The following is a 54641-nucleotide window of genomic DNA, read 5'->3' as shown; positions in this document are numbered from 1 at the left end:
ACACAACGACGGCATCTTGAAAAAAACGTCCACACCGAAAGATCGCACGATCCTTGCGCTACCGCCATGGGCTTCGATCCTCGCCCGGCGAGTCGGTAGCGATACAAAATGAGCTCCAGCATAGCTAAATCGACCGGGCAGGCGATAATGCGTGACTCTTTTGATGCCGTACAAGGAAATTGCGCCGCGATGTTCGAGATCAAACCGTGGGATGGCGACACCTACCGCAAACAGACCCGCCGCAGCACCCTGATCATCGCGGTGGTGTTCCTGGCCTTGGCGATGCTGCTGTCCAGCCTGGCCGTGATGCTGTTGGGCACGCCCGGCGGCGATAACTTTCGCTTCAACCTTGGCGGGGTGATTGTCGCCGTATTGGCGATGGCCGTGCTGATGCGCCAGTACTTCTGGTCGCAGCCGTGGATGGCCGCCGCGGTGTACGGCTGGCAGCTCAAGCGCAGCCTGATGAAAATCACCAACGTGATGCACCAGGTGACGGCGGGTGTAAAGGCCCAGGACCCCATCGCCATGAAGCTGCTGCGCTTCTATCACCTGGGATTGGCCCAGATGCATCAGCTGGACGCCAACTCCAGCGCCCAGGGTTCCCTGGCGCGAGAGGCCGACGCGCACCTGGCGCAGATGCAGGCGCTGGGCCTGGACACCGCACAGTCGCGCCTGGACCCGAGTTGGATCGAGACGGTGAAGCAAGTCTATGGCGCAACATAGGGTTGCTTTGCAGTTTTAGGATCTCATTGATCTATGCCTTTATTTAATCTTCACCACCACTGACTTTCCAGTGCTTGGCGTCTACGGGGAACACCACCTGTTCGACCCGATGAGCGATGCCAAAGGCCAGGGAGTTCTCAGCCGGAATCACCCGTTCCTCGGCGCACAGGCATTTGAAGATGTCCAGTTGGGTCGCGGCGCCGGCGGTTTCCTTGACGTAGATTTCCACGTATCGCGCCACGTCGTTGTCCAGGCTGGACAGGTACTCGCGCAGGCGCGAATGGTCCACGGATTTCTGGCCGAAATACCAGTTCATCGGATGGATCAGGAAGCGTGAATGCGGGGTGGTGGTGCGGTCGCTGGCAGCCAGGAACATGATGATGCCCATCGACTCGATATTGCCGGCATTGACCGCACGCACCGGCACCGGGAGAGACTTGATGAAGGTATACAGCGTAAAACCGAAGTTGGTACTGCCGCCGACGGTGGAAAGGTTGAGCATCAGCGAGTCGGCGCCTTTCTCTATGGCCTCCAGGCAGTGGTCGCGAAAGCGTTCCGTGGTTCCCTGATCGATCTGGCAATGAAAATGGACTATGTGTTCGGACATCGGCAGCTCCTGTCGATTTCACCCTTTTATAAGCCTGTGCAGTGGTCGTGCCGTAAAGTTGGGAGTCTGGTGCTCTGCGGATGTTCCGACTTCTTGACTCGCTGCGGGTGAATCGCTTAAACCGATTGCGTCCGTTCGCACGCCTCTGCGGTTTGTGTCATGCGTTGCAAGAATAGCGTCAGTCCGGCTTCTTCTTCGCTGAGGCCTTTGCGGGCCCGGGGTTTGGGCAACGCCTTCAGGGCACCGAGCAGGAAGCCTTCCACCACCGCCGGATGGATGTAGCATTTACGACAGACGGTCGGCGTGTTGCCCAGTTGCCGGGAGACCTGCCTGACCATCTCGGTGACGTGTCTTTTGGCTTCGGTTTCGGTCTCCCAACGCAGCGCGCGCAACCCTGCCAGGGCGGCGGCGCTGCCGGCCCAGGTGCGGTAGTCCTTGGCGGTGAAGTCGGCGCCAGTCAGGGTCTTGAGGTAGGCGTTGATGTCCGAGGAACTGATGGAATGGCGCTCGCCATGCTCGTCCAGGTACTGGAACAGGTTCTGCCCGGGGATCTCCTGGCAGCGCTTGATGATCCGCGCCAGGCGCCGGTCTTTCACGGTGATCTGGTGTTCGATGCCGCTCTTGCCACGGAATTGGAAGGCGATGGCGCTGCCGTTGACCTCTACGTGTTTGTTGCGCAGTGTCGTCAGGCCGTAGGAGCGATTGGCGCGGGCGTATTGGGAATTGCCGACGCGGATCAGGGTTACGTCCAACAGGGTGATGACCGTGGCCATGACTTTGTCGCGGCTGAAGCCGGGCGTGGCGAGGATTTTTTCCAGGCGCTTGCGCAGACGCGGCAGGGCACGTCCGAATTCCAGCATCCGCGAATATTTGTCCGCATCCCGCACTTCACGCCAGCGCGCATGGTAGCGGTACTGTTTGCGCCCGCGGGCATCGCGGCCGGTGGCCTGGAGATGGCCACGGGGGTCGGTGCAGATCCAGACATCGGTGTAGGCCGGCGGCACCGCCAGGGCATTGATGCGCTGGATCTCGGCTGCGTCGGTAATGCGCTGGCCCTGAGGGTCGAAATAACAGAACTTGCCACGCAATTTCTTGCGGGTGATGCCGGGGGCGGTGTCGTCGACGTAATGCAGGTCGGCCGGTAGTGCATCCGGCGGCAGGGTGTCGGGCATGAAGAAAGTCCTTGGCGGCGAATCCGGTGGCCTGTGATCGATTGACCGCAGCCCGTTGCGGTCGTGCCAAGATTCTGCGGTTACCGCCTTGCAGCCTTCCTACTGTCCAAAGTCGACCGGCGGATCTGTGGGAGCGGGCTTGCTCGCGAATGCGGTGGATCAGCCTCCATCAATGTTGAATCTGCCGACGCTTTCGCGAGCAAGCCCGCTCCCACAGGGTTGTGATTTGGATATTCAAGATTTTATGCCAACACCGCCACCGCCTTGATCTGCGCCCACAACACCTGCCCCGGCTGCAGATGCAACTGGTCGCGGGAGTAGCGGGTGATGCGCGCCAGCAGCGGCGTGCCGGCGGCTTCCAGGCGGATCAGCACATGGGCGGCGTTGTCGGCGGCCTGTTCGCTGATCACGGTGACCGGCAGGCGGTTGAGGATGCTGGTCTGGGCATCGTTCGCCAGGCTGAGGCTGACGTCCCGGGCCTGGACCTTGAAGCGTAGCGACTGGCCGAGGGCCAGGGACGTGTGGGCCACGCGTACGTTCAGTTGGCTATCGGGCAGGTTCAGGGTCAGCAATTGATACGCCGGGTCATAGCCGCTGACCTTGCCCTCGATCACCACGCCGGCGTCATCCCCGAGGGCCAAGGGCAGGTCGAGCCGGGCCAGGGTTTCATCGATGGGGCCGCTGGCCTGCGCGCGGCCAGCGTCGAGCAGCACGATGTGATCGGCCAGGCGTGCCACTTCGTCCTGGGAATGGCTGACATACAGCACCGGGATGTCCAGCTCATCGTGGAGCCGCTGCAGGTAAGGCAGGATTTCGTTTTTGCGCCGGCTATCGAGGGCCGCCAGCGGCTCATCCATCAGCAGCAGCCGCGGGCTGGTGAGCAAGGCGCGGGCGATGCCCACCCGTTGGCGTTCGCCGCCTGACAGGTGGTGCGGCTGCCGATCGAGCAAGTGCCCGATGCCCAGCAGATCGGTGGCCTGTTGCATGTCCACCCGCCGTTGTGCCAGCGCAATGCGCTTGAGGCCAAACGCCAGATTGGCCCGCACCGACAAATGAGCGAACAGGCTGGCCTCCTGGAACACATACCCCACCGGCCGCTTATGGGGCGGCACGCACACACCGTGCTCACTGTCCTGCCACACGTGGCCGTTGACCTCGATAAAACCACGGGCCGGTCGCTCCAGCCCGGCAATGCAGCGCAGGCAGGTGGTCTTGCCGGACCCGGAAGGGCCGTACAGGGCGGTTACGCCACGGCCTGGCAGTTGCACATCCAGGTCCAGGGAAAAAGCCCCATGGTCGAGCTGCAAACGCGCGTGAATCATCGATCAGCTCCAACCGGCACGGGTTCGGCGGCTGGAGTACAACGCCAGCAGCACCAGGAATGAAAACACCAGCATTGCCGCCGCGAGCCAGTGGGCCTGAGCATATTCCAGGGCTTCGACATGGTCGTAGATCTGCACCGACACCACCCGGGTTTTCTCCGGGATATTGCCGCCGATCATCAGCACCACGCCGAATTCGCCGACGGTGTGGGCGAAACCGAGAATCGCCGCGGTGATGAAACCGGGGCGGGCCAGGGGCAGGATGACGCTGAAAAACGTGTCCCAGGGCCCGGCTCGCAGAGTGGCGGCGACTTCCAGGGGGCGGCTGCCGATGGCGGAGAAGGCGTTCTGCAACGGCTGAACCACAAACGGCATGGAGTAGATTACCGAGCCGATCACCAACCCGGTGAAGCTGAAGGTGAGGGTGCCCAGCCCGAGGGCTTGGGTGAACTGGCCGATCCAGCCGTGCGGCCCCAACGCCAGCAACAGGTAAAAGCCGATCACCGTGGGTGGCAACACCAATGGCAACGCCACCACGGCGCCCACCGGCCCGCGCAGCCACGAGCGGGTGCGCGACAGCCATAGAGCGATGGGCGTGCCGATGAGCAGCAGGATCACCGTGGTCAAGGACGCCAGTTTGAGGGTCAGCCAGATGGCGGCATAGTCGGCGCTGGTCAGGGGCATTTAGCGTTGGTAACCGTAGGTTTGGATGATGGCGGCGGCTTTCGGGCCCTTGAGGTAATCCACCAGGGCCACGGCGGCGGGATTGTCCCGGCCTTTGTCGAGGACTACCGCGTCCTGTTTGATCGGGTCGTGCAGGTCGGCCGGGACGATCCACGCCGAACCGCCTGTCACTTTGCCGTCCTTGTACACCTGGGACAAGGCGACGAAGCCCAGCTCAGCATTGCCGGTGGAGACGAATTGGTAGGCCTGGGTGATGTTCTGGCCTTCGACGAGTTTGCTTTTCACCTGTGCGGTCAAGCCGAGCTTGTCCAGCACCTGGGTCGCCGCGAGGCCGTAGGGTGCGGCTTTCGGGTTGGCGATGGACAGGTGTTGGAAATCGTTGTGCGTAAGGACCTGCCCCGTGCCATCGACATAACCCTCTTTGGCTGACCACAGCGCCAGGGTGCCGACTGCGTAGGTGAAGCGCGAGCCCTTGACGGTGTCACCTTCGCTTTCGAGCCTGGCCGGGGTGGTGTCGTCGGCGGCGAGGAAGACTTCGAATGGCGCGCCGTTCTTGATCTGGGTGTAGAACTGCCCGGTTGCCCCGTAGGCCGCCACCAGCTTGTGCCCGGTGTCTTTTTCGAAATCGGCGGCGATGGCCTGGATCGGCGCGGTGAAATTGGAAGCGACCGCCACCTGCACCTCAGCGGCCTGGACGGCTCCAATGGCAAAGAACGTGGTCAGCAGCAACGGTGCGAAGCGGGTGAGGGGCATGGGTGAGGCTCCGTGGGTCAGGTTCGCTATATACCAGAATATATAGCGAATAACCGACAAACGGAACGCGGCATTTTGCCTGGGAAGTGAAGGCGCAAGGGCTGCCGCCATCGCGAGCAAGCTCGGCTCCCACAGGTCCGGTGGTGTGCCTGGATGTGCCGGTTGCCCCCAATCCCCTGTGGGAGCGGGCTTGCTCGCGAATGCGGTGGATCAGCCTCCATCAATGTTGAATCTGCCGACGCTTTCGCGAGCAAGCTCGGCTCCCACAGGTCCGGTGGTGTGCCTGGATGTGCCGGTTGCCCCAAATCCTCTGTGGGAGCGAGCTTGCTCGCGATGGCGGTGGGTCAGCTTGCATTCATTTTGAATGTGCTGCCGCCATCGCGAGCAAGCTCGGCTCCCACAGGTCCGGTAGTGTGCCTGGATGTGCCGGTTGCCCCCAATCCCCTGTGGGAGCGAGCTTGCTCGCGATGGCGTCCGAGCAGGCGATGAAAGGTGTCAGGCATCTGTTTTGTGGAGTCGGGCCAACGCCTCTTCGGCCAACCGCCGGGTCAACTCGGCTGTCGACAGTTCGCGCCCCAAGGGAAAGGCCTGACCGGCCCAGAGGTTGCTGAAGTCCGCTTCGCCCTTGGCGCGCAGGGGCATCAACGCACCGCCCGCCAGGGGGAATGCCGGTGCCAGCGGGCTCATCGGGCCCACTTCGCGCATTACCCGGTTGACGATGCCCCGGGCCGGGCGACCGGTGAACAGGTTGGTGACGGCGGTCTGGCTTTCCTTGGCCGTGCGCAACGCCCGGTGATGGGACGGGCTGATCTTCGCCTCGGGCGTGAACAGGTAGGCGCTGCCCAGTTGCACCGCCGAGGCACCCAGGGCGAACGCCGCGACAATCCCCCGCGCATCGCCGATGCCACCGGCGGCGATCACCGGCACCTTCACCGCATCCACCACCTGCGGCAACAAGGCAAACAGGCCGACCTGAGTGTTGAGATCGTCGCTGAGGAACATCCCGCGATGGCCGCCGGCTTCATAGCCCATGGCGATGATCGCATCGCAGCCGTGCTGTTCCAGCCAGATGGCTTCCTCGACGGTGGTGGCCGAAGAAAGGATTTTCGCCCCGGTGGCCTTTACCCGGTCCACCAGGGATTTTTCCGGCAGGCCGAAGTGGAAACTGACCACTTTCGGACTCATCTCTTCCAGGACCCGGCAGGCGGCATCGTCGAAAGGCGTGCGGTTGGACACCGGGGTCGGGGCATCGAAGTCGACACCCAGTTCCTCGTAGTAGGGCTTGAGTCGCTGTTTCCAGGCCTGGGCTCGCTGCTCATCGAAGGCCGGCGGCTGGTGACAGAAGAAATTCACATTGAACGGCTTGTCGGTCTGCTCGCTGATGGTCGCCAGCGCCTGACGCAGTTGCTCGACATCGAGCATCGCCGCCGGCATCGAACCCAGCCCGCCGGCATTGCAGGTCGCGACCACCATGGCCGGCCCGGTCACTCCGGCCAGTGGCCCCTGGATGATGGGCAGCTCGATACCGAGCAGGTCAAGAAGGCGAGTGTCTGGCCACTGGCTCATGTGCGGGGTCTCCGACGGCAGAAGGAAACAGCGGTTTTAGCAGGTGTGGACTGGAGAGGGCCAGTCGAGTTTTTCAATCGAGCGCCGCAACTTGATCCCGACGGTGGGAGGGTTACCATGCGGGCTTCATACATCAAGGAGCCCGATCCATGGACGTGAAACTCAAGACCGTCGAACCTTTCACCGTGGCCGGTTTGCAGGTACGCACCCGCAACACCGACGAGCAGCAGCCCGACACCGCCCGAATCGGCCCGATGTGGCAGCAGTTCTTCAACGAAGGGCTGTTCGACACGATTCCGGCCCGGCAGTCGGAGTCGTTCGTCTATGGGGTGTATTCCAATTACGAGTCCGACGCCACCGGCCACTTCGATGTGACGGCCGGGGTGCAGGTGGATGCGACCAGCGCAGGCTACCCCGCCGTGGACATCGAGGGCGGGGATTACCTGATGTTTGCGGCCAAGGGGCCGATGCCCGACTGCGTGATCCAGACCTGGGGCCTGATCTGGGCGTACTTCGCGGATAACCCGCAGACATTGCGTCGTTTTACCACCGATTTCGAGGTCTACAGCGGCCCCGACTCGGTGGCGATCTACATCGGCATTCAATCCCCGGACGAGCGCTCCAGCGCCAGCAACTGACGCTTGCGCTCCACGCCCCAGCGATAGCCCGACAGGTTGCCGTCGCTGCGCACCACCCGGTGACAAGGAATCGCCACCGCCAGGCTGTTGGCGCCGCAGGCCTGGGCCACGGCGCGCACGGCCTTGGGCATGCCGATGCGCTGGGCGATTTCGGCGTAGCTGGCGGTGCTGCCCGCGGGAATGTCCCGCAAGGCTTGCCAGACCCGCTCCTGGAAGGCGGTGCCCCGCAGGTCCAAGGGCAGGTCCAGGCCCAGGGCGGGCGCTTCGATGAAGCCCACCACCCGGGCGATCAGTTGCTCGAACTCGCGGTCGGCACCGATGAGGTTGGCCCGGCGGAATTTGTCCTGCAGGTCCCGCACCAGCGCATCCGGGTCGTCCCCCAGCAGGATCGCGCACACGCCACGTTCGCTTTGCGCCACCAGGATCGCCCCCAGGGAACATTGGCCGACGGCGAAACGGATGTCGGTGTTCTGTCCGGCGGCGCGGTAGTCGGCGGGTTTCATGCCCAAGACCTTATCGGCCGCCTCATAAAAGCGGCTGTTGGAATTGAACCCGGCGTCATACAGCGCCTCGGTGATGCTGCCGCCATTGGCCAGGCGTTCGCGGACTTTGCGTGAGCGGTGGGCGGCGGCGTAACCCTTGGGGGTCAGGCCGGTGATGGCCTTGAAGACCCGATGAAAATGGAAAGGGCTCAAGCCGGCGCTTGCGGCCAATTCATTCAGGCCTGGTAATTGCTCGGCCGCCTCGATCTGCCGGCAGGCCGCCGCGACCCGTGCCGCTTGTTGGGCGGCGATCTGGGTCTGGTCGCGGGCCACACGCTTGCTGGGCCGGTAGCCGGCGGCCTGGGCCTGTTCCGGCGTGTCGAAGAACTCGATGTTGCGCGGGTTGGGCAGGCGCGACAGGCTGCTGGGGTGGCAATAGATGCCGGTGGTCTTCACGCCATAGACGAAGGTGCCGTCGGCGCGTGGATCACGGGCGAGCACGGCGGCCCAGCGAGGATCCAGTTCAGGGGCGAGATTGTTTGAAGTGCTGTTCATGGTCGTTATTCCATTGGCCCGTTTTGTCTAGTGCCCTGTGATACAGGACACTAGCGTAGCGAGTCCTCCAAGTGACAACACTCCGGGTCTTGCGGTCCAATTCTGCACCTTCACCCGGCGGTGCGAAACGTCAGGTTGATCCGCTGGGCGCCCAGGCGCGGATGCTGCCCGTCCTTGAGTGGCAACACGCCGTGGTAACGCAAGCGGTCCACGCCGCCCCATACCACGATGTCGCCATGGAACAACGGGATACGCAGGCTCTTGTCGCTGCGCTCGAAGCCGCCGAACTGGAACACCGCCGGCAAGCCCAGGGACATCGAGACGATGGGTGCGGTGAGGGAGCGTTCGTTCTTGTCCTGGTGCAGCGACATCCGCGCGCCGGGCACGTAACGGTTGATCAGGCAGGCGTCGGGCTCGAAATGCTCGAACTGTGCCTGCCGGGCGGCGGCCTGGGCCAGCTCGCGAAACACTGCCGGCATCTCGGGCCAGGGATGGCCGGTTTGCGGGTCATGGGCGGTATAGCGATAGCCGCTGCGGTCGGTGGTCCAGCCCAGTGCGCCGCAACTGCTCAAGGCCACTGACATGGTAAAGCCGCCGGGTGTGACCATCTGCCGGAACGGCGCAGCCTGCAGGACGCTTTCCAGCGCCGGCAGCAAGCGCTCGAGCCAGGGCAGGGCGAAGCCGCGCAGCACGAATGCTTGCGGGCCGATCTGTTCGACCTGGCCGGGCAGGGTGGGCGCCTGGTCGGCGAACAGGTCCAGGGTGACCGGTGTGTCATTACTGCGCATCATGAAAAATGATTCCCAAGGTGTGCCGTCTGCCGCTGTTCACGCGGCTGACGCCATGGCGCATGTTCACCCGATAATAACCGCGAATACCTTTGACTGGCCGCTGGTGCACGGCAAATACCAGCCCATCGCCCTGTTTCAGATCGATGACCTGGGGCCGCGACTGCATGCGTGGACGCTGTTCGGTAAGGACAAACTCGCCGCCGGTAAAATCCCGGCCCGGTTCCGATAGCAGGATCGCGACCTGCAAGGGGAACACCTGCTCACCGTACAGATCCTGGTGCAGGCAGTTGTAGTCCTGCGGGCCGTATTGCAGCAACAACGGCGTAGGACGCGATTGCCCGGCGGCGTGACAGCGCCGAATGAAGTCGGCGTGTTCGTGGGGGTAGCGCACCTTAAGGTCCATGCACTCATTCCAACGGTTCGCCAGCGGCACCAGCATCGGATACAACGCCTCACGCAGTTGTTGGATGAGGTCCGGTAGCGGATAGCGAAAATACTGATACTCACCGCGTCCGAACCCATGGCGGGCCATGACCACCCGGGACCGGAAAAGCCCGGGGTCGGCATACAAGCTGCTTAGGCTCTGGCATTGCGTGGCAGTGAGCAGGCTGCGGACGACCGCACTGCCGTCCTGATCGAGGCTTTGCTCCAGAGTGGGCCAGTCAAGGTGGGTGAGGGACTGGAGCAGGGAAGGCGTAGGGGGCACGATGGCAGTCCTTGTTGGAAGGACTGTTCAGTCTGCGCAGTGCTGCGTTGCAGGGCACCCCGATTCTTGCGGTTCGGCATTCCTGTGGCGAGGGAGTAACCCCCACGCCACAAAAGCATCGTGCCCAGCCAGATGCCACAAAAAATACAATCAGGGAGAGTGGTTACAGCGCCTTGCTGACCTTGAGGTCGCTGATCACATCGTCGGTTTCGCCGTGCAGCTTTTGCAAGGCGGCCCGGGCTTCTTCCTCGGTGCCGGTTTCCAGCTGTGCGAATTCGAAGCGGCGCTCGCCGTTGAGCTTGTACTTGATGACGTATTTGGTCGTCTGGGCCACGGTTTTGCCTTTCTTGAAAGGGCGATGCTCAGCTCAGTTTCGAGCTGGAACGCCGGATGATTTTGATTTTGTGGGTCAGTGTCGGCTTGCGCGTGACGCTGATTGCACGGCGGTTGACGGTGTCGATGGTGATGTTCCAGAAACCGGTGCTTGGCGCCGTGATCCTGGCCGGAAAGGTGTCGAACGCGCCACCGTGATACGTGTGCCGGCCGCCATTCTTGAAACTGCGGAAGTTGGCATCGTTCATCAAACGGATGTTGCACATTTGCGAGCATTCGATAACGACGATGTCGTCTTCGTTCAGGTGCTCGCGCTGGTGAATGAATTTCATGGGCGCCTCCAGAAGGGCTTTTTCTACAAAATCAAAACGATAGCAAGGGGCAATGAAGCGCAGTTTATCAGCCCCGAGTGTTAATATCCGGCCCGCGCTCCAGGCTTTGTTCATTTATCGCAGGTTGCGGGAAAAAAAGCGGTGCGGCCCCGGAGCAAAACGGTGTTTGCACTGTCGGAGGATCTTTATTGGAGGAAACATATGAAGCGCAGCGTGTGGGTGTTGGCATTGGCCATGAGTGGATGTGCATCGGTATCGGACATCAACCAGACGCCCCCCACCATGAGCGTCATCTCCGGAAAGAAGCCTCACGAATACGCCAAGTGCGTTGCCGACAAGCTGGCCAGCAGCCGTGGCTCGCTGCAAATGGAGCCGCACAAGAACGGCGTGCGGCTGATCGTCCCGGGCAAACTGTCGGCCCTGCCGGCGGCGGTGTTCGACATTGACGAGCGCTCCAGTGGCAGCAGCATCAAGCTGCACGAAAGCATGTCCAACGTGCCCGTGCGTCCGGGCGATGTGCAGGACGCAGCCAACGCCTGCATTTCCGGCTGATCACCGCCAGCGCCTGACGAACGGGCCGGCCATCGGATAGACTAGTGGCCTCGACAAAAATGCCGCCACGCTCGACGTTGGCGGCATTGTCATTCATGGAGTCAGTCGATGAAACGCGAGCAGGTGCGCCAGCGCCATGCAGAAGGGCTTATCTTTGCCACCCACGTGATTCAGAACCCGGCGAGCCCGGGCGAGTGGATCGTGTTCTTCAAGAAAAGCGCCGGGCGAAGTTTTTTCCTGGTGGATGAGCAGGACGAAGTCGAGTCTTTCAGTCAACTCGATGACCTGGTCGAGACCATACGCGGGCTGGGCATCAAGTTCGCCGAGATTCACATCTAGCTTATTTGCAGACCACCACGACACTGCGGCTGTTGAAGTTGCCGACGTCGACGCCCAGGGTTTTCTCGCTTTCCTTGGCCTGGGGCGTGCCGTCGGTGCCGACGATGCGGTAGCCGGTGCCGGCGCAGGACGCATCGGCCTTCTCGTAGCAGGTCGCCCAGGAATTGGCCTCGCCCGAGCAGTCGATGGCCAAGCCTTGTTCACCATTATCGAGATAGGTCTTTTCGGCCGAGGCACATCCCGCCAGGGCCAGGACTGTAAACAGCGCCAGAAATGTCTTCATGGGTTCGTCATCGAGGAGGGAAGGGCAATGGCGAGGTTATAGCGAATGGCCATTGCGGTACAGCTAAACCAGCCTCCTTCGATGCCAGGGTGGCATTTACCGGAGGCCGGCGTTTTTATTTCTTGCGGCGGGGGCTGCGTGCAGGGGCGGTTTCGCGATCTTTGGCCGCCGGGGCAGCGCGCTCGTCCTGGAATACCGCAGCCACTTCCACTGCCATGGCCTTGCTGGGCAAGGGACCGGCGACCTGCTCGCCGTGGTAGTTGATAATCCACCACTGGCCGTCCTTGCCCTGGCTGACCGAATAACCGTTTGCGTTTCTTGCCGACATCTAGCTGCCTCAATTGGCGGGATCAAGGGCGCCATGATACGTCAAATGCGCGCAAACAGTGCTTACTGGCGTACAGTGGACCGCTGCCGCCATCGAGACGAAAGGCAATTGAACTATCCGCTGTTTTTTATTTCTCTATGATGGCACCGGTTGGCCAGTGCGGGCATTGTAAGGTGCCCGTCGCCTGATTAGACTGCGCCGAAACTCGTACACACCGCCTTTTCAAGGACTTATATGATCAAGAAATGCTTGTTCCCAGCAGCCGGTTACGGTACTCGCTTCCTGCCAGCGACTAAAGCCATGCCCAAAGAAATGCTGCCGGTGGTGAACAAGCCACTGATCCAGTACGGCGTCGAAGAAGCCCTCGATGCGGGCCTGACGGAAATCTCCATCGTCACCGGCCGCGGCAAACGCGCCCTGGAAGACCATTTCGACATCAGCTACGAGCTGGAAAACCAGATCAAGGGCACCGACAAGGAAAAATACCTGGTCGGCATCCGCAAACTGCTCGACGAGTGCTCGTTCTCCTACACACGCCAGACCGAAATGAAAGGCCTGGGCCACGCGATCCTGACCGGTCGCCCGCTGATCGGTGACGAGCCATTCGCCGTGGTCCTGGCGGACGACTTGTGCGTCAACCTCGAAGGCGACGGCGTCCTGACCCAGATGGTCAAGCTGTACAAGCAGTTCCGCTGCTCCATCGTGGCGATCCAGGAAGTCGATCCGCAGGAAACCAACAAGTACGGCGTGATTGCCGGCGAAATGATCCGCGACGACATCTACCGCGTCCACAGCATGGTTGAAAAACCAAAACCTGAAGACGCACCGTCGAACCTGGCGATCATCGGTCGCTACATCCTGACCCCGGACATCTTCGACCTGATCGAACAGACCGAGCCAGGCAAGGGTGGCGAAATCCAGATCACCGACGCCCTGATGAAACAGGCCCAGAACGGCTGCGTGATGGCCTACAAGTTCAAGGGCAAGCGTTTCGACTGCGGTGGCGCCGAAGGCTACATCGACGCGACCAACTTCTGTTTCGAGAACTTCTACAAGACCGGCAAGGCTTACTGATAGCCTGCGCCGCGCCTTGTAAAAAACGCCCCGACTGGTTCGGGGCGTTTTTTTGCGCGGAGAAAAGTCTCTCGGACACAAGCAAACCCCTGTGGGAGCGAGCTTGCTCGCGATAGCGGTGAGCCAGTCAACATCAATGCTGCTGATCCGACGCCATCGCGAGCAAGCCCGCTCCCACAGGTTTTGGGATTGATCGCGCGACATGAGTCTGTCCAGCTGGCTTTTTCATTTTCCATCCCCATAACCAACCGCAACGCTGCCTCAGGTGAAAACAGCAGGTATGCTGATGACCTGCCAAAGGAGATAGAAAATGGCCTACGATTTTGACTTGTATGTGATTGGCGCCGGTTCCGGTGGTGTTCGGGCGGCGCGGTTTGCCGCCGGTTTCGGGGCCAAGGTGGCCGTGGCGGAAAGCCGCTACCTGGGCGGGACCTGCGTGAACGTGGGCTGCGTACCGAAAAAACTGCTGGTCTACGGCGCGCATTACGCCGAGGACTTCGAGCAGGCGTCGGCCTATGGCTGGACGGCGGGCGAGGCGAGTTTCGACTGGGCCACGCTGATCGCCAACAAGGACAAGGAGATCAATCGCCTCAACGGCATCTACCGCAACCTGTTGGTCAACAGCGGTGTCGTGCTGCACGAAGGGCATGCCAGGCTGACCGGGCCCCATGAGGTCGAGATCAACGGCCAGCGCCACACCGCCAGGCATATCCTGATCGCCACGGGCGGGTGGCCGGTGATCCCGGACATTGCAGGGCGCGAGCATGCCATCAGCTCCAACGAGGCGTTCTTTCTCAAGGACCTGCCCAAGCGCGTCATCGTGGTGGGCGGGGGCTACATTGCTGTGGAGTTCGCCGGGATTTTCCATGGCATGGGCGCGCAGACGTCCTTGCTCTATCGCGGCGAGCTGTTCCTGCGGGGCTTTGACGGTGCGGTGCGCAAGCACCTGGCGGAAGAACTCGACCGTCGAGGCATGGATCTGCAATTCAACGCCGACATCGAACGCATCGACAAGCTGGACGATGGCAGCTTGAGGGTGACCCTCAAGGACGGTCGCACACTGCTGACCGACTGCGTGTTCTACGCCACCGGCCGGCGGCCGATGCTCGATAACCTTGGCCTGGAAACCACAGGCGTTACGCTGGATGAGAAAGGTTTTGTCCAGGTCAACGAAAAATACGAGACCACTGAACCCTCGATCCTGGCCATTGGCGACGTGATCGGCCGCGTTCAGCTCACCCCCGTCGCCCTGGCCGAAGGCATGGCGGTGGCGCGGCGCCTGTTCAAGCCCGAGCAGTATCGACTGGTGGATTACCGGATGATCCCCACCGCCGTGTTCAGCCTGCCGAACATTGGCACGGTGGGCCTGACCGAAGAGCAGGCCCGGGAGGAGGGCCATGAGGTCGAGATTTTCGAAAGCCGTTTCCGGCCGATGAAACTGAGCTTGACCGATTGCCAGGAGCGCACCCTGATGAAGCTGGTGGTGGATGCCCGGACCGACAAGGTATTGGGTTGCCACATGGTCGGGCCGGATGCCGGTGAAATCGTCCAAGGCTTGGCCATCGCCCTCAAGGCTGGCGCCACCAAGCGCGACTTCGACGAGACCATCGGCGTGCACCCGACCGCCGCCGAAGAGTTCGTGACAATGCGTACACCCTTGGCCTCCTGAAGCCCGGCGGACATATGGCGAGCGAGCCTGCTCGCCATATTAAGATTTCTTCTATCTATTCAGCGGCTGATAGCCAAAACCAATCATTCACATCAGGTTTGCCAATGAGCCAGCCTGGGGATGAGTGGTTAAGATTCCCTCCATCAACTTTTCAACCCTGATGGAGAAACATCGATGCCTATCATCAACAGCCAAGTTAAACCGTTCAACGCTACCGCCTTCAAGAACGGCGAGTTCGTCCAGGTGTCGGACGCCGACCTGAAAGGCAAATGGTCTGTCGTGTTCTTCTACCCAGCCGACTTCACCTTCGTTTGCCCAACCGAGCTGGAAGACCTGGCCGACAACTACGCCGAATTCAAGAAGCTGGGCGTCGAGATCTACAGCGTATCGACCGACACTCACTTCGCCCACGCTGCCTGGCACAACACTTCGCCAGCCATCGGCAAGATCCAGTACACCATGATCGGCGACCCGACCCACGTCATCTCCCGCAACTTCGATGTGCTGATCGAAGAAGTCGGCCTGGCTGACCGCGGTACTTTCGTGATCAACCCGGAAGGCCAGATCAAGATCGTTGAAATCAACGACGGCGGCGTTGGCCGTGACGCTTCCGAGTTGCTGCGCAAGATCAAGGCCGCTCAGTACGTTGCCGCTCACCCGGGCGAAGTCTGCCCAGCCAAGTGGAAAGAAGGCGAGGCCACCCTGGCTCCGTCCCTGGACCTGGTCGGCAAGATCTAAGACCGTGAGTCCTTTGAGGGCGGTCATCCGCACTTAAGCAAGCCGCACCGCCCACAAAAAACGCCCGGGCGAGATTCGCTCGGGCGTTGTTTTTTCTGAAATTCAAAAAATGGAAATCGCCCGTATGTTGGACGCCAATCTTAAAGCTCAGTTGAAGTCATACCTGGAACGGGTCACCCAGCCGATCGAGATCGTCGCCTCCCTCGACGACGGTGCGAAATCCCAGGAAATGCTCGCGTTACTCCAAGACGTTGCCAGTCTTTCCCACCAGATTACCTTGCTCGACAACGGCACCGATGCGCGCAAGCCTTCGTTTTCGTTGAACCGCCCGGGAGCCGATATCAGCCTGCGCTTTGCCGGTATCCCCATGGGCCATGAATTCACTTCGCTGGTGCTGGCCCTGCTGCAAGTCGGCGGCCACCCGTCGAAGGCCAGTGTCGATGTGATCGAACAGATCCGCTCGCTGAAGGGCGAGTTCAACTTCGAGACGTATTTCTCGCTGTCGTGCCAGAACTGCCCGGATGTGGTCCAGGCGCTGAACCTGATGGCGGTGCTGAACCCGAACATTCGCCACGTCGCCATCGACGGCGCGCTGTTCCAGGCCGAAGTCGATGAACGTCAGATCATGGCCGTGCCAAGCATTTACCTGAACGGCGTGAACTTCGGCCAGGGCCGCATGGGCCTGGAAGAGATTCTCGCCAAGATCGATACCAGCGGTATCGAACGCCAGGCCGAGAAAATCAGCGCCAAGGACGCCTTTGATGTGTTGGTGGTCGGCGGTGGCCCGGCCGGCGCTTCGGCGGCGATCTACGCGGCTCGTAAAGGGATCCGCACCGGTGTGGCGGCCGAACGTTTCGGTGGCCAGGTGCTCGACACCATGGCCATCGAGAACTTCATCTCGGTCCAGGAAACCGAAGGGCCGAAACTGGCCGTTGCCCTGGAAGAACACGTCAAGCAGTACGACGTGGACATCATGAACCTGCAACGTGCCGACGCCTTGCTGCCAGGCAAGGACGGCGGGCTCCATGAAATCAAGTTCGCCAGCGGTGCGAGCCTCAAGGCCAAGACCGTTATCCTGGCGACCGGTGCCCGCTGGCGCGAAATGAACGTGCCGGGCGAGCAGCAATACCGCAACAAGGGCGTGGCGTACTGCCCGCACTGCGATGGTCCGCTGTTCAAAGGCAAGCGCGTGGCGGTGATCGGCGGTGGTAACTCAGGCGTCGAGGCGGCTATCGACCTGGCCGGTATCGTGGCCCATGTCACGTTGCTGGAGTTCGATGTGCAATTGCGTGCCGACGCGGTGCTGCAGCGCAAACTGCACAGCCTGCCGAACGTGACGGTGATTACCAGCGCACAGACCACCGAAGTGACGGGAGACGGCCAGAAGGTCAATGGCTTGCGGTACAAGGACCGTGCGAGCGGTGACGTGCGGGATGTGGAGTTGGAGGGGATCTTCGTGCAGATCGGCCTGTTGCCCAACACCGATTGGCTCAAAGGCACCGTCGAGTTGTCGCCGCGGGGCGAGATCATCGTCGATGCCCGGGGTGAAACCTCGATCCCTGGCGTGTTCGCCGCCGGTGACGTGACCACGGTGCCATACAAACAGATCGTGATCGCCGTGGGTGAGGGCGCCAAGGCTTCGCTGAGTGCCTTCGACCACCTGATCCGTACCTCCGCGCCGGCCTGAATAGCCGATAGCGGAAAAAACAAAACCCCATGAGCCTGGCTCATGGGGTTTTGTTTTGGATCATGCATCACCCTGTGGGAGCGAGCTTGCTCGCGAAGACTGCGGCACATTCAACATGGATGCAGGCTGGGCCACCGCTATCGCGAGCAAGCTCGCTCCCACAGGGGCGGTGGTGAGGTTTACAGCGGCGCAGGCTGGATGATCTCGACCCAGTAGCCATCCGGGTCCTTGATGAAGGCCAGGCTTTTCATGCGACCGTCGGTCAGGCGTTTCTGGAAGTCGCAGCCCAGTGCTTCGAAGCGCTCGCAGGCGGCGACGACATCCGGTACCGAGATGCAGATGTGGCCGAAGCCGCGTGGGTCGGTGTTGCCGTTATGGTAGGCGAACGCCGGGTCGCTTTCAGTGCCGTGGTTGTGGGTCAATTCCAGGATGCCAGGGATCGACTTCATCCATTCGGTACGCGTCGCCGCGTCCGCCGGGATCTGCTTCTTGTCCACCAGTGCCAGGAAATACAGGCTGAATTCGGCCTCCGGGAAGTCGCGCTTTTCCACCAGCGAGAAACCCAGCACGCGGGTGTAGAAATCCAGGGACTTGGTGATGTCCTTGACCCGCAGCATGGTGTGGTTGAAGACGAATCGGGCCGTGGCGGCGTCCGGTTGTGCGGTGACGCCAGGGAAAGTATCGAGTTCGTGCAGGCTCATGGGCCCTCCGGAAAAAAGTGGGGCAAACGGCGTCGCAATCTGGGGTGCGACGGTTCCTGGGCTTGCGTCAGACAGCTTCCTTGCAGGTGCGCCCATGATACGCAAGGGGGGCGGTGTCGCCAAACCGCATGTGGCTATTGCCTGCTTCTGCCTCGGGCTTCAGACTTGACGATTCGTTCTTGAGTGCCCGTGCAATGTTTCGACCGTTCCTTTCGCTGTTTGTCCTGTTGTTTGCCAGTGTCGGCGGCGTCCAGGCGGCCGAACCACAGGTTTCCTGGCCCCAGGGCTGGGTTGTCGAACCGCTGCCGGCGGACGCATCGGCTTCGGGAACCCTGCGCCAACGGGCAACCAAGAGTGATACGGCAGGCAATGCCGTGATGGTCATGGAATTGACCACGACCCCCGTCGAACCCGATCACCAGGTGAACTTGCAAGGCGTATTGCTGGAAATGCGCAAATCAATCCAGAAGGATTTTTTCCAGGGGGGATACCAAAGTGTGTGCACTAAGGTCCATGCCTCCATGTTGGGCGGCGTAACAGCATTGGAAACCACTTGCACGATCACGCAAAACGGACGACATGTATTGTCTCAGGCACTCGTCGCGGCACTAAACGAGGGCAAGGCTTATGTGCTGTCGTATGCGGGGCAGGCACAGGTGTTTGTTGAAAGCCAGGATGAGATACAGTCGGTGCGAAACAGTTTGAAACTATGACGCCTTCAGCGTAATAGGCCAAAGGGTTTAATCCTGAAGTTTAGCCATAAAAAAGCCCTGATTGTTCAGGGCTTTTTTGCATCATGGGCTGTCAACCACGCAACCAGGAATCAACGGTCGCTGCACCGTACTGTTCTTTCCAGGCTTTCAGGCCGCGGTGATTGCCGCCTTTGGTTTCGATCAACTCACCGGTGTGCGGGTTCTGGTAAACCTTCACCACGCGCGCGCGGCGCGTCTTGGTGGGCTTGGTCGATTGCAGGCTCGCCTTGGATGGGTTCGGGTCGAGGATAGCGACGATGTCGCGCAGGCTCTTGCCGTAGGTTTTCATCAGGCCCTGGAGCTTTTCCTCGAATTCGATTTCCTTCTTGAGCCCGGCATCGTTCTTCAGCGATTCCAGCTGCTTGAGCTGTTCTTGAAGGGCCTTTTCGGCTGCACGAAATTCAGCGAGTCTGGACAAAATGATTACTCCAATCAAAATATATGGCTGATACCAACCGCAAACAAAGCTATAAGCCAAGCGCCTTGAAGCGACTCGGTGTTAATGACGCTCTCCTGTTATGTGGCACAGGTAGAAAAAGTGTAGTAGTTAATCCAGAGAGTGTAAATCGTAACTTTTTCGTTATGTAACAACAGCAAAAGTCTTATCAATTGGAACGCCGTCGTCAATAGAACGGCGGCAGTTAACTGCCAGTAGTGGTGGTCAACGTCTCAACAAATGCCTGCCCGCTTATCGGTCGACCAAATAGATAACCCTGTAGAAAGTTCACCCCATGGGCGCTCAGGTAGTCGCTTTGCTCGACGGTTTCGACGCCCTCGGCGACCATGTCCAGATCCAACTTGCCCGACAGTTCGATGATGCTATCGAGGAGGTGGCGCGACAAGGCATCGACGCCGATCATCGCGACGAAACTCTGGTCGATCTTCAAGAAATCCACGTTGAACTGGCGCAAGTACGCCAGGCTGGAATGACCGGTGCCGAAATCGTCGAGGGCGATCTTGACGCCCAGTTCCCGTAGTTCACCGAACAGTTGCCGGGTCACGGACGTCGGCTCAATCAACTCGCGTTCGGTCAACTCCAGCACCAGGGTTATCGCCCCCGGCGCGAAAGCGCTGAGAAATTCGCGACAATCGTCCAGCAGCGCCAGATCCTGGCAGTGGCGAGCGGTGATGTTGATGCCGACATGAAACGGCGCTTCGAGTCGAGGCGCGAGCGGCGCCAACAGGTGGCTGGTCTGGCGCATGAGCGCACGGGTCATCGGCACGATGACGCCGCTGTGTTCGGCGAAGGGAATGAACAGGTCCGGGCGAACCTGGCCTTCTGTGGGGTGGTTCCAGCGCATCAGCACCTCGACGCCGGCCCAGCGTTTGCTGTCGCTGTGCACGACCGGTTGCAGGTAGGGCACGAACTCGCCGGCTTCCAGTGCCCGCTGCAATTCACGGCTGGGGGACGACGCGCGTTTCTGCAGCCAGTGTCCGAGTATGCCGGCCACAACGCCGAAGAAGATCAGCAGGCTGAACAGCGGCGGGTATTCCCTGGCCATGTAGCGCCAGGTTTCACCCTCGTCGAACCCGGCCTCTACAGTGAAGGCGTAGCGCGCCGAGCCCAGTTCGTTCTGGGCCACCGGCAACCCGGGCAGGGGCGCTGGCCGGACCTTGCCGTCCGCTGCCAGCCAATTGGGCCCGACTTGCAGCCGCAGCCGGGCCTGGCGGCCGATCAGGCGCAGGACGTTGGCCAGATGATACCCGTCAAGGGTGGCCAAGGCGCCTTTGCGGCCGTCATTGAGCCGGTAAATCAGCAACGCGGTATCCGGCGTGACCGGGTTGCCGTTCATGAGCCACAGGGTGCCTTGATGATAGTCGCTCGGGTTGACGGGTTCCTCGAAGGCACCAAACAGCGAGCTGCAGTAAAGGTTGTTGTCCCAGACAAGGTTGGTCGAGCGGACAAAGGGCCGGCGCGTCACTTGTTCACGCAAGGCCAGCTTCACCGCTTCGCAGGGCTGGCCGGCCAGGGGTAATAGTTCATGGGCCGCCAAAGCCGTGTTGTCGAGCATCAGCTCGATCTGCCTGACCAACTCCTCGGCAGTCTGCCGGGTGTGTTGCGCCAGCGTCCGTTCGGCCTGCATGTACAACATGGCCAGCCCTGACAGCATCGGTACCAGGCCGCAAAGCAGGGTGACGAGATAGCGACGGGGCCGGGCGTGCAAGCGTGTGGCGGTCAAGGGCATCGGCACAACCTGAGAAGAAACGGGATGAGGGGTAATCGTCGGATGCCGACCATGATAGATGGCTTGCCGAGTGCTTGCTGACCACAAGGTGACTGTGGGAGCGGGCTTGCTCGCGAAAGCGTCGTGTCTGTCACCGTTGATGTCGACTGATACACCGCCTTCGCGAGCAAGCCCGCTCCCACAGGTTCAATGCCATGTTTCCCCAGGTTTGGTGCTGGGCTCATGACTGCCGGGCCAGCTCGATAAACGCCAGGGTAGCGGGCGAGGCCTGGCGGCTGTCCAATACCGCCAGGCCGATCTGACGCGGTACCCGTGGCGACAAGGGCCGAGCAACGTAGCCCGGGTTCTCGTCGTCCGGCAACGAGCCTTCGGACACCACGCTCACCGCCTCGCCGCGCCTGACGACATCCAGGGTGCTGAGCAGTTGCGAACAACGAAAACGCACGTTCGGTGTCAGCCGCGCGGCATTGAACAGGCGCGAAACCAGTTCCGACGATCCGGCCTCGGTGTGCACGAAGGGGTCGTTGCACAGGTCCTGGAGGCTCAGGCTGGCCCGTGCGGCGAGGGGGTGTGAGGCGGGGAGCAGGGCGACCATCTGATCTTCCAGCAACGCGAACGTATCGAAGCGCTCCTCGGGCAGCACCACGAAGCCGACGTCGATTCGCCGTTCGTCCAGCCACTGGATGACCTGCCTGTCGGGCCCTTCGTCGATGTGCACTTCGATCCCGGGATGCAGGGCTCGATAGCGTTGCAGGATCCCGGGCAGCAATTTCATCGATGACGTCGGCCCGAACGAGCCGATGCGCAAGGTGCCCCGGCGCATGCCCCGGGCATCGGCGGCTTCCTGGCGCAAGGTGTTGGCCAGTCCGAGCATGGCCCGGGCCCGCAGCAGCAATTGCTGGCCAATGTCACTGAGCTCCACCACCGACTGATGGCGCCTGAACAACTCCACGCCCAGCTCTTGTTCCAGGGATTTGATGGCGTGGGACACCGCGGACTGGCCAATGCCCAAGCGCGTGGCCGCAGCGGTGAAACCACGCAGCTCGGCGACCAGGGAGAAGATTTCGAGTTGAGTGAGGGTCATGAGTGATCGCTCATTTTACGATGACAAAGCATGAGCCTGATGATGAGGCATCTGATTCGAATCAGAAAGCAATACAGAACTTTGTGGCGAGGGGATTTATCCCCGTTGGGGCGCGAAGCGGCCCCCTCGAACTCCAGACACTCCGAGTCGTCAGGTTTGGGGCCGCTGCGCAGCCCAGCGGGGATAAATCCCCTCGCCACAGGTTTTGTGAGTGACTTCACTTACAGGTTTCGGTGCACCATGAAAACCCTCGAACAAACCGTTCCAATCCCGTCGGACCTGCCGGTCTACCTGAAGCTCGCCATGGTCACCATGATCTGGGGCGGGACCTTCGTGGCCGGCCGGATCCTGGCCGATGCCCTCGCACCAATGTTCGCCGCCAGCCTGCGGTTTCTGCTGGCGAGCATCGCGCTGCTGGCGTTTCTCGCCCTGGCCGGGATCCCGCTGGCCAGGCCCAGTGTGAAGCAGGGGCTGCAATTGGCGGCGCTGGGGTTCTTCGGCATCTTTTTCTACAACTTGTGCTTCTTCTATGGCTTGCAGTACATCAATGCGTCGCGGGCGTCGCTGATCGTGGCCTTGAACCCGGCGGTGATCGGGCTGGCGTCCTGGTGGTTGTTCAAGGAACGGCTGAGTCGCCTGAAGGTGGCGGGCATCGTGCTGTGCATCGGCGGGGCGGGCTTGGTGATCGTCAGTCGTGACCCGTCCTTGTTGCAAGGTGCGGCGCAGGGCTGGATCGGCGACCTGTTGATTTTTGGCTGCGTGCTGGGCTGGGGCATCTATTCGCTGTTTTCGAAAACACTGAATGAAAGCCTGGGCCCCTTGCAGACCGTGACCTGGTCGATTCTGCTGGGCACGCTGATGCTGTGGCTGGCCTGCGCGGCGGCAGGGGAGATTCGTATAGACGCGTTGCGCGCGTTGGACGCGGAGCAATGGTCGAGCCTGTTGTACCTGGGCGTGCTGGGTTCGGCCCTAGCCTATATCGCCTGGTATGACGGCATTCGTCGGATCGGCGCGACCCGGTCCGGCGTATTCATTGCCCTCAACCCGCTGACGGCGGTGCTGCTGGGCGCGCTGCTGCTGGACGAACGGCTCACGGCCTTGATGTGTGTGGGTGGGGGCGTGATCCTGATGGGCATTTTCCTGTGTAACAAACCCCTTGCGCGGCCGAAGGAAAAGGCGATTTGATACAGAAGGCGGACAAATCCGGTTACGCTGTGTAGAATCGATTTACGCATATAAGAATAACGTCTTCTGGCAGCAGAAGCCTCGCCCGCAAGAGCCTTGGGTCGACAATGAAGATACTTGGGTTTCAACTGATCTACGGCGATTTCCTCGCCCGCAGCGTTCGTGGCATTTCCTGCGCGCCGCCCCGTGTCCCCAGCATTGCCTGCAACTAACGTTTTTTGTTAATTGACCAGAATGATGAGGCGCCGACATGGCAGATCTATACGAAAACCCCATGGGCCTGATGGGCTTCGAATTCATTGAATTTGCATCCCCCACACCCAACACCCTGGAGCCGATCTTCGAGATCATGGGCTTCACCAAAGTGGCCACGCACCGCTCCAAAAACGTGCACCTGTATCGCCAGGGCGCGATCAACCTGATCCTCAACAATGAACCCCACAGCGTGGCATCGTACTTCGCGGCCGAGCACGGCCCGTCGGTGTGCGGCATGGCGTTCCGGGTCAAGGATTCGCAACAGGCCTACAAGCGTGCCCTGGAACTCGGCGCCCAGCCGATCCACATCGAGACCGGCCCGATGGAACTGAACCTGCCGGCCATCAAGGGCATCGGCGGCGCGCCGTTGTACCTGATCGATCGGTTTGGCGAAGGCAGCTCGATCTATGACATCGACTTCGTGTTCCTCGAGGGCGTGGACCGCAACCCGGTGGGCGCGGGCCTGAAGATCATCGACCACCTGACCCACAACGTGTATCGCGGGCGCATGGCCTACTGGGCCGGCTTCTACGAGAAACTGTTCAACTTCCGCGAGATCCGCTACTTCGATATCAAGGGCGAATACACCGGCCTGACCTCCAAGGCCATGACCGCGCCGGACGGCATGATCCGCATCCCGTTGAACGAAGAATCGTCCAAGGGCGCCGGGCAGATCGAAGAGTTCCTGATGCAGTTCAACGGCGAAGGCATCCAGCACGTGGCTTTCCTCACCGATGACCTGGTCAAGACCTGGGACCACCTGAAAAGCATCGGCATGCGCTTCATGACCGCACCGCCGGACACCTACTATGAAATGCTCGAAGGCCGCTTGCCGAACCATGGCGAACCGGTCGATGAACTGCAATCGCGGGGCATTCTGCTGGACGGCTCGTCCAACCCGGATGACCGGCGCCTGCTGCTGCAGATCTTCTCGGAAACCCTGATGGGGCCGGTGTTCTTCGAATTCATCCAGCGCAAGGGCGACGATGGCTTCGGCGAGGGCAACTTCAAGGCGCTGTTCGAGTCCATCGAGCGCGACCAGGTGCGTCGTGGCGTGCTGGCCACCGAGTAAGGCCTGATCCATGAAAAGCCCGCCCGGCAGTGATGCCGGGCGGGCCTTTCATTGCCAATACACAACCCCTTGTGGGAGCGCGCTTGCTCGCGATAGCGGTGGCTCGGCTTGCATCCATGTCGAATGTTCCGCCGTCATCGCGAGCAAGCGCGCTCCCACAGGGCAGGCGGTGACCTCAAGTCCGGCGCCGCTGCCGCACCAAGTGCTTGAAACCTTCGAACACCAACACGGCCACGGCCATCCAGATGGGGATGTAGGTTAGCCATTCACCGGCCTGGATGCTCTCGCCCAACAGCAGCGCAACGCCCAGCAGCAACACCGGTTCGACATAACTCAACAAGCCGAACAGGCTGAACGGCAACAGCCGGCTGGCGACGATGTACGACACCAGCGCGCTGACGCTGATCAGCCCGAGCAACGGGATCAGCAGCGACAGCCGTGGGTATTGATCGAACACGTTGAAACCCTGCTCGCCGCTTTGCACGAACCACAGTGCCACGGGCAGCATCAGGGTCATGTCCAGCCAGAGTCCACCGAGGTTGTCGGTCTTGATGCGTTTGCGCAGGATGAAATAGATCGGGTAGCCGAGCACCACCAGCAAGGTTGCCCAGGAAAACCCACCCACCCGGTACAACTCGTTGAACACGCCAAGGGTGGCGAAGAACACGGCGACTTTCTGCAGGTAGGAGAGGCGTTCGCCATAGACGATGCGCCCGGTCAGGACCATCGACAGCGGCAACAGGAAGTACCCCAGCGATACGTCCAGGCTATAGCCATTGAGTGGTGCCCACATGAACAGCCATAGCTGCGCGCCCATCAGGGCCGAAGAGACAATGGCCGCAAGCAGCAGCCATGGCGTGGCGACCAGGCGGCGGATCAGCGCCGTGACCAGTGTCCAGTCCCGCGTCACCAGCAGGAAGGCGGTCATGCACGGCATCGTCAGGAGCATGCGCCAACCGAAGATCTCCACACCGGTCAGCGGTGAGAGCAGCGAGGTGTAGTAGTACATGACGGCGAACAGCGCAGAGGCCGAGACCGATAGAACGATGCCTTTGGACACTGAGGCCTCTTGTTAGTGGGGTGGTATGCACGATGGGGCAAGCTTTACCTGTGGCGAGAGAGCTTGCTCCTTCGCCACAGGGTTTGCGCTTCAATGATGTTTATGACGTACGCGGCACTCGCCCCGGCACGAAATGACTCACATCGTTGAACCCCGGCGTCGACGCATGCCCCGGTGTCACCAGCGAATCGATGAAGGCTTCATCTTCCGCGCTGATCTTCACCGCTTGCGCCTTGATGTACGAATCCCACTGCTCCTCGGTGCGTGGCCCGACGATGGCCGAGGTCACGGCGCGGTTGTTCAGCACCCAGGCGATGGCGAACTCGACGATGCCCACGCCCCGACCCTGGGTGTATTGCAGGATCTGCTGGGCGATGCGCAGGGACTCGACCCGCCATTCGGTTTCCAGGATGCGTTTGTCCTGGCGCCCGGCCCGGCTGTTGGCGTCCGGTGCCACGTCCGGCGCGTACTTGCCGCTGAGCACGCCGCGGGCCAGGGGGCTGAACGGCACCACGCCGAGACCGTAGTTCTGCGCCGCAGTGATCTGCTCGGTTTCCGCCTGGCGGTTGACGATGTTGTACAGCGGTTGGCTGATCACCGGCCGGTCGATGCCCAGGCTGTCGGCGATCCGGATCACTTCGGCGATGCGCCAGCCACGGTAGTTCGACAGGCCCCAATAGCGGATCTTGCCTTGGCGAATCAAGTCGCCGATGGCCGACACGGTCACGTGCAGTGGGGTGTTGTGGTCTTCGCGGTGCAGGTAGTAGATGTCCAGGTAATCGGTGCCCAGGCGCGTCAGGCTGGCCTCGATGCCATTGAACAGGTGCTTGCGGCTCAGGCCGCTGCGGTTGGGCACGCCGTCTGGCGGGCCGAAGCCGACCTTGGTGGCCAGCACCCATTCCTGGCGGCGACGGGCGATCGCCTCGCCGACGATTTCCTCGGAGCGACCGTTGGTGTAGACGTCCGCGGTGTCGATGAAATTGATACCCTGGTCCCAGGCCTTGTCGATGATCCGCAGCGAGTCCTCGGTGCTGGTCTGTTCGCCGAACATCATCGTGCCCAGGGTCAACGTCGAGACTTGCAACCCGGATTGGCCTAGCGTGCGGTAGCTCATGACAAGATCCTTTTATCCACGGGGAAAGGCCCAATCAAACCCCAGAACAGGCGCACGGATCAAACAGAATTCTCAAACACGCCAAATCAACTGTGGAACTACCTCTGTGGGAGCGAGCTTGCTCGCGATGAGGCCCTCACTGCCGACAACAATTTCCTAAACCGATATTTGTGAATTTGAACAATAATGCCCGGTGCCTTTTGTGCCGCGGACCGGCGTCACGGCTGTGGTCAACTGGCAGCATGCTGTGCATCGGAACCGGAGAATAATATGAAAATAGTCATCGCCCCCGACTCGTTCAAGGACAGCCTCAGTGCCCAGGGCGTCGCCGATGCCATCGCCCAGGGTCTGGCCGAGATCTGGCCGGATGCGCAGTTGATCAGATGCCCGATGGCGGACGGCGGGGAGGGGACGGTGGAGTCGGCGTTGGCGGCCTGTCACGGTGAGTGGCGTCACACCCGGGTCCGCGGTCCGTTGGGCGTCGCTGTCGAGGCGCGCTGGGGCTGGTTGGCCGAGAGCCGCACCGCGATCATCGAAATGGCCGAAGCCAGTGGTTTGCAATTGGTGCCGCCGGGACAACGCGACGCCTGTTCCAGCAGCACCTACGGCACCGGCGAGCTGATTCGCGCTGCCCTCGATGAGGGCGCTGGTCGGGTGATCCTGGCGATTGGCGGCAGTGCCACCAACGACGCCGGGGCCGGTGCGATGCAGGCCCTGGGCGTGGGGTTGCTGGATGACCAGGGCCAACCTCTGTCTCCCGGCGGCCTGGCCTTGGCGAACCTGTCGCACATCGACCTGAGTGAGCTCGACCCACGCCTGGCTCGGGTCAGCTTCGAGATCGCTGCCGATGTCGATAATCCGCTGTGCGGCCCCCATGGCGCGTCCGTGGTTTTCGGTCCGCAGAAGGGCGCCTCGGCTTCTCAAGTGCAGGCACTGGATCGGGCCCTGGAGCATTTCGCCGAACACTGTGCGCGGGCGTTGAACCAGGATGTGCGCGACGAGCCGGGCAGCGGCGCCGCCGGTGGCCTGGGGTTCGCGGCGAAGGCGTTCCTGGGTGCGCAGTTTCGTACCGGCGTGGACGTCGTCGCCCAGTTGACCGGGCTGGCCGAGGCGGTCCGCGGCGCCGACCTGGTGATCACCGGTGAAGGCCGTTTCGACGCCCAGACCCTGCGTGGCAAGACCCCCTTCGGAGTGGCCCGCATCGCCCGCCAGCACGGTGTACCGGTGGTGGTCATCGCCGGCACACTGGGGGAGGGCTATGAGGCGCTGTACGAACATGGCATCGACGCCGCCTTCGCCCTGGCCAGCGGGCCGATGACCTTGCAAGAGGCCTGCGCCGACGCGCCGCGCCTGTTGAGCGAGCGTGCCCGGGACATCGCCCGGCTTTGGCGGGTGGCGCGGAGCGTGATTTGAGATAGGGTTGAGGCTGGATATCGCGCAACCAGGAGAGATACATGCGCTTTTCAGTCTTGACCCAACGCATCACCGGCGATGGTGCCGCCGCCTGGCAGATTCATGACCGGGCGCTGGCCATGCGCGAACAGGGCATGGATGTGTTGTTGCTGTCAGTGGGTGATCCGGACTTCGACACCCCGCGCGCCATTGTCGACGCTGCCGTGGGCAGCCTGCGGGCCGGTGAGACCCATTACTCGGACATCCGCGGCTTGCACACCTTGCGGACCAGTATTGCCCGGCGTCATCGCCTTCGTTGCGGCCAGCCTGCGGGGGCCGAACAGGTTGTCGTACTGCCGGGGGCGCAGTGCGCGGTGTATGCGGTCGCGCAATGTCTGCTCAACCCTGGCGACGAAGTCATCGTCGCCGAGCCGATGTATGTCACCTATGAAGCGGTGTTCGGTGCCTGCGGGGCGAAAGTGGTGCCGGTGGCGGTTCGCCCGGAGAACGGTTTTCGGGTCGAACCTGCGGACGTTGCCCGTCTTGTGACCCCCCGTACCCGGGCGATGCTGCTCAACAGCCCGAACAACCCGTCCGGCGCCAGCCTGCCGATGTCCACCTGGCAGGCATTGGCCCGGTTGTGTATCGAACATGACCTGTGGCTGATCAGTGACGAGGTCTACAGCGACTTGCTCTATGACGGCGAGCACATCAGCCCCGCCAGCCTGCCGGGCATGGCCGAGCGCACCGCGACGATCAACAGCCTGTCCAAATCCCACGCCATGACCGGCTGGCGCATTGGTTGGGTCATCGGCCCTGAATCCCTCGCCGACCATTTGGCAAACCTGTCCTTGTGCATGTTGTTTGGCCTGCCGGATTTCGTGCAACGCGCAGCCCAGGTTGCCCTGGAGCAGGAGTTGCCGGAAGTGGCGCAGATGCACGACGAGTATCGCCAGCGCCGGGACCTGGTATGCGCCATGCTCGACGACTGCCCGGGCCTCAAGCCGGTGCGGCCCGATGGTGGCATGTTCGTGATGGTCGACGTGCGCCAGACCGGCCTCGACGCCCAGGCATTTGCCGAGCGGCTGCTGGACGACCACGGCGTGTCGGTGCTGGCCGGCGAGGCGTTCGGGCCGAGTGCGGCAGGGCATATTCGGATCGGGTTGGTGGTCGATCAACTGAAACTGGCGGAGGCGTGCCAGCGGATCGCCTCGTGTGCGACGGAACTGCTGATGGCCCACCGGTAAAGTTTTGTAGAGGCTGTGTGAAATTGTGTAAGGGTTTTGCTCGTGGATGAGCGAGGGCGTATATCCTTGGCCACAGCATTCTTCTGGAAATACCCATGCCTAACATCCTCCTGGTGGAAGACGACACCGCGCTCTGCGAACTGATCGCCAGTTACCTGGAACGCAACGGCTATCAGGTCAGCGTGCTCAGCCGTGGCGATCATGTGCGTGAACGGGCGCGGGCCGATCCGCCGGACCTGGTGATCCTCGACCTGATGCTGCCGGGGCTGGACGGCTTGCAGGTCTGCCGCTTGCTGCGGGCCGATTCGGCAACCTTGCCGATCCTGATGCTCACTGCCCGGGACGACAGCCACGACCAGGTGCTGGGCTTGGAGATGGGTGCCGATGACTACGTCACCAAGCCCTGCGAGCCCCGGGTATTGCTGGCACGGGTGCGCACCTTGTTGCGCCGCAGCAGCCTCACCGAGCCGCAGACGGCCAATGATCGTATCCTCATAGGCAACCTGTGCATCGACCTCTCCGAGCGCACGGTGACCTGGCGCGGGCAGCCGGTGGAGTTGTCCAGCGGCGAATACAACCTGCTGGTGGTGCTGGCCCGGCATTCCGGCGAAGTGCTGAGCCGCGACCAGATCCTGCAACGCCTGCGGGGCATCGAGTTCAACGGTACTGACCGTTCGGTGGACGTGGCGATTTCCAAGTTGCGGCGCAAGTTCGACGACAATGCCGACGAAGCCCGCAAGATCAAGACCGTGTGGGGCAAGGGCTATCTGTTCAGTCGTTCCGAGTGGGAATGCTGAGCCGATGTGGAAGCTGCTGATTCGCCTGTACCTGGTCACCATCGTGTCCTACAGCGCGGCGATCTACCTGATGCCGGAGCTGGTGATCCGCCTGTTCCACGAGCGTTTCCTGACCTACAACCTTGATTACTCCCGTGGCCTGCAAACCTTGCTGGTCAAGCAGTTCCACGCTGTGCCCAGCGAACAGTGGCCGGCGCTGGCGGCGCAGATGGACAAGGAATTCGAGCCGCTGCGCATCGAACTGGCCGCTGTCGATGACGAGGGTTTCAGCGCCGATGAACAGGCGCGGCTCAAGCGCGGCGAGAATGTGGTGCGCCTGGGGGACTGGGCCTGGCGCACCCTGGCGGCAGCGCCGCTGGACGGGCGCACGGCGGTGAAGATGGTCGTGCCGCCGGACCCGGCCGATGTCAGTTGGTTGTACTGGAGCATCAACGTGTTGATCGGCGCGACGATGCTGGCTTGCCTGTTGCTCTGGTTGCGGCCTCACTGGCGCGACCTGGAACGCCTCAGGCGCACCGCCGAGCGTTTCGGCAAGGGGCATCTGGGGGAGCGTACGCTCATCGCCTCCAGTTCGAACATCGGCAGCCTGGCCCACGTGTTCGACACGATGGCGGGGGACATCGAGCACCTGCTCAATCAACAGCGGGACCTGCTCAACGCCGTGTCCCACGAACTGCGCACGCCCCTGACTCGGCTCGACTTCGGCCTGGCCCTGGCGCTGTCCGATGATCTGCCGGCACCCAGTCGCGAGCGTCTGCAAGGGCTGGTGGCCCACATTCGCGAGCTGGATGAGTTGGTGTTGGAACTGCTGTCGTACAGCCGTTTGCAAAACCCGCAACACCTGCCCGAGCGGGTCGAAGTGGCGCTGGACGAGTTCATCGACAGCATCCTGGGTAGCGTCGACGAGGACCTGGCGGCACCGGACGTGGTGATCGACGTGCTGTTGCACGGGGCGCTGGAGCGTTTCGTGCTGGACCCGCGCCTGACCGCTCGGGCGTTGCAGAACCTGTTGCGCAATGCCATGCGTTATTGCGAAACACGCATCCAGGTCGGCGTGCAGGTGGGTGATCAAGGCTGTGAGATCTGGGTCGACGACGACGGCATCGGCATCCCCGACAGCGAACGCGAGCGGGTGTTCGAACCCTTCTATCGGCTGGACCGCAGCCGTGACCGCGCCACGGGCGGCTTCGGCCTCGGCCTGGCCATCAGCCGCCGAGCCCTGGAGGCCCAAGGCGGCACACTGACCGTCGAAGCCTCGCCTCTGGGTGGGGCGCGCTTCAGGTTGTGGCTGCCAACGCCTGATACCTGACACCGTCTCTGTGGCGAGGGCGTTTGCCCCCGCTGGGCCACCAAGCGGCCCCCATACGCCTCACCCGAACAACCCCGCCGCAATATTGATCGAAAACCCCAGGATCGCCGTGTTGAAGACAAACCCGATCAACGATTGCGCCAATACGATCTTGCGCAATTGCCGCGTGGCAACGCCCACGTCCGACGTCTGCACCGCCACGCCGATGGTGAAAGAAAAATACAGGAAATCCCAATAGTTGGGCGTGGTCAGCCCTTCGGCAAACCGAAGTGCCGGCGCCTTGCCCTCCCAGGTGTAATACAACCGCGCATAGTGAACGCTGAAAATCACCCCGATCAGCAACCATGAGCCGATCACGGTCATGGCCGTGAAACCGTAGTGCAACAGTTTGCCGGCGGCTGGCAGGTCGCGGCTGCCCGCCAGCTCGAAAGTGATGGTCGCCAGGCTGGCCAAGGCCGCGACACAGACCATCAGTAGCACCAGCCCGGCATTTTCATCTTCGATTTCGGCGATGCGCCTCACATCGGGCGCCTTGGCCCGCACGGTCAGCCAGAGCATCAGTACCAGGTAGGTCCAGACCCCGACATTCCAGCCAATCAGGATTTTGCTGAGGATCGAGTCCACGGGAACCAGAATACCCACCGCCAGGCCAAGGACCGTGGCGCTGGAAAGACGCGGGTGGGTGCGGGCGAGGCGGGGCATGGAGGTTCACTGTCCGGGAGAGAGGTGTCTAGTATGCTCAGGCGAAGGCGTGTTCGGCTATGGCGTGATAGATGTGAGCGAGCCTGCTCGCGATAGCGGTGGGTCAGCTTGCGACCCAGTTGTGCGCTGACCACATCACGCCCTCTTGCGAGCAGGCTCGCACACATTATTCCGAGGTGGCAAAAAATTCAGGTTGACCACCACTCATCCAAGGGCAAAATGTCTTTCGTCGCAAACTTTTCCCGTTGATGGCTTTTTGATACCTGCTTGCAACGCGATTGCGTACAATCGCGGCTTACAACCGGGCATGGAGGCAGTCCGGCTCTTTCGTTACGAGAACACTCCATGCTGATCGGTACGTATTCCCCCGCGCTTGTTTCCATTTCCCTGTTTGTTGCCGTACTAGCCTCCTACACCGCTCTGGATCTGACCGGGCGTATCGCCACCGCCCAGGGGCGCGCCGCGTATTTGTGGATGGCCGGTGGCGCGCTGGCGATGGGCGTGGGGATCTGGTCCATGCACTTCATCGGCATGCTGGCGTTCACCTTGCCGGTGGAGCTTGGCTACGATGTATCGATCACCGCGCTGTCGCTGCTGACCGCCATTCTTTCCAGCGGATTTGCCCTGTGGCTGGTCAGTCAGCCGCGATTGCCGGCGTGGCAACTGGCTTTTGGCGCGCTGATCATGGGCGCCGGGATCAGCGCCATGCATTACACCGGCATGGCCGCGCTGCGAATGCAGCCGGGCATCGATTACGACCCGACGCTGTTCGGGGCTTCCTTGGTGATTGCCGTCGGCGCGTCTGCCGCGGCATTGTGGATCGCCTTTCGCCTGCGCCAGAACACCCCCCATGTGCGTCTGGCTCGCGCGGGCGCCGCGGTGGTCATGGGCATCGCCATCGTCGGCATGCACTACACCGGCATGGCCGGGGCGCGGTTCAGCGAGGGCAGCTTTTGTGGCTCCCTGGACGGCTTGAGTGGCAAGGGCCTGGACAATCTGGTGTTGATCACCACCCTGGCGGTGCTGGCCATTGCCTTGCTGACCTCGATTCTCGATGCGCGCCTGGAAGCCCGCACCGCCGAACTGGCCCAGTCCCTGACCCGGGCCAACCGGGAGCTGACGCAGTTGGCCCTGCACGACCCCCTCACCGGGTTGCCCAACCGTGTGCTGCTGGCCGATCGGATCGACCAGGCCATACATCGGGTGCAAGAGCAGGGCGGCTGCTTCGCCTTGATGTTCATCGACCTCGATGGTTTCAAGCCGGTCAATGACGCCTTTGGTCACCACATGGGCGATTTGTTGCTGCGGGACGTGGCCCTGCGCCTGCGGGAAGACCTGCGCAGCCAGGACACCCTGGCGCGGATTGGCGGTGATGAGTTCGTGCTGCTGGTGCAGCTGGCCGAGCCCGACGATGCCCTGCGACTGGCGGCACGTCAGGTCGGCTTGATCGGGCGCACCTTCCGGGTAACAGAGCATGACTTGCAGATCTCCGCCAGTGTCGGCATCGCCCTTTACCCTGGCAACGGCCAGAGCGCCGAAGAGCTGCTGATGAACGCCGACGCGGCGATGTACCACGCCAAGGGCTCCGGCAAAAACGGCTACAGTTTTTTCGACGCCTCGATGAACAGTAACGCCCGCAAGCAATTGCAGTTATTGCAAGATTTGCGCTTGGCCGTCGAACAGCGACAGTTCAGCCTGCATTACCAGCCCAAGTTCGACGCGGCCAATGGCCGTCCGGTCGGGGCCGAAGCCCTGTTGCGCTGGACCCATCCGACCCAGGGCCTGTTGATGCCCGACACGTTCATCGACCTTGCGGAAAAGACCGGGTTGATCATCCCCATTGGCGAATGGGTGCTGAACGAAGCCTGTCGGCAGATGCGCGAATGGTATGTGCTCGGTTATACCGACTGGCGCATCGCGGTGAACCTCTCGGCCTTGCAGTTCTGCCACAGCGGCTTGGTGCACAGCGTGGCCAAGGCGTTGGAGACGCATAAGCTGCCGGCCAACAGCCTGACCCTGGAAATCACCGAAACCACCGCCATGAGCGATGCGGACGCGAGCATGACGGTGCTGCAACTGCTCTCGGACATGGGCGTGGATTTGTCCATCGACGACTTTGGCACCGGCTATTCGAGCCTGATGTACCTCAAGCGCCTGCCGGCCAACGAGCTGAAGATCGATCGCGGCTTCGTGCGTGACCTGGAGCACGACAGCGATGACGCGGCTATCGTTTCGGCCATTGTCGCCCTCGGCCAGGCCCTGGGCCTGCGGATCGTCGCCGAAGGCGTGGAGACCGATGTGCAACAAGACTTCCTGACCCAGCTGGGCTGCGATTCGCTGCAGGGTTATCTGTTAGGCCATCCGCTGCCGGCCGAGCGCTTCCTGCAGGAAATTCGCCAGGCGAAAACCGCGGCGCTGGCCTGACACACCCTCAGGGGACGATCTCGAACGCCGTGCTACCCAATCGCTCACCGTTGACCAAAAGGTGCACGGCATGCCGGCCCGCGTAATGTCTGCGGGTGGTCAGTTCGCGAATGTATTGGGAACGGCTGAGGTTGACCCGACCCTGGGCGGGCAGGTCGAAGGTCTTGAGCTTGAAGACCTTGGCCGAGGTGCCGCCCGAAGCTTTCACGTAGTCGACGGCGTAGTCGATCACCAGGCGCTGGCTCTGCTCCAGGGTTGATTGCACCGTGAAGGACAGCGTGACCTGTTCCCCCAGGCGAATCACCGCAGGCGTCACGTGCAAATCCAGCACCTGGACCTGCGCCTTGCCGCCAGCGCCGATGACCCCCAGCGCCCTGGGGTTGCCTTGTTTGATCAGGCTGCGCAGCGCGTGCCGGGCAATCCAAGCGGTGTGACGGTCTTGCAATGGCCAGCCTTCGATCTGGTCCAGTACCCAATCGGGATGCTCCTTGGTGACGTCGTTGAGGTGGTTGGCCACGGATTTGCGCACATAAAGGCTGTCGTCGGCCTTGAGGGTGTCGAGGATCGCGGCGGCAAGGTCGGGGTTGGCCTGGATCGGCGCCAGGTGAAATGACCACGGCAGGCGCGGCCGGCTGCCTTCGCTGGCCAGGCGGCGCACGTGCTCGTTGGCGTCCAGGGCCCAGTCGTGCATGACCTTGAGGGTGCGTTCCAGGTCGTCGCGCAGGAAGTGGCGCACGGCGAACTCCGACGAACCGAACCGGGTGAAATACTTGAGGGCGTCCAGCGACACGTCGAAGCGATGCCGGCCGTAAGACGCCACGTAGTGAGGCAAAAACATGCTGACGAACATGCTGTTCAGGCGCGGGGCCAGGGCGCGCAATACCTCCAGCGACGCCTCGTAATCGAGGGGCAGCACCGCGTGCAGGCACTCACTGACGCGGGCCATGCGCTGCATCACCGACAAGTCGGCCAGCCCGTCGTTGGCCATGTGCAAAAACGCCTTGGCCTCGAATGCCGGGTACACGGCGCGCATTTCGCCAGCGATGTGCTCCAGGCGGTCGCTGTTGAAGATCTCCTTGAGGGCAGGGGAAGAGGCGGTGGTGCTCATGGTGGGTCCGTCCGGTGGGTGGTGTCGTTCAAGGCTTGTCACTATGCCATGCCAGGCCCGTGGCGAGGGAGCTCCCGCTTCCAGGCACTTCAGTAAACGGAATGATTTGTCGCCAGCGAAGTCCCAGATTCAGTCCTTTGAATATTTGGAGTTTTTTCTATGCGCAAACCCACCCTGATCGCCAGCCTGGTCCTGATCGCCGGCCTAGGAGCCCTTGGGCCTGTTGCGCAAGCGGCCGAGAAAACCGGTGACGCCCTGGAGCATTCGCCGAGCAATGGCCGCAGGCTGGTGGAGAACGACCGGGTACCGGCGGACTACCAGCGCGCGGACCGAGCCATGAAAGACTGGAAACAGAAGCACCTCGAACAGCCGACAAACGAGCAGCAATGGGTGCATATCGACGACAAGTACTTGCTGATCGAAACCGTGTCCGGCGCCATCGTCAAGATCGTTCCGGCCACGCGTTAGGTCTTCAGAGCACTTCGCCTTTGTCCCACAGGTGAACCAGCTCGCCAGGTGCCTGGTCCTCGGGCACCTGCAGCACCATCTCGTCGTCCTGGTCATTGGCGCGATAGCGCACCTCGATCTGGAAAAACCGCTGGTCGCCGCGCCCGGGCGTGGACGAAGTCAGCGGCAGGCAGCCCGCCAGGACCGAAGAGATGCGTGTGCGCTGGTCGAGGTCGCACTGGGCGAATTCGATTTCCCGTGGTCGGGTCAGTGCATGGATGGCGGCCACACCGCCCTGTCGGGACAGCCGTACCACGGCCTTGTCGTCGAGTTCTGGAAGGGTTTTCATCAGCTCTCCTGTGTCAGGTCGACGCCGACCTGGGTCCAGCCGTTCTGTACCGCTTGCACTTCACGCGTGCCGAAGCGCTGGCGGGCGTGCTCGACGGTCAGGCGGGCGAAGGCGCTGAAGGACGCGTCGTTGGCCAGTCTTCGGTCGCACAAGGTTTCATACCAGATCCGGCCGGCCTTTTCCCAGGCAAATCCGCCCAGCGTGGTCGCCGCCAGATAAAAGGCTCGGTTGGGAATGCCGGAGTTGATGTGCACGCCGCCGTTGTCTTCACGGGTGATGACGAACTCACGCATGTGCGAAGGTTGCGGGTCCTTGCCCAGCAACGGGTCATCGTAGGCGCTGCCGGGGTTGGACATGCTGCGCAGGCCGTCGCCGTTGATCTTGTCGGTGAGCAGGTCGGCGCCGATCAGCCAGTCGGCCTGGTCGGCGGTCTGTTCAAGTACGAACTGCTTGACCAGCACACCGAACACATCGGAAATGGACTCGTTCAGCGCCCCGGATTGGTTGGCGTAGATCAAGCCGGCCTCGCTTTCGGTGACGCCATGGGCCAGCTCGTGGGCCACCACGTCCAGGGAGCGGGTGAAGCGCTGGAAGATTTCGCCATCGCCGTCGCCAAACACCATCTGCGCGCCGTTCCAGAAGGCGTTCTCATAGCCTTGGCCATAATGCACGCTGCCCACCAGGGCGAAGCCTTTGTTGTCGATGGAGTCGCGCCCCAGGACCTTCCAGAAAAAGTCATAGGTGGCGCCGAGGGCATCGTAGGCTTCGTCCACGGCCGGGTCGCCACTGGCTGGCTGGCCTTCCAGGCGTACCGGCTGGCCGGGCAGTTCCATGCGGTTCTGGGCGTCATGCACGCTGCGTTGCGGTTGTCCGGCCTTGCCGGGCTTGGACAGCGCCGCCGCGACCGGCGGAGCGCTGGGCGGGCCAGGGTTGTGACGCAGGTTGCGCACGTGGGTCAAGGTGCCGAGAGCGCTGGAGCGTTGCTGTTCAGAGCCGTGGGCGATGATGCGATTGAGGATGTACGGAGGAATGAAACCGTGGAGCGGGCGAGAGTCGATCATCAGAAAATCCTTATCTGAAATGCAGGTTCGATACCCATGTGAACCGAAGAGGCCGTTGCGGTTCCCTATTGCATGAATAGCCTGATAAAACACAATTCCATACGAGTCTGGAGGACCTGCGGCGAGGGGATTTATCCCCGCTGGGTTGCGCAGCGACCCCCAGGAATTTCTATATGTTCGTAATGTCTGGGAGCGCTTCGCACTCCTGCGGGGATAAATCCCCTCGCCACAAAAGGATTGCGATATGCCTGGAATTCTGCGAAAAACCGGCGCCTGAGATGACACGGAAAAACCCCATGAACGAAGAACTGCAAATCATCGACCTGGCACTGGGCGACGGCAAACGCGTCGTCAAAGGTGCGCTGATCACCACCCAATACCGCGGCACCCTTGAAGACGGCACCGAGTTCGACTCCTCCTACAGCCGCGGTAAACCGTTCCAGTGCGTGATTGGCACCGGCCGCGTCATCAAAGGCTGGGACCTGGGCCTGATGGGCATGCAAGTCGGCGGCAAGCGCAAGTTGCTGGTGCCGGCTCACCTGGCCTACGGTGAGCGGTCCATGGGCGCCCATATCAAGCCCAACAGTCATCTCATTTTTGAAATCGAGTTGCTGGAAGTGCTGACCCGGGACGATTGAGGGGGCTGGGTGGGTCATGGCGGGTCCATGAAGCGCTGCCTTGTTCGCGATCGAGAAAGTGTTGCTACTCTCTCCAGTCGATGCATGGCTTGATTCGTCGGGGAGCGAAATATGAATGCAGAACACCATGATCTGGGCGTGTCCCAAGTGGCCGCGGCCATCGCCGAACCGGCGCGCACCCGGATGCTGTGTGCGTTGATGGACGGCCATGCTCGCACCAGTACCGAATTGGCGAGTATCGCCGAGGTCAGCGCCTCGACCGCCAGCGCTCATCTGGCAAAACTCAAGCAAATGGCCCTGGTGCGCCTGCATGTCCAGGGCCGTCATCGTTATTACAGCCTGGCGGACCCGCGCGTCGCCCAGGCGCTTGAGGCGCTGATGGTGATCGGCCAGAGCGCCACACCGACCTTCACGCCGCGCACACCCGATCGCCTGCAATTTGCCCGTACCTGTTACGACCACATGGCCGGCACTCTGGCGGTGCGCCTGCATGACCGGATGATCGAGGCTGGATGGCTGATAGAGGTGGAAGGCGATGGCTATCGGCTCAGTGATTCCGGCGAGGCGGTGCTCGAGGGCTTGGGCATCGATGTCCAGCACCTTGCCACGCAACGCCGCCGATTCGCCTGCCCCTGCCTGGACTGGAGCATGCGCCGTCCCCATCTGGGCGGGGCCTTGGGGGCCGCGTTGCTGCAGGTGGCGATCAAGCGCAAATGGGTGATCCAGGACCTGGACAGCCGGGCACTGGGGGTGACGGCCAGTGGTCGCCGGGAGATGGCGGGGCGGTTTGGGGTCAGTGCCGAAATCGATGTCAAGCCCGCCGCCGCCTTCGCGAGCAAGCCCGCTCCCACAGTGGGCCTGCGCTGAACACAAGGCTCATGAACACCCAAGATCCCCTGTGGGAGCGAGCTTGCTCGTGAAGGGGCCTTCACATCCAACCTCCATGCCAGCTGACCCACCGCCTTCGCGAGCAAGCTCGCTCCCACAATGGTTGCTGCGGTGTACGCAGGATTTGTGTACGCCGCCGTCCCTGTGGGAGCGAGCTTGCTCGCGATAGCTATTTGAGCGGCACCCGGGTCATCCAGCCATATGCCGGCGCCGATACTCATCCGGCGTGGTGCCCATCATTTTGCGGAACATGCTGATGAACGCCGAGGCGCTGCTGTAGCCCAGGTCCAGGCCGATGGTTTCCACGCTCTGGCCGCGTTCGAGCAAGGCCAGGGCTTCGATGACTTTCAGGCGCTGGCGCCATTCCACCAGGGACATGCCCAGGTCCCGCTGGGCCCGGCGCATCAGCGTGCGCTCGGTGGTGTTGGCGGCGCGGGCCAGTTGCGGTAGGGAGCGCGGGTCGCTGGGATTGGCCTCCAGGGCACGCAACACGGGGCCCAGCAGTGGATCATCCGAGGAGGGCAGGTAGCTGCCGACATGAGGTGCCTGCGCAAGCTTGTCCACCAACACCTGCAGCAAGCGCTGCTGCTCGGGCGTCTGTGGCTGGCTCGGCGGGTCGCTGCGCAGCTCTTCCAGCAGGGCGCGGATCAGCGGGCTCAAGGTCAGCGCACAAGGTACGGCAGGCAGTGCGCCGCACAGTTCGGCCGCCAGGTACAACGAACAGTGACAGGCTTCGTGCCGATTGAAGCCAACGTGTTCCATGTCCGGCGGCAACCAGATGCCGTACTGCGGAGGCGCCAGGTAATGGTGCTGGGCGATCTCGATTTCCATCACCCCACTGTAGGAATAGACGAACTCACCCCAGGCATGCCGGTGCCGGGGGTAAGTGGCGTGGGCCGGCATGCAGGCGCTGCGAAAGAAAATCGGCGAGGGCAGGGCTGCTTCGAACGGAGGAATCTTCAGATGTTGGGCTGGAGGCTGCATATCGACCGCAATGGCGGATTACCGGGATGGCTTGTCGGGTAATCACTATATCCAGCAAAGGTGTCAGGCAGACAATCCTTTCATCCAATTCTGCCCAAGGACCTTTCCCATGACCACCCGCCGCGCCCTGGATGGCCAGGTCAGCGCCCTGATGACTGGCCTCTGTGCCATCTGGGGTTTCCAGCAAGTCGCGATCAAGGCCTGTGCCGCCGACATGGCGCCGATGCTGCAATTGGGTGTGCGCTCTGCCATCGCCGCGATACTGGTCTGGCTGTTGGTGCTGGCACGTGGTGAACGCCTGTCCCTGGCCGACGGCAGTTGGCGTCCGGGGCTGTTGGTGGGATTGTTTTTTGCCTTGGAGTTCGTGATGGTGGGCGAAGGCCTGCGCCATACGACGGCTTCGCACATGGTGATTTTCCTCTACACCGCACCGATGTTCGCCGCCCTCGGCTTGCATTGGAAGTTGCCGAACGAACGCCTCAAGCCGGCGCAATGGCTGGGCATCGCGGTTGCATTCAGTGGGATCGTGGTGGCCTTCAGTGGCGGCTCGGGGGCGGTGGACAGCAGCACGTTGCTGGGTGACGGCATGGGCCTGCTGGCCGGCGCGCTGTGGGGCGCAACCACAGTGACGGTTCGCTGTTCGCGGCTGACCGACCTGCCGGCCAGCCAGACGCTGCTTTACCAACTGGTTGGCGCCGGTATGCTGCTGATCGGAATGTCGCTAGCTCTGGGGCAAACGACGATCAACCCCACGCCACAACTCATTGCCAGCATGGCGTTCCAGGTGTTGCTGGTATCCTTCGCCAGCTTCCTGATCTGGTTCTCCCTGCTGCGCCACTACCTCGCTTCGCAACTGGGTGTGCTGTCATTCATGACGCCGCTGTTCGGCATCGGATTTGGCGTCTGGTTGCTGGATGAGCCGCTGGAGCCGAACTTCATCGTTGGCGCGGCTTTGGTATTGAGCGGGATTGTGCTGGTCAGCGGTTACGGATGGTTGCGCCAGCGTTGGGGGCGATGGCCGGTTTTGCGGCGGGGATAAAACTGGCGCGGGCCCCTGTGGCGAGGGAGCAAGCGCCCTCGCCACAAAAGCTCTTCAGCGCTTAAAGCCTAAATCAGACCTTGACGATCCAACCTGCTGGCGCTTCCACGTCACCGGTCTGCACACCGGTCAGCTCTTTGTAGAGCTTCTGGGTGATCGGGCCGACTTCGGTTTCGCTGTGGAACACGTGCAGCTTGTCCTTGTAGCTGATGCCGCCAATCGGGGTGATCACCGCAGCGGTGCCGCAGGCGCCGGCTTCCTTGAAATCCGACAGCTTGTCGATGAACACGTCGCCTTCGATCACTTCCAGGCCCAGGCGCGATTTGGCCAGTTCGATCAGCGACAGGCGGGTGATGCCCGGCAGGACCGACGGGGATTTCGGGGTGACGAATTTGTTGTCGTGGGTGATGCCGAAGAAGTTGGCCGAGCCGACTTCCTCGATTTTCGAATGGGTCATCGGGTCCAGGTAGATGCAGTCGGCGAAACTGGCCTTCTTGGCCTGGGAGCCGGGCATCAGGCTGGCGGCGTAGTTGCCGCCGACCTTGGCCGCACCGGTGCCTTGTGGGGCCGCGCGGTCGAAGCTGGAGATCAGGAAGTTGTGCGGGGTCAGGCCGCCCTTGAAGTAGGCCCCGACCGGGATGCAGAAAATCGAGAAGATGAACTCGGGTGCGGTGCGCACGCCGATGTTGTCACCTACGCCGATCACGAACGGGCGCAGGTACAGCGCGCCGCCGGTGCCGTACGGCGGGATGAAGCGCTCGTTGGCGCGAACCACTTGCTTGCAGGCTTCGACGAACTGCTCGGTGTCGACGTGCGGCATCAGCAGGCGGGCGCAGCTGCGCTGCATGCGGGCGGCGTTCTGGTCCGGGCGGAACAGGTTGATCGAACCGTCCTTGCAGCGATAGGCCTTCAGGCCTTCGAAGCACTGCTGACCGTAGTGCAGGGCCGTGGAGCCCTCGCTGATGTGCAGCACGTTGTCTTCGGTCAGGGTGCCCGCGTCCCAGGCGCCATCGCGCCAGTGCGACAGGTAGCGCTTGTCGGTCTTGATGTAGTCAAAGCCCAGTTTGTCCCAATTGATGCTCTCGTTACCCATGACACCCTCTATTGCTTAACAACCGTCGAAACGGTTCAAGGCTTCTGACGTTTTTTGGATGGGGACCACAATACTTCATTCCGGGGCTGTTTCGCAGCCTGTAACACCGATCCTGTGGATGAAAACCCGCTGGTTGGTGCTCCGCAAAACCTGTTGCGAGGGGATTTATCCCCGTTGGGCTGCGAAGCAGCCCCCTTGGCTCTGAGTCCTCGATGTATCTGACGCCCCGCGATGCCAGGTTTTGGGGCTGCTTCGCAGCCCAGCGGGGATAAATCCCCTCGCCACAAGGTCATTCACCTACAACTGATCGGTTACAGATGCAACGCATGCCCCAACGCTCGCAATGCCGCTTCCTGCACGGCCTCGCCCAGCGTCGGGTGGGCGTGGATGGTGCCGGCGATGTCCTCCAGGCGCGCGCCCATTTCCAGTGACTGACCGAACGCGGTGGACAGCTCCGACACGCCGACGCCGACCGCCTGCCAGCCCACGATCAAGTGGTTGTCCCGGCGCGCCACGACCCGGACGAAACCGCTTTTCGATTCCAGGGTCATGGCTCGGCCGTTGGCGGCGAACGGGAAGCTCGAAACCATGCAGTCCAGCCCGGCAGCCTTGGCCTCGTCCGGCGTCTTGCCGACCACCACCAATTCCGGGTCGGTGAAGCACACCGCGGCAATGGCGGTCGGGTTGAATTCCCGATGCTGGCCGGCGATCAGCTCGGCGACCATTTCGCCTTGGGCCATGGCCCGGTGGGCGAGCATCGGTTCGCCGCTCAGGTCGCCGATGGCCCAGACGTTGCGCATGCTGGTCTGGCAACGGCTGTCGATTTTCAGCGCCGAACCGTTCATCGCCAGGTCCAGCGCTTCGAGGTTCCAGCCCTGGGTGTTGGGTTTGCGACCAACCGCCACCAGCACCCGGTCGGTGTCCAGGTTCAGCGTCTCGCCATTGGGATCGCGCACTTGCAAGGTGCTGGCCTGGGCATCGAACCCTTCGACGCTGTGCTTGAGGTACAGCTTCACGCCCAACTGCTTAAGCGCCTCGTGCACCGGTTGCGTCAGTTCGCCGTCGTAGGCCGGCAGGATCCGCTCCTGGGCCTCGACCACGCTGACTTCGGCGCCGAGCTTGCGGTAGGCAATGCCCAGCTCCAGCCCGATGTAGCCTCCGCCAACCACCACCAAGTGCTTGGGCACCGAGGTGGGGGCGAGGGCTTCGGTGGAGGAAATGATCGGGCCGCCCACGGGCAGCATCGGCAGGTCGACGCTTTTCGAACCGGTGGCCAGCAGCAGGTGCTCGCACTGGATGCGGGTGTCACCGACCTCGACCGTCTTGCCATCGATCACCTTGGCCCAGCCGTGGATCACCTGGACCTTGTGCTTTTTCAGCAATGCCGCGACGCCGGTGGTCAGGCGATCGACGATGCCGTCCTTCCATTCCACGCTTTTGCCGATGTCCAGCGTGGGCGCCGCCACCGTGATGCCCAAGGCCGAGCCCTGGCTGTGGTGCCGGGTCTGGTGGAACTGCTCGGCCACATGGATCAACGCCTTGGACGGGATACAGCCGATGTTCAGACAGGTACCGCCCAGCGCCTGGCCTTCCACCAGGATGGTCGAGATGCCCAATTGCCCGGCACGGATCGCCGCTACATAGCCGCCAGGACCGCCGCCGATGATCAGCAGCGTAGTGTTCAAAGTTGGCATTCTTTACTCCACGAACAGGGTGGCAGGTTGTTCGAGCAAGCCACGCAGCGCCTGGATGAATTGCGCCGCGTCCATGCCGTCGACCACCCGGTGATCGAAGGAGCTGGAGAGGTTCATCATCTTGCGGATCACGATCTGGCCCTTGATCACCATGGGCCGCTCGACGATTTTGTTCACGCCCACAATCGCCACTTCCGGCAGGTTCAGCACCGGCGTGCTGACGATACCGCCGAGGGCGCCGAGGCTGGTCAGGGTGATGGTCGAGCCAGACAGTTCATCGCGACTGGCCTTGCCCGTGCGGGCCGCCGTGGCCAGGCGGGAGATTTCCGTCGCGCTGTCCCACAGGCTACGGGCTTCGGCGTGACGCACCACCGGCACCATCAGGCCAACATCGCTCTGGGTGGCGACGCCCACGTGCACCGCGCCTGAGCGGTGGATGACTTGGGCTTCGTCATCGTAGCGCGCGTTCATCTGCGGGAAATCGCGCAGGGCCACGACCAGCGCGCGGACCAGGAACGGCAGCAAGGTCAACTTGCCGCGGCTGGCGCCGTGTTTTTCATTCAAGTGCACCCGCAGCTCTTCCAAGGCCGTGACGTCGATTTCCTCGACGTAGCTGAAATGGGCGGCGCGCTGGGTCGCTTCCTGCATGCGCTGGGCGATCTTGCGGCGCATGCCGATTACCGGGATCTGCTGCTCGTCGTGGCGCTCGGCATAACCTGCGCCGCCCTTGGCCTGGGTCGAAGGACCCTGGGCCAAGTAGGCTTCGAGGTCTTCATGCAGGACCCGTCCCGCGGGGCCGCTGCCCTGGACCAGGCGCAGTTGTATACCCAGGTCCAGCGCGTGTTTGCGCACGGCCGGCGACGCCAGTGGACGCTCGTCGGGGTCGCGGGCCACAGGCGCTTGCGGGGCGCAGCGCAATGCAGCGGTTTTTTCCTGTACCGGTTTAGGTGTCGCCACGGCTGCCGGCTTCGGTGCCTGCGCAGCCGGCGCTGGCGTTGGCGCCTGTTGGGCCGATTCTTTCAGGTTGCCCGCACCTTCGACTTCAATGCGGATCAGTTCGCTGCCCACCGCCATGACTTCACCGGGCTCGCCGCCCAGGGCGATGACCCGGCCATGGACCGGCGAAGGAATATCCACCATCGCCTTGTCGGTCATGACATCGGCGAGCACCTGGTCTTCGACCACCATGTCGCCGACCTTGACGTGCCATACCGACAGTTCAACTTCCGCGATGCCTTCGCCGATGTCCGGCATCTTGATAACGTGCGTGCCCATTCAGACCTCCATGACCCGTTTCAACGCCGCGCCCACACGGGACGGCCCTGGGAAATACGCCCACTCTTGCGCGTGCGGGTAGGGGGTGTCCCAACCGGTGACACGCTCGATGGGCGCTTCCAGGTGGTGGAAGCAATGTTCTTGGACCAACGACACCAGTTCGGCGCCGAAACCGCAGGTGCGGGTGGCTTCGTGGACGACCACGCAGCGACCGGTCTTCTTCACGGATTTGACGATGGTCTCAAGGTCCAGCGGCCAGAGGCTGCGCAGGTCGATGACCTCGGCATCGATGCCGGTCTCTTCGGCCGCCACTTGAGAGACGTAGACCGTGGTGCCGTAGGTGAGCACCGTCACGTCCTTGCCCGGACGGGTGATGGCGGCGACGTCCAGCGGCACGGTGTAGTAACCGTCCGGCACCTGCGCCGAGGGGTGTTTCGACCACGGCGTTACCGGGCGGTCGTGATGGCCGTCGAACGGGCCGTTATACAGGCGCTTGGGTTCGAGGAAGATCACCGGGTCATCGTTTTCGATGGAGGCGATCAACAGGCCCTTGGCGTCGTAGGGGTTGGACGGCATCACGGTGCGCAGCCCGCAGACCTGGGTGAACATCGCCTCGATGCTCTGGCTGTGGGTCTGGCCGCCGTAGATGCCGCCGCCGCACGGCATGCGCAGGGTCATCGGCGCGGTGAATTCGCCGGCCGAGCGATAGCGCAGGCGCGCTGCCTCGGAAATGATCTGGTCCGACGCCGGGTAGACGTAGTCGGCAAACTGGATCTCGGCCACCGGTCGCAGCCCGTAGGCGCCCATGCCCACTGCCACGCCGACGATGCCGCTTTCGGAAATCGGTGCGTCGAACACCCGCGAGGTGCCGTACTTGTTCTGCAGGCCTTCGGTGCAGCGAAACACGCCGCCGAAGTAGCCCACGTCCTGGCCGAACACCACGACGTTGTCGTCGCGTTCGAGCATCACGTCCATGGCCGAGCGCAGGGCCTGGATCATGGTCATGGTGGTAGTGGTCATGGCGGTGTCCAACGCAATATTGTTGTTGTGATCGTTCATGTCAGATCCCCAACTGCTGACGCTGGCGCTTCAAGTGCTCCGGCATCTCTTTGTAGACGTCTTCGAACATGGTCGCGGCGCTTGGAATCTGCCCGCCGGCGAGGGTGCCGTACTGCTCGGCTTCCTTCTGCGCGGCGATCACCTCGGCTTCAAGTTCAGCGGTGACGGCGGCATGTTCCTCTTCGGACCACTGGCCGATCTTCACCATGTGCTGCTTGAGGCGGGCAATCGGATCGCCCAGCGGGAAGTGGCTCCAGTCGTCGGCGGGACGGTACTTGGAGGGATCGTCCGAAGTGGAGTGCGGGCCGGCGCGGTAGGTGACCCATTCGATCAACGCCGGGCCGAGGTTGCGGCGGGCACGTTCGGCGGCCCAGCGCGAGGCGGCGTAGACCGCCATGAAGTCGTTACCGTCCACGCGAAGGGAGGCGATGCCGCAACCGACGCCGCGTCCGGCGAACGTCGTGGCTTCACCGCCGGCAATGGCCTGGAAGGTGGAGATCGCCCACTGGTTGTTGACCACGTTGAGGATCACCGGCGCCCGGTAGACGTGGGCAAAGGTGAGGGCGGTGTGGAAGTCCGATTCGGCGGTGGCACCGTCACCGATCCAGGCCGAGGCGATCTTGGTATCGCCCTTGATCGCCGAGGCCATGCCCCAGCCCACGCCTTGGATGAATTGCGTGGCGAGGTTGCCGGAGATGGTGAAGAAGCCGGCGTCCTTGACCGAGTACATGATCGGTAACTGCCGACCCTTGAGCGGATCGCGCTCGTTGGACAGCAGTTGGCAGATCATGCCCACCAACGGCACTTCGCGGGCCATCAGGATGCTTTGCTGGCGATAGGTGGGGAAGCACATGTCATCGATGTTCAGCGCCAGGGCCTGGCCGCTGCCGATGGCTTCCTCGCCGAGGCTCTGCATGTAGAACGACATCTTTTTCTGGCGCTGGGCGACCACCATGCGGTTGTCGTAGATGCGCGTCTTGAGCATGGCGCGCATGCCTTTGCGCAGGATGTCGAGTGGCACGTCTTCGGCCCATGGGCCGTGGGCATTGCCTTGGTCATCGAGCACGCGGATCAGGCTGCGAGCCAGGTCGGCGGTGTCGGCGGGTTCGACGTCGATGGAAGGTTTGCGCACCGTGCCGGCATCGGACAGATGCAGGTAGGAAAAGTCGGTCTTGCAGCCGGGACGGCCCGAGGGTTCGGGGACGTGCAGGCGTAGCGGTTCGTACGCTGGGTTCATGGCTTTCTACGCTCGATCTTGTGAATTTCTTGTAGTGGGCGCGCTAGCTGACGAATTTCCCCGGGTACGGGAAATTGTCCTACAACAATCATAGGCTCGACGCAGAAGAATATTTTTCTCTGTTGGCTTGCTGTTCAGATCATTTGCAGATAAAAAATCTGCACAACGATAAAAAACAGGATTATTTGTCTCATGCGTAAATTGGATCGCACCGACATCGGCATTCTGAACAGCCTTCAGGAAAACGCCCGTATCACCAACGCCGATCTCGCCCGTTCGGTCAATCTGTCGCCAACGCCGTGCTTCAACCGTGTCCGGGCCATGGAGGAGTTGGGGGTGATCCGCGAGCAGGTCACGCTGCTGGATGCCGACCTGCTCGGGTTGCATGTCAACGTGTTCATCCATGTCAGCTTGGAGAAACAGGTCGAAGAGGCGCTGCAGCACTTCGAGGAGGCGATTTCCGACCGGCCGGAGGTGATGGAGTGCTACCTGATGGCCGGCGATCCGGACTACCTGATCCGCGTGCTGGTGCCGACCATCCAGTCGCTGGAGCGGTTCATGATGGACTTCCTGACCAAGGTCCCGGGCGTGGCGAATATCCGCTCCAGCTTTGCCCTCAAGCAGGTGCGCTACAAGACGGCGCTACCGTTGCCGGCCAATGGGTTGACCCTGGGCACCTGACCCCCTGTGGGAGCGAAGGCGACGGCACATTCAGCATCGATGCCAGCAGACCCATCGCCATCGCGAGCAAGCTCGCTCCCACATTGGACATGTGCTGATCCTTTAATCCTGTAACCGCCGCCAATCCTTGTGGGAGCGAGCTTGCTCGCGATGCAGGCGCCTCGGTTTCCCAGGAGACCGCTTCCACTTCCATCGCGGGCAAGCCTTGCTCCCACTGGGAAGTGGGCCTCAGAGCAACCGACACTGCATCGAAAACCCCAGCGCCATCGACTGGCCTTGCTCCAGCAGGCGCAACCCCGGTCGTCCTGGCAGGTGGTGGGCGTTGACCGGATGACTGACCGGTTCTATGCAGAAGAAATCCAGGCCCACGGGGCAGTACAGCAGGAAATAGTCGCTTTCACTGGCCCTGCATTCCAGTTCGTAGCCTAAGTCCGGTTGCTGGATCAGACAGTGCCCGTCCCAACCGCCGAAGCCGTTGTCGACCAGTGTGTCCGGCAGTAACCGGGCGTGCTGGAAATCCCACTCTGCGGGCATGTCCCTCAGTTCCGTTGGCAGTTTCGATGCGTCGCACAGCCAGACTTCGCTGGCGCGGGTTTGCAGGCGAGTACTGGCGGTGCGCGGAAAATACGGGTGCAACCCCAGCCCGTGCCAGGCGGCCTGTTCGGCCATGTGGGTGACGTGCATGGAGATTTGCAACTGACCGCCGCTCAAGCGCACCCGCAGGCTGGCGCAATAGTCGAACGGGTATTGGCTGTCGAGTTGCAACAAGGCTTCCTGGGCACTGTGTTCGATCACTTGCCACGGTTGTTGCCAGGCGCTGCCATGGATGGGAAACGGGTCGTTGGGGCTGTTGGTGTCCAGGGCCAGCCAGCCGTCGGGGCAGTCGAAACCGCCTTGGGCGATCCGGTTCGACCATGGGATCAACGGGAAGCCGCCGAGTTTGCCCGGCAGGCCGTTTTCCAGCGCTTGTGGCGCGGGCGGACGTAGCAGCGGGGCGCCGCTGCTGCGCAAGGTCCAGTCGACCAGGCTGGCGCCCAGGTGCGGGGCCAGCCTGAGGCGGGTCAGTTCGTCTTCGAGATGGACAAGGGGTGGGGTCATGGTGGTGTTGGTCTGCTGAATTGGAGATGGTGTTACGGAGGTTTTGTGCGAACGCTGTTGTGGCGAGGGGATTTATCCCCGCTGGGCTGCGTAGCAGCCCCAGAACTGGCAACCGGGATCAGTCTGATGCACCGAGAGCCGCGCCTCTGGGGGCTGCTTCGCAGCCCAGCGGGGATAAATCCCCTCGCCACAGATAATCTCTGCCACAGATAAATCCCCTGATTAGATAAATCCCCTGATCACAGGGGATTTGTCATTCTTACAACACCAGATGCGGCAGCCACAGGGAAATGGCGGGCACGTAAGTCACCAGCAGCAGCACCAGGAACAGCATGGCGTAGAACGGCAGCAGGGCCTTGACAGTGCTTTCGATGCTGACCTTGCCAATGGCCGAACCAACGAACAACACCGCGCCCACCGGTGGCGTGATCAGCCCGATGCCCAGGTTCACCAGCATGATCATGCCGAACTGCACCGGGTCCACGCCGATGCCAACGATCACCGGCATCAGGATCGGCGTCAGGATCAGGATGAGCGGCGCCATGTCCATGACGGTGCCAAGGATCAGCAGCATGGCGTTGATGCACATCAGGATCACATAGCGGTTGTCCGACAAGGTCAGGAACGCGGTGGTGATCTTCGCCGGGATTTCCATCAACGTCATGATGTAGCCGAAGCTTGCGGCGAAGCCGATCAGGATCATCACGATGGAGATGGTGCGTACCGTGCGGTGCATCAGTTTCGGCAACTCGCTCCACTTGTAGTCGCGATAGATGCACATGGTCACGAAGAATGCCCACACCACGGCAATGGCGGCCGATTCGGTGGCCGTGAAAACACCCGAGAGAATACCGCCAAGGATAATGAACAGGGTCATCATGCCCCACATGGCTTCCTTGCAGATCTTCAACGCTTGCTTGAGCGGAATCACCTCGCCCTTGGGATAATTACGCTTTCTCGCGAAGATCAGGCACAGCGCCATCAGGCAGAGGTTCATCATGATGCCGGGAACGATGCCCGCCATGAACAGCGAACCGATGGAAACAGTCCCGCCAGCGGCGAGGGAGTACAGCACCGCGTTGTGGCTGGGCGGCGTCAGCAGCGCTTGCACCGAACCACTGACGGTGACGGCGGTGGCGAACTCACGCGGATAGCCGCGGCGTTCCATTTCCGGGATCAGCACCGAACCGACCGAGGCGGTATCGGCTACCGAGGAACCGGAGATCGCGCCGAAAAAACTCGAGGCCACGAGGTTGACCAATGACAGGCCACCGCGCACGAAGCCTACCAACACGCTGGCGAATGCCACCAATCGGCGGGACATGCCGCCCTCGGCCATGATCGCACCGGCCAGGACGAAGAAGGGAATGGCCAGCAACGAGAACTTGTTCACGCCGCCCGTTATCTGAATCATCATGGCCTGGAACGGAATATCGATCCACCACGCCCCGATCAGGGCGGCAGCGCCCAACGCGTAGGCGACCGGCATGCCGATCAGGATCAACAACAAAAAACTGCCCAGCAGAATCAGAGCGTCCATTAAGCGGCACCTTCGTTTTCTTCAACCAGGTCGAACTGCACGACCCGACGCTGGCTTTGATCACCCAGCAAGAGTTTTTCCAGGACAAAAATCAGTGTCAGGAAACCACCGACCGGGATCGGCATGTAGGTGATGCCGACGCGCAGGGTGGGGATGGCGCTGATGAATTGATTCCAGGTGGTCATGCAGAGCTTGGTGCCCCAGACGGTCATGAAAATGCACACCGCCGCCATCAAGAGCTGGGTGAAAACCGAAGCCAGGGTTTGCCAGTGCGGGGGCAGGCGGCTGGTGACCATGTCTACGGCCATGTGCGAGCCGGAGCGGTAGCTGGCGGCGGCACCGATGAAGGTAAATACGATCATCAGCAAGATGGCGGTGGGTTCTGGCCAGCTTGAGCCGGTACCGAGTACGTAGCGGGCAAACACCCCCCACGGAATCATCAGTGCAACGGCAAGGACAGAAAGGCCGGCCACCCAGATGCAAGTCATGTAAATCGTGTCGTTGATACGCAGCAGCAAATTCTTCATCGGGTTCCACCGTAACTGGACGCGCCTTTAACCGCAGGCGCGCCCAGCCTTTTCATGAGTACAGATCGAGAGGTGTTACTGGACCGCTTCGATACGCTTGATCAGGTCGGCATACGGCGCGCCGTATTTGGCCCGGATCGGTGCGGTGGCGTCGTAGAAAGGTTTCTTGTCGACGGTAATGAACTCGACGCCGGCGGCCTTGAGTTTTTCTTCACTGGCGGTGGACTTCTTGTCCCACAGCACGCGCTCTTCCGCCTGGGCCGCCTTGGCAGCTTTTTTCACCATGTCCTGTTGCTCTGGGGTGAGCTTGTTCCAGGTGATTTTCGACATCACGATTGGCTCAGGCAGGATCAGGTGACCGGTCAGGCTGTAGTACTTGGCGTTCTGGTAGTGGTTGTGCTCGAGCATGGTCGGCGGGTTGTTTTCCGCGCCGTCGATCACGCCGGTCTGCAAGGCGCTGAAGATCTCGCCGGTGTCCATGGCAATGCCGTTGCCGCCCATGGCATTGATGGTCTCGATGAACATCGGGTTGCCTTGGACGCGAATCTTCATGCCCTTGAGGTCTTCGAGCTTGCGCACTGGCTTCTTGGTGTAGAGGTTGCGCGTGCCACCGTCCATCCAGGCCAGGGCCACCAGGCCGAATTCGGAATTGGTGATCCGGTCGAGGATCGCGTCGCCCACTTCACCGTCGATGACGGCGCGCATGTGGGCCTGGTCGCGGAAGATGAATGGCATGTTGAAGACGTTCACGTCTGGTACCACCGGGCCAACGATACCCAGGCTGACGCGAGACATCTGGATCGCGCCAGCTTGCATCTGCTCGATGACTTCTTTTTCCGAGCCCAGTACGCCACCCGGGAAATACTTGAACTTCAGCTCGCCGTTGCTCTCTTTTTCCAGGGTTTTACCCATGGATTCCTCGGCGACCACGGTCGGGTAGCCCTTGGGGTGGATGTCGGCGATCTTGATATCGAGGGCATGAGCCGCCTGCGCCAGAAAGGCCAGGGGCAAGGCGGCGATCAAAAGCGTGCGTTTGAAATTCATGGTCAATCTCCAGTGTTGTTGTTTTTATGTCTATCGATGTGAAGCGGCAAAGCAAATCAGTTCGCGGCGTGTTTCCGTCCTCCGAAAGCGGGTTCAGCCAGGCCCTTGACGCCGGGGTCGAGGGCGAACACGCCACCAGCCAGGGATTGCGGGTCGTTGTCGTCGCCCGGGCGGATCGAGGTGACGAAGAGGGTGTCCAGGCGGCTGCCGCCAAAGGCGCACATGGTGGGTTTTTTCACGGGCACTTGCAGCGAGCGGTCGAGACGTCCGTCCGGGGTGAAACGGTGAATCAGCCCGGCGTCGTTGGCGCAGATCCAGTAGCAACCCTCGGCATCCACCGCTGCGCCATCCGGGCGACCGGCCAGGGGCATCATGTCCACGAACAGCCGTCGGTTGGACGGGGTGCCGCTGTCGATGTCGTAGTCGAAAGCCCAGATCTGCTGCACCAGCGGGTGTGAATCGGAGAGGTACATCGTCCGGCCGTCCGGGCTGAAGCCCAGGCCATTGGGCACGATGAAACCGCTCAGTTGCGCCTCGACCGGGCTGCGTTGCCCGGCTTCATATCGGTACATCCGGCCTTCGTCGACGTTGGCCCCCATGTTCAGCACCATGCTGCCGGCCCAGAAACGCCCCTGGCGGTCGCAACGGCCATCGTTGAGGCGCATGTCGGCGCGGCTGTGCTCGACGCTTGCACAAAGTTCGCTGTCGAGGCTGCCATCGTCATGGGGGTGCAGGCGGAAGAAACCGCTTTCCATGCCTGCGACCCAGCCGCCGTCCTGGTGGCGGGCAATGCAGGCGAGCATTTCGGGGGCTTCCCAGCCCTGGATTTTTCCGCTGCTGGCGTTCCAGCGTTGCAGGCCACCGTTGGGGATGTTCACCCAATACAAGGCGTTCTCCTCGGGGACCCACACCGGGCTTTCCCCGACAGCGTTGCGTGCATCGACAATCAATTCGGCTTGCATGGCGATTCCTTGGTTCGTTCGTATCCCATGAACTGCAGGCGAATCAGTCGTCGAACGGGCCCGCTGCGACAAAGGCACCGCCCTGGTAGACCCTGGCCGGATCATCGGCGGCCGGCATCGGCTGGGCTTCGACTTTGTCGCGGAAAATCTCGGACGTGTCCTTGGGCTGGTAGCCCAGGTGCGCGGCCTGGCTGTTGTCCCACCAGACGTCGCGGTTGGCGGACATGCCGTAGACCACGGTGTGGCCGACCTTCGGCGTGTAGAGCGAACATTCGATCAGTTGGGTGAGGTCGTCGAAGCTCAGCCAGGTGCTCATCATCCGGCGGTTCTGCGGTTCGGGGAACGACGAGCCGATGCGGATGCTCACGGTCTCGATGCCGTAGCGATCGAAGTAGAAGCTGGCCATGTCTTCGCCGTAGGACTTGGACAGACCGTAGTAGCCGTCCGGGCGACGAGGGGAGAGGGCGTCGAGGGCTTCGTCCTGCTTGTAGAAGCCGATGACGTGGTTGGAACTGGCGAAAATCACCCGCTTGACGCCGTGCTTGCGGGCCGCTTCATAGATGTGGAAAACACCGCTGATATTGGCGCCGAGGATCTCTTCGAACGGGCGCTCCACCGAGACACCGCCGAAGTGCAAGATGGCATCGACACCTTCCACCAGTTGGTGCACGGCCTGTTTATCCGACAGGTCGCATGGCACCACTTCCTCGCTTTCATCAATGGCCGGGGCCATGTTGGCGATGTCCGACAGGCGAATTTGACGGGCGTAAGGCTTGAGGCGTTCACGCAAGACTTTGCCAAGGCCGCCGGCGGCTCCGGTCAATAGCAGGCGATTGAAGGGGTGGCGAATCTGTGTCGTGGTCATGGCATTACCTGAGCAAACAATGAGAGGTACAGTTGTTATAAGTTGTCGTACGACCGAGAGGGAATATCCTTATCCTTCCGTTACCTTGTCAACGTTTGATCGACGAACCGCTCTGGATCGGCGTCCCTGCCGAAGGTTGCCATGGGATGCGCTCATGGCAATGAGTCCTGGTCTTACAGAAGCGAAAGCGGGTAGCTGATGAAAATACGGTTCTCGTCGAACTCGTTGGTGCTGAAGTCGCGACGAATCGATGCGTTACGCCATTTCACGTTGAGGCTCTTGAGCGCGCCGCTCTGCACGGTGTAGGCCAGTTCGGTCTCGCGGCCCCACTCCTTGCCATCGTCGACCGTGGCGGTGTGCACGTTGTCACCGCTGATGTAACGGTTCATCAGGGTCAGGCCCGGTACGCCGACGGCGGCGAAGTTGAAGTCGTGGCGC

At 61.9% G+C, this 54641-nt stretch carries 57 protein-coding genes (1 of these 57 cut by a window edge); 21 read left to right on the top strand and 36 right to left on the bottom strand.

The genetic code is table 11. From position 1 onward, the window contains the following. The first annotated feature begins 189 nt into the window (after positions 1–189). Entirely contained in the window at positions 190–723 is a 534-nt protein-coding gene (locus tag ACMTA2_RS21285) for a DUF3087 family protein (protein ID WP_413791644.1), read from the top strand. A 43-nt stretch (positions 724–766) separates the two neighbouring features. Here the strand turns inward: ACMTA2_RS21285 and ACMTA2_RS21280 are convergent, their stop codons facing one another. The 6 genes from ACMTA2_RS21280 to ACMTA2_RS21255 all read right to left on the bottom strand — a co-directional run bounded on the left by ACMTA2_RS21280 (position 767) and on the right by ACMTA2_RS21255 (position 6827). Continuing rightward, on the bottom strand, positions 767–1330 hold the full coding sequence (locus ACMTA2_RS21280) for an ATP-dependent Clp protease proteolytic subunit (RefSeq protein WP_413791643.1): 564 nt from the start codon (positions 1328–1330) through the stop codon (positions 767–769). Positions 1331–1446: 116 nt separating this feature from the next. After that, a complete protein-coding gene (locus tag ACMTA2_RS21275) occupies positions 1447–2502 on the bottom strand; it encodes a DNA topoisomerase IB (RefSeq protein WP_413791642.1) in 1056 nt (351 codons plus the stop codon). 242 nt (positions 2503–2744) lie between these two features. Beyond that, positions 2745–3824 carry a molybdenum ABC transporter ATP-binding protein gene (gene modC, locus ACMTA2_RS21270; protein WP_413791641.1) on the bottom strand — a complete coding sequence of 360 codons (1080 nt, stop codon included), beginning with the start codon at positions 3822–3824 and terminating at the stop codon, positions 2745–2747. A gap of 3 nt (positions 3825–3827) precedes the next feature. Continuing rightward, positions 3828–4508, bottom strand: a complete 681-nt coding sequence (gene modB, locus ACMTA2_RS21265; protein WP_413791640.1) for a molybdate ABC transporter permease subunit — start codon at positions 4506–4508, stop codon at positions 3828–3830. Further along, positions 4509–5261: a molybdate ABC transporter substrate-binding protein gene (gene modA, locus ACMTA2_RS21260; protein WP_413791639.1), complete on the bottom strand. Its 753-nt coding sequence runs from the start codon at positions 5259–5261 to the stop codon at positions 4509–4511. A gap of 495 nt (positions 5262–5756) precedes the next feature. Then, entirely contained in the window at positions 5757–6827 is a 1071-nt protein-coding gene (locus ACMTA2_RS21255) for an NAD(P)H-dependent flavin oxidoreductase (RefSeq protein ID WP_413791638.1), read from the bottom strand. A 149-nt stretch (positions 6828–6976) separates the two neighbouring features. Between ACMTA2_RS21255 and ACMTA2_RS21250 the strand changes: the two genes are divergently transcribed. Further along, positions 6977–7465 carry a GyrI-like domain-containing protein gene (locus ACMTA2_RS21250; RefSeq protein ID WP_100264040.1) on the top strand — a complete coding sequence of 163 codons (489 nt, stop codon included), beginning with the start codon at positions 6977–6979 and terminating at the stop codon, positions 7463–7465. Here ACMTA2_RS21250 and ada read toward each other — a convergent pair. The 5 genes from ada to ACMTA2_RS21225 form a co-directional block, all read right to left on the bottom strand. After that, complete coding sequence (gene ada, locus ACMTA2_RS21245; protein WP_413791637.1) at positions 7429–8502, bottom strand: bifunctional DNA-binding transcriptional regulator/O6-methylguanine-DNA methyltransferase Ada; 1074 nt, start codon at positions 8500–8502, stop codon at positions 7429–7431. The genes ACMTA2_RS21250 and ada overlap by 37 nt on opposite strands. Before the next feature lie 110 nt (positions 8503–8612). After that, positions 8613–9293, bottom strand: a complete 681-nt coding sequence (alkB, locus tag ACMTA2_RS21240) for a DNA oxidative demethylase AlkB (RefSeq protein WP_413791636.1) — start codon at positions 9291–9293, stop codon at positions 8613–8615. Then, positions 9280–9999 carry a 2OG-Fe(II) oxygenase gene (locus ACMTA2_RS21235; RefSeq protein ID WP_413791635.1) on the bottom strand — a complete coding sequence of 240 codons (720 nt, stop codon included), beginning with the start codon at positions 9997–9999 and terminating at the stop codon, positions 9280–9282. The genes alkB and ACMTA2_RS21235 overlap by 14 nt, the downstream gene beginning before the upstream one ends. Positions 10000–10162: 163 nt before the next feature. Beyond that, the gene (locus ACMTA2_RS21230; protein WP_413791634.1) at positions 10163–10333 is read right to left on the bottom strand and encodes a hypothetical protein; all 171 of its coding nucleotides are present in this window, start codon (positions 10331–10333) and stop codon (positions 10163–10165) included. 28 nt (positions 10334–10361) lie between these two features. Then, entirely contained in the window at positions 10362–10664 is a 303-nt protein-coding gene (locus ACMTA2_RS21225) for a DUF1883 domain-containing protein (RefSeq protein WP_003182962.1), read from the bottom strand. A 201-nt stretch (positions 10665–10865) separates the two neighbouring features. On the opposite strand from ACMTA2_RS21225, the gene ACMTA2_RS21220 reads away from it, so the two are divergent. Further along, positions 10866–11216 carry a hypothetical protein gene (locus ACMTA2_RS21220; RefSeq protein WP_186709305.1) on the top strand — a complete coding sequence of 117 codons (351 nt, stop codon included), beginning with the start codon at positions 10866–10868 and terminating at the stop codon, positions 11214–11216. A gap of 108 nt (positions 11217–11324) precedes the next feature. Beyond that, on the top strand, positions 11325–11555 hold the full coding sequence (locus ACMTA2_RS21215) for a hypothetical protein (protein ID WP_413791633.1): 231 nt from the start codon (positions 11325–11327) through the stop codon (positions 11553–11555). A 1-nt stretch (position 11556) separates the two neighbouring features. Here ACMTA2_RS21215 and ACMTA2_RS21210 read toward each other — a convergent pair whose 3' ends face one another. Further along, entirely contained in the window at positions 11557–11838 is a 282-nt protein-coding gene (locus ACMTA2_RS21210; RefSeq protein ID WP_413791632.1) for a hypothetical protein, read from the bottom strand. A 115-nt stretch (positions 11839–11953) separates the two neighbouring features. Beyond that, entirely contained in the window at positions 11954–12166 is a 213-nt protein-coding gene (locus ACMTA2_RS21205; protein WP_413791631.1) for a hypothetical protein, read from the bottom strand. A 234-nt stretch (positions 12167–12400) separates the two neighbouring features. Between ACMTA2_RS21205 and galU the strand changes: the two genes are divergently transcribed. The 4 genes from galU (at position 12401) to ahpF (ending at position 17334) form a co-directional block, all read left to right on the top strand. Beyond that, positions 12401–13240 carry a UTP--glucose-1-phosphate uridylyltransferase GalU gene (galU, locus tag ACMTA2_RS21200; RefSeq protein WP_003182953.1) on the top strand — a complete coding sequence of 280 codons (840 nt, stop codon included), beginning with the start codon at positions 12401–12403 and terminating at the stop codon, positions 13238–13240. Positions 13241–13550: 310 nt separating this feature from the next. After that, complete coding sequence (gene gorA, locus ACMTA2_RS21195) at positions 13551–14909, top strand: glutathione-disulfide reductase (RefSeq protein WP_413791630.1); 1359 nt, start codon at positions 13551–13553, stop codon at positions 14907–14909. A gap of 174 nt (positions 14910–15083) precedes the next feature. Beyond that, positions 15084–15647, top strand: a complete 564-nt coding sequence (gene ahpC, locus ACMTA2_RS21190) for an alkyl hydroperoxide reductase subunit C (RefSeq protein ID WP_413791629.1) — start codon at positions 15084–15086, stop codon at positions 15645–15647. Positions 15648–15771: 124 nt separating this feature from the next. Beyond that, the gene (ahpF, locus tag ACMTA2_RS21185) at positions 15772–17334 is read left to right on the top strand and encodes an alkyl hydroperoxide reductase subunit F (RefSeq protein ID WP_413791628.1); all 1563 of its coding nucleotides are present in this window, start codon (positions 15772–15774) and stop codon (positions 17332–17334) included. 179 nt (positions 17335–17513) lie between these two features. On the opposite strand, the gene gloA is transcribed toward ahpF, so the two are convergent. Further along, positions 17514–18035 (bottom strand): lactoylglutathione lyase, encoded by a 522-nt coding sequence (gene gloA / locus ACMTA2_RS21180; RefSeq protein WP_413791627.1) that lies wholly within the window; start codon positions 18033–18035, stop codon positions 17514–17516. A gap of 194 nt (positions 18036–18229) precedes the next feature. Here gloA and ACMTA2_RS21175 point away from each other — a divergent pair, with 194 nt between their 5' ends. Beyond that, the gene (locus ACMTA2_RS21175) at positions 18230–18748 is read left to right on the top strand and encodes a DUF4946 domain-containing protein (protein ID WP_413795698.1); all 519 of its coding nucleotides are present in this window, start codon (positions 18230–18232) and stop codon (positions 18746–18748) included. A gap of 91 nt (positions 18749–18839) precedes the next feature. Here the strand turns inward: ACMTA2_RS21175 and ACMTA2_RS21170 are convergent, their stop codons facing one another. From ACMTA2_RS21170 to ACMTA2_RS21160, 3 genes are all read right to left on the bottom strand, one after another. Further along, complete coding sequence (locus ACMTA2_RS21170; protein ID WP_058544518.1) at positions 18840–19205, bottom strand: histone-like nucleoid-structuring protein, MvaT/MvaU family; 366 nt, start codon at positions 19203–19205, stop codon at positions 18840–18842. 223 nt (positions 19206–19428) lie between these two features. Next, positions 19429–20973: an EAL domain-containing protein gene (locus ACMTA2_RS21165; RefSeq protein ID WP_413791626.1), complete on the bottom strand. Its 1545-nt coding sequence runs from the start codon at positions 20971–20973 to the stop codon at positions 19429–19431. A gap of 220 nt (positions 20974–21193) precedes the next feature. Beyond that, entirely contained in the window at positions 21194–22057 is an 864-nt protein-coding gene (locus ACMTA2_RS21160; protein WP_413791625.1) for a LysR family transcriptional regulator, read from the bottom strand. Positions 22058–22297: 240 nt separating this feature from the next. Between ACMTA2_RS21160 and ACMTA2_RS21155 the strand changes: the two genes are divergently transcribed. Together ACMTA2_RS21155 and hppD are read left to right on the top strand one after the other, a co-directional pair. Continuing rightward, positions 22298–23242 carry a DMT family transporter gene (locus ACMTA2_RS21155; RefSeq protein WP_413791624.1) on the top strand — a complete coding sequence of 315 codons (945 nt, stop codon included), beginning with the start codon at positions 22298–22300 and terminating at the stop codon, positions 23240–23242. Between the two features lie 250 nt (positions 23243–23492). Then, positions 23493–24569 (top strand): 4-hydroxyphenylpyruvate dioxygenase, encoded by a 1077-nt coding sequence (gene hppD / locus ACMTA2_RS21150; protein ID WP_413791623.1) that lies wholly within the window; start codon positions 23493–23495, stop codon positions 24567–24569. Between the two features lie 175 nt (positions 24570–24744). Here hppD and rarD read toward each other — a convergent pair whose 3' ends face one another. Together rarD and ACMTA2_RS21140 are read right to left on the bottom strand one after the other, a co-directional pair. After that, on the bottom strand, positions 24745–25629 hold the full coding sequence (gene rarD / locus ACMTA2_RS21145; RefSeq protein ID WP_413791622.1) for an EamA family transporter RarD: 885 nt from the start codon (positions 25627–25629) through the stop codon (positions 24745–24747). A gap of 100 nt (positions 25630–25729) precedes the next feature. Further along, positions 25730–26743, bottom strand: a complete 1014-nt coding sequence (locus ACMTA2_RS21140; protein ID WP_413791621.1) for an aldo/keto reductase — start codon at positions 26741–26743, stop codon at positions 25730–25732. Between the two features lie 270 nt (positions 26744–27013). On the opposite strand from ACMTA2_RS21140, the gene ACMTA2_RS21135 reads away from it, so the two are divergent. The 4 genes from ACMTA2_RS21135 (at position 27014) to ACMTA2_RS21120 (ending at position 31488) form a co-directional block, all read left to right on the top strand. Continuing rightward, positions 27014–28156 carry a glycerate kinase gene (locus ACMTA2_RS21135; RefSeq protein ID WP_413791620.1) on the top strand — a complete coding sequence of 381 codons (1143 nt, stop codon included), beginning with the start codon at positions 27014–27016 and terminating at the stop codon, positions 28154–28156. A 41-nt stretch (positions 28157–28197) separates the two neighbouring features. Then, a complete protein-coding gene (locus ACMTA2_RS21130) occupies positions 28198–29382 on the top strand; it encodes a pyridoxal phosphate-dependent aminotransferase (protein ID WP_413791619.1) in 1185 nt (394 codons plus the stop codon). Positions 29383–29477: 95 nt separating this feature from the next. Continuing rightward, complete coding sequence (locus ACMTA2_RS21125) at positions 29478–30179, top strand: response regulator (protein WP_413791618.1); 702 nt, start codon at positions 29478–29480, stop codon at positions 30177–30179. A gap of 4 nt (positions 30180–30183) precedes the next feature. After that, the gene (locus tag ACMTA2_RS21120) at positions 30184–31488 is read left to right on the top strand and encodes an ATP-binding protein (protein WP_413791617.1); all 1305 of its coding nucleotides are present in this window, start codon (positions 30184–30186) and stop codon (positions 31486–31488) included. A 60-nt stretch (positions 31489–31548) separates the two neighbouring features. Here the strand turns inward: ACMTA2_RS21120 and ACMTA2_RS21115 are convergent, their stop codons facing one another. Then, entirely contained in the window at positions 31549–32190 is a 642-nt protein-coding gene (locus tag ACMTA2_RS21115; RefSeq protein ID WP_413791616.1) for a DUF1345 domain-containing protein, read from the bottom strand. Positions 32191–32535: 345 nt separating this feature from the next. Between ACMTA2_RS21115 and ACMTA2_RS21110 the strand changes: the two genes are divergently transcribed. After that, positions 32536–34614, top strand: a complete 2079-nt coding sequence (locus ACMTA2_RS21110) for a putative bifunctional diguanylate cyclase/phosphodiesterase (RefSeq protein WP_413791615.1) — start codon at positions 32536–32538, stop codon at positions 34612–34614. Between the two features lie 7 nt (positions 34615–34621). On the opposite strand, the gene ACMTA2_RS21105 is transcribed toward ACMTA2_RS21110, so the two are convergent. Then, on the bottom strand, positions 34622–35722 hold the full coding sequence (locus tag ACMTA2_RS21105; RefSeq protein WP_413791614.1) for a DNA alkylation repair protein: 1101 nt from the start codon (positions 35720–35722) through the stop codon (positions 34622–34624). Between the two features lie 159 nt (positions 35723–35881). On the opposite strand from ACMTA2_RS21105, the gene ACMTA2_RS21100 reads away from it, so the two are divergent. Further along, entirely contained in the window at positions 35882–36190 is a 309-nt protein-coding gene (locus ACMTA2_RS21100) for an RcnB family protein (protein ID WP_413791613.1), read from the top strand. A gap of 4 nt (positions 36191–36194) precedes the next feature. Here ACMTA2_RS21100 and ACMTA2_RS21095 read toward each other — a convergent pair whose 3' ends face one another. Both ACMTA2_RS21095 and ACMTA2_RS21090 read right to left on the bottom strand, forming a co-directional pair. Continuing rightward, positions 36195–36518, bottom strand: coding sequence for a protealysin inhibitor emfourin (locus tag ACMTA2_RS21095; protein ID WP_413791612.1), 324 nt, complete (start codon positions 36516–36518; stop codon positions 36195–36197). Next, positions 36518–37579: a M4 family metallopeptidase gene (locus tag ACMTA2_RS21090; RefSeq protein ID WP_413791611.1), complete on the bottom strand. Its 1062-nt coding sequence runs from the start codon at positions 37577–37579 to the stop codon at positions 36518–36520. Before ACMTA2_RS21090 ends, ACMTA2_RS21095 begins: the two co-directional genes overlap by 1 nt. A gap of 296 nt (positions 37580–37875) precedes the next feature. Between ACMTA2_RS21090 and ACMTA2_RS21085 the strand changes: the two genes are divergently transcribed. Together ACMTA2_RS21085 and ACMTA2_RS21080 are read left to right on the top strand one after the other, a co-directional pair. After that, the gene (locus ACMTA2_RS21085) at positions 37876–38217 is read left to right on the top strand and encodes an FKBP-type peptidyl-prolyl cis-trans isomerase (RefSeq protein ID WP_413791610.1); all 342 of its coding nucleotides are present in this window, start codon (positions 37876–37878) and stop codon (positions 38215–38217) included. Between the two features lie 111 nt (positions 38218–38328). Then, positions 38329–39084, top strand: coding sequence for an ArsR/SmtB family transcription factor (locus ACMTA2_RS21080; protein ID WP_413791609.1), 756 nt, complete (start codon positions 38329–38331; stop codon positions 39082–39084). Between the two features lie 210 nt (positions 39085–39294). Here the strand turns inward: ACMTA2_RS21080 and ACMTA2_RS21075 are convergent, their stop codons facing one another. Further along, the gene (locus ACMTA2_RS21075; protein WP_413791608.1) at positions 39295–40089 is read right to left on the bottom strand and encodes an AraC family transcriptional regulator; all 795 of its coding nucleotides are present in this window, start codon (positions 40087–40089) and stop codon (positions 39295–39297) included. 109 nt (positions 40090–40198) lie between these two features. On the opposite strand from ACMTA2_RS21075, the gene ACMTA2_RS21070 reads away from it, so the two are divergent. After that, positions 40199–41128 (top strand): DMT family transporter, encoded by a 930-nt coding sequence (locus tag ACMTA2_RS21070; RefSeq protein WP_413791607.1) that lies wholly within the window; start codon positions 40199–40201, stop codon positions 41126–41128. Between the two features lie 73 nt (positions 41129–41201). Here ACMTA2_RS21070 and ACMTA2_RS21065 read toward each other — a convergent pair whose 3' ends face one another. From ACMTA2_RS21065 to ACMTA2_RS21045, 5 genes are all read right to left on the bottom strand, one after another. Continuing rightward, complete coding sequence (locus ACMTA2_RS21065; protein ID WP_014337840.1) at positions 41202–42221, bottom strand: branched-chain amino acid aminotransferase; 1020 nt, start codon at positions 42219–42221, stop codon at positions 41202–41204. 311 nt (positions 42222–42532) lie between these two features. Then, positions 42533–43915 (bottom strand): dihydrolipoyl dehydrogenase, encoded by a 1383-nt coding sequence (gene lpdA, locus ACMTA2_RS21060; protein WP_413791606.1) that lies wholly within the window; start codon positions 43913–43915, stop codon positions 42533–42535. Positions 43916–43918: 3 nt separating this feature from the next. Next, complete coding sequence (locus ACMTA2_RS21055; RefSeq protein WP_413791605.1) at positions 43919–45190, bottom strand: dihydrolipoamide acetyltransferase family protein; 1272 nt, start codon at positions 45188–45190, stop codon at positions 43919–43921. Continuing rightward, the gene (locus tag ACMTA2_RS21050; RefSeq protein WP_018605866.1) at positions 45191–46249 is read right to left on the bottom strand and encodes an alpha-ketoacid dehydrogenase subunit beta; all 1059 of its coding nucleotides are present in this window, start codon (positions 46247–46249) and stop codon (positions 45191–45193) included. A 1-nt stretch (position 46250) separates the two neighbouring features. Further along, positions 46251–47486, bottom strand: a complete 1236-nt coding sequence (locus tag ACMTA2_RS21045) for a 3-methyl-2-oxobutanoate dehydrogenase (2-methylpropanoyl-transferring) subunit alpha (protein ID WP_063320650.1) — start codon at positions 47484–47486, stop codon at positions 46251–46253. Positions 47487–47678: 192 nt separating this feature from the next. Between ACMTA2_RS21045 and bkdR the strand changes: the two genes are divergently transcribed. Then, entirely contained in the window at positions 47679–48167 is a 489-nt protein-coding gene (gene bkdR, locus ACMTA2_RS21040; RefSeq protein WP_003202929.1) for a Bkd operon transcriptional regulator BkdR, read from the top strand. A gap of 228 nt (positions 48168–48395) precedes the next feature. On the opposite strand, the gene ACMTA2_RS21035 is transcribed toward bkdR, so the two are convergent. The 7 genes from ACMTA2_RS21035 to ACMTA2_RS21005 form a co-directional block, all read right to left on the bottom strand. After that, positions 48396–49265 (bottom strand): aldose 1-epimerase, encoded by an 870-nt coding sequence (locus ACMTA2_RS21035; RefSeq protein WP_413791604.1) that lies wholly within the window; start codon positions 49263–49265, stop codon positions 48396–48398. Positions 49266–49524: 259 nt separating this feature from the next. Beyond that, positions 49525–50805 (bottom strand): TRAP transporter large permease, encoded by a 1281-nt coding sequence (locus ACMTA2_RS21030; protein WP_413791603.1) that lies wholly within the window; start codon positions 50803–50805, stop codon positions 49525–49527. Next, positions 50805–51332, bottom strand: coding sequence for a TRAP transporter small permease (locus ACMTA2_RS21025; RefSeq protein ID WP_413791602.1), 528 nt, complete (start codon positions 51330–51332; stop codon positions 50805–50807). The genes ACMTA2_RS21030 and ACMTA2_RS21025 overlap by 1 nt, the downstream gene beginning before the upstream one ends. A gap of 75 nt (positions 51333–51407) precedes the next feature. Further along, positions 51408–52376, bottom strand: a complete 969-nt coding sequence (locus tag ACMTA2_RS21020; RefSeq protein ID WP_413791601.1) for a TRAP transporter substrate-binding protein — start codon at positions 52374–52376, stop codon at positions 51408–51410. Positions 52377–52432: 56 nt separating this feature from the next. Next, the gene (locus tag ACMTA2_RS21015) at positions 52433–53338 is read right to left on the bottom strand and encodes an SMP-30/gluconolactonase/LRE family protein (protein WP_413791600.1); all 906 of its coding nucleotides are present in this window, start codon (positions 53336–53338) and stop codon (positions 52433–52435) included. Between the two features lie 43 nt (positions 53339–53381). Then, on the bottom strand, positions 53382–54203 hold the full coding sequence (locus ACMTA2_RS21010) for an NAD-dependent epimerase/dehydratase family protein (protein ID WP_413791599.1): 822 nt from the start codon (positions 54201–54203) through the stop codon (positions 53382–53384). 173 nt (positions 54204–54376) lie between these two features. Next, positions 54377–54641, bottom strand: partial view of an OprD family porin gene (locus ACMTA2_RS21005; protein WP_413791598.1) — the end only. The gene runs 1037 nt beyond the window's last position; the window shows 265 of its 1302 coding nt (coding positions 1038–1302); its start codon lies beyond the right edge, outside the window; the stop codon is at positions 54377–54379.

It is taken from the genome of Pseudomonas medicaginis, assembly GCF_965119365.1.
Classification (GTDB): domain Bacteria; phylum Pseudomonadota; class Gammaproteobacteria; order Pseudomonadales; family Pseudomonadaceae; genus Aquipseudomonas.
The sequence above is the reverse complement of the archived record's forward strand: the minus strand, read 5'-3'. Positions and strand labels throughout refer to the sequence as shown.

Bases quoted from the DNA above. Each gene is read 5' to 3' on its own strand.
- ACMTA2_RS21010 (WP_413791599.1), bottom strand. From the start codon at position 54,203: ATGACCACGACACAGATTCGCCACCCCTTCAATCGCCTGCTATTGACC.
- galU (WP_003182953.1), top strand. From the start codon at position 12,401: ATGATCAAGAAATGCTTGTTCCCAGCAGCCGGTTACGGTACTCGCTTC.
- ACMTA2_RS21025 (WP_413791602.1), bottom strand. From the start codon at position 51,332: ATGAAGAATTTGCTGCTGCGTATCAACGACACGATTTACATGACTTGC.
- ACMTA2_RS21275 (WP_413791642.1), bottom strand. From the start codon at position 2,502: ATGCCCGACACCCTGCCGCCGGATGCACTACCGGCCGACCTGCATTAC.
- ACMTA2_RS21075 (WP_413791608.1), bottom strand. From the start codon at position 40,089: ATGCAGCCTCCAGCCCAACATCTGAAGATTCCTCCGTTCGAAGCAGCC.
- ACMTA2_RS21125 (WP_413791618.1), top strand. From the start codon at position 29,478: ATGCCTAACATCCTCCTGGTGGAAGACGACACCGCGCTCTGCGAACTG.
- ACMTA2_RS21160 (WP_413791625.1), bottom strand. From the start codon at position 22,057: ATGACCCTCACTCAACTCGAAATCTTCTCCCTGGTCGCCGAGCTGCGT.
- ACMTA2_RS21225 (WP_003182962.1), bottom strand. From the start codon at position 10,664: ATGAAATTCATTCACCAGCGCGAGCACCTGAACGAAGACGACATCGTC.
- ahpC (WP_413791629.1), top strand. From the start codon at position 15,084: ATGCCTATCATCAACAGCCAAGTTAAACCGTTCAACGCTACCGCCTTC.
- gloA (WP_413791627.1), bottom strand. From the start codon at position 18,035: ATGAGCCTGCACGAACTCGATACTTTCCCTGGCGTCACCGCACAACCG.
- ACMTA2_RS21100 (WP_413791613.1), top strand. From the start codon at position 35,882: ATGCGCAAACCCACCCTGATCGCCAGCCTGGTCCTGATCGCCGGCCTA.
- ACMTA2_RS21020 (WP_413791601.1), bottom strand. From the start codon at position 52,376: ATGAATTTCAAACGCACGCTTTTGATCGCCGCCTTGCCCCTGGCCTTT.
- alkB (WP_413791636.1), bottom strand. From the start codon at position 9,293: ATGATGCGCAGTAATGACACACCGGTCACCCTGGACCTGTTCGCCGAC.
- ACMTA2_RS21085 (WP_413791610.1), top strand. From the start codon at position 37,876: ATGAACGAAGAACTGCAAATCATCGACCTGGCACTGGGCGACGGCAAA.
- ACMTA2_RS21285 (WP_413791644.1), top strand. From the start codon at position 190: ATGTTCGAGATCAAACCGTGGGATGGCGACACCTACCGCAAACAGACC.
- ACMTA2_RS21035 (WP_413791604.1), bottom strand. From the start codon at position 49,265: ATGACCCCACCCCTTGTCCATCTCGAAGACGAACTGACCCGCCTCAGG.
- modC (WP_413791641.1), bottom strand. From the start codon at position 3,824: ATGATTCACGCGCGTTTGCAGCTCGACCATGGGGCTTTTTCCCTGGAC.
- bkdR (WP_003202929.1), top strand. From the start codon at position 47,679: ATGCGTAAATTGGATCGCACCGACATCGGCATTCTGAACAGCCTTCAG.
- ACMTA2_RS21215 (WP_413791633.1), top strand. From the start codon at position 11,325: ATGAAACGCGAGCAGGTGCGCCAGCGCCATGCAGAAGGGCTTATCTTT.
- ACMTA2_RS21015 (WP_413791600.1), bottom strand. From the start codon at position 53,338: ATGCAAGCCGAATTGATTGTCGATGCACGCAACGCTGTCGGGGAAAGC.
- ACMTA2_RS21070 (WP_413791607.1), top strand. From the start codon at position 40,199: ATGACCACCCGCCGCGCCCTGGATGGCCAGGTCAGCGCCCTGATGACT.
- ada (WP_413791637.1), bottom strand. From the start codon at position 8,502: ATGAACAGCACTTCAAACAATCTCGCCCCTGAACTGGATCCTCGCTGG.
- ACMTA2_RS21105 (WP_413791614.1), bottom strand. From the start codon at position 35,722: ATGAGCACCACCGCCTCTTCCCCTGCCCTCAAGGAGATCTTCAACAGC.
- ACMTA2_RS21055 (WP_413791605.1), bottom strand. From the start codon at position 45,190: ATGGGCACGCACGTTATCAAGATGCCGGACATCGGCGAAGGCATCGCG.
- ACMTA2_RS21255 (WP_413791638.1), bottom strand. From the start codon at position 6,827: ATGAGCCAGTGGCCAGACACTCGCCTTCTTGACCTGCTCGGTATCGAG.
- gorA (WP_413791630.1), top strand. From the start codon at position 13,551: ATGGCCTACGATTTTGACTTGTATGTGATTGGCGCCGGTTCCGGTGGT.
- hppD (WP_413791623.1), top strand. From the start codon at position 23,493: ATGGCAGATCTATACGAAAACCCCATGGGCCTGATGGGCTTCGAATTC.
- modB (WP_413791640.1), bottom strand. From the start codon at position 4,508: ATGCCCCTGACCAGCGCCGACTATGCCGCCATCTGGCTGACCCTCAAA.
- ACMTA2_RS21250 (WP_100264040.1), top strand. From the start codon at position 6,977: ATGGACGTGAAACTCAAGACCGTCGAACCTTTCACCGTGGCCGGTTTG.
- ACMTA2_RS21205 (WP_413791631.1), bottom strand. From the start codon at position 12,166: ATGTCGGCAAGAAACGCAAACGGTTATTCGGTCAGCCAGGGCAAGGAC.
- ACMTA2_RS21110 (WP_413791615.1), top strand. From the start codon at position 32,536: ATGCTGATCGGTACGTATTCCCCCGCGCTTGTTTCCATTTCCCTGTTT.
- ACMTA2_RS21065 (WP_014337840.1), bottom strand. From the start codon at position 42,221: ATGGGTAACGAGAGCATCAATTGGGACAAACTGGGCTTTGACTACATC.
- ACMTA2_RS21135 (WP_413791620.1), top strand. From the start codon at position 27,014: ATGAAAATAGTCATCGCCCCCGACTCGTTCAAGGACAGCCTCAGTGCC.
- ACMTA2_RS21090 (WP_413791611.1), bottom strand. From the start codon at position 37,579: ATGATCGACTCTCGCCCGCTCCACGGTTTCATTCCTCCGTACATCCTC.
- ACMTA2_RS21210 (WP_413791632.1), bottom strand. From the start codon at position 11,838: ATGAAGACATTTCTGGCGCTGTTTACAGTCCTGGCCCTGGCGGGATGT.
- ACMTA2_RS21095 (WP_413791612.1), bottom strand. From the start codon at position 36,518: ATGAAAACCCTTCCAGAACTCGACGACAAGGCCGTGGTACGGCTGTCC.
- modA (WP_413791639.1), bottom strand. From the start codon at position 5,261: ATGCCCCTCACCCGCTTCGCACCGTTGCTGCTGACCACGTTCTTTGCC.
- ACMTA2_RS21030 (WP_413791603.1), bottom strand. From the start codon at position 50,805: ATGGACGCTCTGATTCTGCTGGGCAGTTTTTTGTTGTTGATCCTGATC.
- ACMTA2_RS21280 (WP_413791643.1), bottom strand. From the start codon at position 1,330: ATGTCCGAACACATAGTCCATTTTCATTGCCAGATCGATCAGGGAACC.
- ACMTA2_RS21115 (WP_413791616.1), bottom strand. From the start codon at position 32,190: ATGCCCCGCCTCGCCCGCACCCACCCGCGTCTTTCCAGCGCCACGGTC.
- ACMTA2_RS21120 (WP_413791617.1), top strand. From the start codon at position 30,184: ATGTGGAAGCTGCTGATTCGCCTGTACCTGGTCACCATCGTGTCCTAC.
- ACMTA2_RS21165 (WP_413791626.1), bottom strand. From the start codon at position 20,973: ATGCCCTTGACCGCCACACGCTTGCACGCCCGGCCCCGTCGCTATCTC.
- ACMTA2_RS21045 (WP_063320650.1), bottom strand. From the start codon at position 47,486: ATGAACCCAGCGTACGAACCGCTACGCCTGCACGTCCCCGAACCCTCG.
- ACMTA2_RS21050 (WP_018605866.1), bottom strand. From the start codon at position 46,249: ATGAACGATCACAACAACAATATTGCGTTGGACACCGCCATGACCACT.
- ahpF (WP_413791628.1), top strand. From the start codon at position 15,772: ATGTTGGACGCCAATCTTAAAGCTCAGTTGAAGTCATACCTGGAACGG.
- ACMTA2_RS21175 (WP_413795698.1), top strand. From the start codon at position 18,230: ATGTTTCGACCGTTCCTTTCGCTGTTTGTCCTGTTGTTTGCCAGTGTC.
- ACMTA2_RS21080 (WP_413791609.1), top strand. From the start codon at position 38,329: ATGAATGCAGAACACCATGATCTGGGCGTGTCCCAAGTGGCCGCGGCC.
- lpdA (WP_413791606.1), bottom strand. From the start codon at position 43,915: ATGCCAACTTTGAACACTACGCTGCTGATCATCGGCGGCGGTCCTGGC.
- ACMTA2_RS21220 (WP_186709305.1), top strand. From the start codon at position 10,866: ATGAAGCGCAGCGTGTGGGTGTTGGCATTGGCCATGAGTGGATGTGCA.
- ACMTA2_RS21155 (WP_413791624.1), top strand. From the start codon at position 22,298: ATGAAAACCCTCGAACAAACCGTTCCAATCCCGTCGGACCTGCCGGTC.
- ACMTA2_RS21140 (WP_413791621.1), bottom strand. From the start codon at position 26,743: ATGAGCTACCGCACGCTAGGCCAATCCGGGTTGCAAGTCTCGACGTTG.
- ACMTA2_RS21130 (WP_413791619.1), top strand. From the start codon at position 28,198: ATGCGCTTTTCAGTCTTGACCCAACGCATCACCGGCGATGGTGCCGCC.